Origin of the sequence: Psychrobacter sp. LFX-11D, from assembly GCF_904846475.1 — a bacterium.
In the GTDB taxonomy this organism is placed as follows: domain Bacteria; phylum Pseudomonadota; class Gammaproteobacteria; order Pseudomonadales; family Moraxellaceae; genus Psychrobacter; species Psychrobacter cryohalolentis.
The window spans coordinates 57,672-115,342 of record NZ_CAJHAV010000007.1; the positions used below are offsets into that span (position 1 = coordinate 57,672).

General features: G+C 43.1%; 44 protein-coding genes and 1 pseudogene (2 of these 45 cut by a window edge). 25 read left to right on the forward strand and 20 right to left on the reverse strand.

Going from position 1 to position 57,671, the window contains the following annotated elements; translation table 11 throughout:
• A protein-coding gene (locus tag JMX75_RS06855; RefSeq protein WP_201531693.1) for a PLP-dependent aminotransferase family protein crosses the window boundary here: on the forward strand, positions 1-234 show its 3' portion. Its footprint begins 1,146 nt before the window's first position; the window shows 234 of its 1,380 coding nt (coding positions 1,147-1,380); its start codon lies beyond the left edge, outside the window; its stop codon occupies positions 232-234.
• 262 nt (positions 235-496) lie between these two features.
• Here the strand turns inward: JMX75_RS06855 and JMX75_RS06860 are convergent, their stop codons facing one another.
• Positions 497-1,096 carry a DJ-1/PfpI family protein gene (locus JMX75_RS06860; protein ID WP_201531695.1) on the reverse strand — a complete coding sequence of 200 codons (600 nt, stop codon included), beginning with the start codon at positions 1,094-1,096 and terminating at the stop codon, positions 497-499.
• A gap of 575 nt (positions 1,097-1,671) precedes the next feature.
• Here JMX75_RS06860 and JMX75_RS06865 point away from each other — a divergent pair.
• A complete protein-coding gene (locus JMX75_RS06865) occupies positions 1,672-2,364 on the forward strand; it encodes a thiopurine S-methyltransferase (protein WP_201531697.1) in 693 nt (230 codons plus the stop codon).
• Positions 2,365-2,375: 11 nt separating this feature from the next.
• Here JMX75_RS06865 and JMX75_RS06870 read toward each other — a convergent pair whose 3' ends face one another.
• A complete protein-coding gene (locus JMX75_RS06870; RefSeq protein WP_201531699.1) occupies positions 2,376-3,704 on the reverse strand; it encodes an ATP-binding protein in 1,329 nt (442 codons plus the stop codon).
• Positions 3,705-4,249: 545 nt separating this feature from the next.
• Between JMX75_RS06870 and JMX75_RS06875 the strand changes: the two genes are divergently transcribed.
• Positions 4,250-5,170, forward strand: coding sequence for a glutaminase (locus JMX75_RS06875; RefSeq protein ID WP_201531701.1), 921 nt, complete (start codon positions 4,250-4,252; stop codon positions 5,168-5,170).
• A gap of 580 nt (positions 5,171-5,750) precedes the next feature.
• Here the strand turns inward: JMX75_RS06875 and JMX75_RS06880 are convergent.
• Positions 5,751-6,212: a DMT family transporter gene (locus tag JMX75_RS06880; RefSeq protein WP_201531820.1), complete on the reverse strand. Its 462-nt coding sequence runs from the start codon at positions 6,210-6,212 to the stop codon at positions 5,751-5,753.
• 8 nt (positions 6,213-6,220) lie between these two features.
• Positions 6,221-6,655, reverse strand: a complete 435-nt coding sequence (locus tag JMX75_RS06885; RefSeq protein WP_181210410.1) for a DMT family transporter — start codon at positions 6,653-6,655, stop codon at positions 6,221-6,223.
• Between the two features lie 98 nt (positions 6,656-6,753).
• Here JMX75_RS06885 and JMX75_RS06890 point away from each other — a divergent pair, with 98 nt between their 5' ends.
• Positions 6,754-7,689, forward strand: coding sequence for a LysR family transcriptional regulator (locus JMX75_RS06890; RefSeq protein WP_201531704.1), 936 nt, complete (start codon positions 6,754-6,756; stop codon positions 7,687-7,689).
• Between the two features lie 490 nt (positions 7,690-8,179).
• On the opposite strand, the gene JMX75_RS06895 is transcribed toward JMX75_RS06890, so the two are convergent.
• Positions 8,180-8,395 (reverse strand): hypothetical protein, encoded by a 216-nt coding sequence (locus tag JMX75_RS06895; protein ID WP_201531706.1) that lies wholly within the window; start codon positions 8,393-8,395, stop codon positions 8,180-8,182.
• 172 nt (positions 8,396-8,567) lie between these two features.
• Positions 8,568-9,695, reverse strand: a complete 1,128-nt coding sequence (locus tag JMX75_RS06900) for an alkene reductase (protein ID WP_201531822.1) — start codon at positions 9,693-9,695, stop codon at positions 8,568-8,570.
• 221 nt (positions 9,696-9,916) lie between these two features.
• Between JMX75_RS06900 and JMX75_RS06905 the strand changes: the two genes are divergently transcribed.
• Positions 9,917-10,801, forward strand: coding sequence for a LysR family transcriptional regulator (locus tag JMX75_RS06905; protein WP_201531708.1), 885 nt, complete (start codon positions 9,917-9,919; stop codon positions 10,799-10,801).
• Positions 10,802-10,859: 58 nt separating this feature from the next.
• On the opposite strand, the gene cobA is transcribed toward JMX75_RS06905, so the two are convergent.
• The 5 genes from cobA to JMX75_RS06930 form a co-directional block, all read right to left on the reverse strand.
• On the reverse strand, positions 10,860-11,789 hold the full coding sequence (cobA, locus tag JMX75_RS06910; RefSeq protein WP_201531710.1) for a uroporphyrinogen-III C-methyltransferase: 930 nt from the start codon (positions 11,787-11,789) through the stop codon (positions 10,860-10,862).
• A 98-nt stretch (positions 11,790-11,887) separates the two neighbouring features.
• Entirely contained in the window at positions 11,888-15,181 is a 3,294-nt protein-coding gene (locus JMX75_RS06915) for a nitrate reductase (RefSeq protein WP_201531712.1), read from the reverse strand.
• Complete coding sequence (locus JMX75_RS06920) at positions 15,178-16,608, reverse strand: NAD(P)/FAD-dependent oxidoreductase (RefSeq protein WP_201531714.1); 1,431 nt, start codon at positions 16,606-16,608, stop codon at positions 15,178-15,180. The genes JMX75_RS06915 and JMX75_RS06920 overlap by 4 nt, the downstream gene beginning before the upstream one ends.
• Positions 16,609-16,688: 80 nt before the next feature.
• Positions 16,689-18,740 carry a bifunctional protein-serine/threonine kinase/phosphatase gene (locus JMX75_RS06925; RefSeq protein ID WP_201531716.1) on the reverse strand — a complete coding sequence of 684 codons (2,052 nt, stop codon included), beginning with the start codon at positions 18,738-18,740 and terminating at the stop codon, positions 16,689-16,691.
• Between the two features lie 2 nt (positions 18,741-18,742).
• Positions 18,743-20,254 carry a NarK family nitrate/nitrite MFS transporter gene (locus JMX75_RS06930; RefSeq protein ID WP_201531718.1) on the reverse strand — a complete coding sequence of 504 codons (1,512 nt, stop codon included), beginning with the start codon at positions 20,252-20,254 and terminating at the stop codon, positions 18,743-18,745.
• A 559-nt stretch (positions 20,255-20,813) separates the two neighbouring features.
• Here JMX75_RS06930 and nirB point away from each other — a divergent pair.
• From nirB to JMX75_RS06955, 5 genes are all read left to right on the forward strand, one after another.
• A complete protein-coding gene (nirB, locus tag JMX75_RS06935; protein WP_201531720.1) occupies positions 20,814-23,423 on the forward strand; it encodes a nitrite reductase large subunit NirB in 2,610 nt (869 codons plus the stop codon).
• 45 nt (positions 23,424-23,468) lie between these two features.
• Positions 23,469-23,876 carry a nitrite reductase small subunit NirD gene (gene nirD, locus JMX75_RS06940; RefSeq protein ID WP_201531721.1) on the forward strand — a complete coding sequence of 136 codons (408 nt, stop codon included), beginning with the start codon at positions 23,469-23,471 and terminating at the stop codon, positions 23,874-23,876.
• A 126-nt stretch (positions 23,877-24,002) separates the two neighbouring features.
• A complete protein-coding gene (locus JMX75_RS06945; protein WP_201531723.1) occupies positions 24,003-24,665 on the forward strand; it encodes a hypothetical protein in 663 nt (220 codons plus the stop codon).
• Between the two features lie 339 nt (positions 24,666-25,004).
• Positions 25,005-25,967, forward strand: coding sequence for an acyltransferase (locus tag JMX75_RS06950; RefSeq protein WP_201531725.1), 963 nt, complete (start codon positions 25,005-25,007; stop codon positions 25,965-25,967).
• Positions 25,968-26,124: 157 nt separating this feature from the next.
• Complete coding sequence (locus JMX75_RS06955) at positions 26,125-26,484, forward strand: DUF3817 domain-containing protein (protein ID WP_413786636.1); 360 nt, start codon at positions 26,125-26,127, stop codon at positions 26,482-26,484.
• A 19-nt stretch (positions 26,485-26,503) separates the two neighbouring features.
• Here the strand turns inward: JMX75_RS06955 and JMX75_RS06960 are convergent, their stop codons facing one another.
• On the reverse strand, positions 26,504-27,556 hold the full coding sequence (locus JMX75_RS06960; RefSeq protein ID WP_201531727.1) for a hypothetical protein: 1,053 nt from the start codon (positions 27,554-27,556) through the stop codon (positions 26,504-26,506).
• Between the two features lie 225 nt (positions 27,557-27,781).
• On the opposite strand from JMX75_RS06960, the gene JMX75_RS06965 reads away from it, so the two are divergent.
• From JMX75_RS06965 to prpF, 8 genes and pseudogenes are all read left to right on the forward strand, one after another.
• Positions 27,782-28,819: a LysR family transcriptional regulator gene (locus tag JMX75_RS06965; protein WP_201531729.1), complete on the forward strand. Its 1,038-nt coding sequence runs from the start codon at positions 27,782-27,784 to the stop codon at positions 28,817-28,819.
• A gap of 307 nt (positions 28,820-29,126) precedes the next feature.
• Positions 29,127-30,413 (forward strand): NRAMP family divalent metal transporter, encoded by a 1,287-nt coding sequence (locus JMX75_RS06970; protein ID WP_201531731.1) that lies wholly within the window; start codon positions 29,127-29,129, stop codon positions 30,411-30,413.
• 372 nt (positions 30,414-30,785) lie between these two features.
• The gene (gene prpB, locus JMX75_RS06975) at positions 30,786-31,676 is read left to right on the forward strand and encodes a methylisocitrate lyase (protein ID WP_201531733.1); all 891 of its coding nucleotides are present in this window, start codon (positions 30,786-30,788) and stop codon (positions 31,674-31,676) included.
• Between the two features lie 115 nt (positions 31,677-31,791).
• On the forward strand, positions 31,792-32,919 hold the full coding sequence (prpC, locus tag JMX75_RS06980) for a 2-methylcitrate synthase (RefSeq protein ID WP_201531734.1): 1,128 nt from the start codon (positions 31,792-31,794) through the stop codon (positions 32,917-32,919).
• A gap of 249 nt (positions 32,920-33,168) precedes the next feature.
• A complete protein-coding gene (gene acnD, locus JMX75_RS06985) occupies positions 33,169-35,802 on the forward strand; it encodes a Fe/S-dependent 2-methylisocitrate dehydratase AcnD (protein WP_201531826.1) in 2,634 nt (877 codons plus the stop codon).
• A gap of 192 nt (positions 35,803-35,994) precedes the next feature.
• Positions 35,995-36,243 (forward strand): annotated as a pseudogene (locus JMX75_RS06990) (type II toxin-antitoxin system Phd/YefM family antitoxin); the annotation flags it as partial.
• A gap of 113 nt (positions 36,244-36,356) precedes the next feature.
• Positions 36,357-36,617 (forward strand): Txe/YoeB family addiction module toxin, encoded by a 261-nt coding sequence (locus JMX75_RS06995; protein WP_149491611.1) that lies wholly within the window; start codon positions 36,357-36,359, stop codon positions 36,615-36,617.
• A gap of 80 nt (positions 36,618-36,697) precedes the next feature.
• Entirely contained in the window at positions 36,698-37,939 is a 1,242-nt protein-coding gene (gene prpF, locus JMX75_RS07000; RefSeq protein ID WP_201531737.1) for a 2-methylaconitate cis-trans isomerase PrpF, read from the forward strand.
• Here prpF and JMX75_RS07005 read toward each other — a convergent pair.
• Complete coding sequence (locus JMX75_RS07005) at positions 37,936-38,400, reverse strand: DMT family transporter (protein WP_133104347.1); 465 nt, start codon at positions 38,398-38,400, stop codon at positions 37,936-37,938. The genes prpF and JMX75_RS07005 overlap by 4 nt on opposite strands.
• A 115-nt stretch (positions 38,401-38,515) precedes the next feature.
• On the opposite strand from JMX75_RS07005, the gene JMX75_RS07010 reads away from it, so the two are divergent.
• From JMX75_RS07010 to JMX75_RS07020, 3 genes are all read left to right on the forward strand, one after another.
• Positions 38,516-40,369 (forward strand): ABC transporter ATP-binding protein, encoded by a 1,854-nt coding sequence (locus JMX75_RS07010; RefSeq protein ID WP_227673047.1) that lies wholly within the window; start codon positions 38,516-38,518, stop codon positions 40,367-40,369.
• 83 nt (positions 40,370-40,452) lie between these two features.
• The gene (locus tag JMX75_RS07015) at positions 40,453-41,043 is read left to right on the forward strand and encodes a GNAT family N-acetyltransferase (RefSeq protein ID WP_011513636.1); all 591 of its coding nucleotides are present in this window, start codon (positions 40,453-40,455) and stop codon (positions 41,041-41,043) included.
• Between the two features lie 141 nt (positions 41,044-41,184).
• Positions 41,185-42,687, forward strand: coding sequence for a bifunctional 2-methylcitrate dehydratase/aconitate hydratase (locus JMX75_RS07020; RefSeq protein ID WP_201531738.1), 1,503 nt, complete (start codon positions 41,185-41,187; stop codon positions 42,685-42,687).
• A 47-nt stretch (positions 42,688-42,734) separates the two neighbouring features.
• Here JMX75_RS07020 and JMX75_RS07025 read toward each other — a convergent pair whose 3' ends face one another.
• On the reverse strand, positions 42,735-43,526 hold the full coding sequence (locus tag JMX75_RS07025) for an SDR family oxidoreductase (protein WP_201531740.1): 792 nt from the start codon (positions 43,524-43,526) through the stop codon (positions 42,735-42,737).
• A 256-nt stretch (positions 43,527-43,782) separates the two neighbouring features.
• On the reverse strand, positions 43,783-45,264 hold the full coding sequence (locus tag JMX75_RS07030) for a nucleobase:cation symporter-2 family protein (RefSeq protein WP_201531742.1): 1,482 nt from the start codon (positions 45,262-45,264) through the stop codon (positions 43,783-43,785).
• Positions 45,265-45,746: 482 nt separating this feature from the next.
• Between JMX75_RS07030 and JMX75_RS07035 the strand changes: the two genes are divergently transcribed.
• A complete protein-coding gene (locus JMX75_RS07035) occupies positions 45,747-47,153 on the forward strand; it encodes a DUF2868 domain-containing protein (RefSeq protein ID WP_201531744.1) in 1,407 nt (468 codons plus the stop codon).
• Positions 47,154-47,267: 114 nt separating this feature from the next.
• Complete coding sequence (locus JMX75_RS07040) at positions 47,268-48,884, forward strand: DUF3482 domain-containing protein (protein WP_201531746.1); 1,617 nt, start codon at positions 47,268-47,270, stop codon at positions 48,882-48,884.
• Between the two features lie 41 nt (positions 48,885-48,925).
• Here JMX75_RS07040 and JMX75_RS07045 read toward each other — a convergent pair whose 3' ends face one another.
• The 3 genes from JMX75_RS07045 to JMX75_RS07055 form a co-directional block, all read right to left on the reverse strand.
• Positions 48,926-49,957 (reverse strand): ArsA family ATPase, encoded by a 1,032-nt coding sequence (locus JMX75_RS07045; protein WP_201531748.1) that lies wholly within the window; start codon positions 49,955-49,957, stop codon positions 48,926-48,928.
• 32 nt (positions 49,958-49,989) lie between these two features.
• On the reverse strand, positions 49,990-50,283 hold the full coding sequence (locus tag JMX75_RS07050) for a cory-CC-star protein (RefSeq protein ID WP_201531750.1): 294 nt from the start codon (positions 50,281-50,283) through the stop codon (positions 49,990-49,992).
• A gap of 123 nt (positions 50,284-50,406) precedes the next feature.
• Positions 50,407-52,086, reverse strand: coding sequence for a carbon starvation protein A (locus JMX75_RS07055; protein WP_011513628.1), 1,680 nt, complete (start codon positions 52,084-52,086; stop codon positions 50,407-50,409).
• A 308-nt stretch (positions 52,087-52,394) separates the two neighbouring features.
• On the opposite strand from JMX75_RS07055, the gene JMX75_RS07060 reads away from it, so the two are divergent.
• Both JMX75_RS07060 and JMX75_RS07065 read left to right on the forward strand, forming a co-directional pair.
• Complete coding sequence (locus JMX75_RS07060) at positions 52,395-53,063, forward strand: hypothetical protein (protein ID WP_201531752.1); 669 nt, start codon at positions 52,395-52,397, stop codon at positions 53,061-53,063.
• A 102-nt stretch (positions 53,064-53,165) separates the two neighbouring features.
• On the forward strand, positions 53,166-53,729 hold the full coding sequence (locus JMX75_RS07065) for a hypoxanthine-guanine phosphoribosyltransferase (protein ID WP_011513626.1): 564 nt from the start codon (positions 53,166-53,168) through the stop codon (positions 53,727-53,729).
• Between the two features lie 113 nt (positions 53,730-53,842).
• Here JMX75_RS07065 and recD read toward each other — a convergent pair whose 3' ends face one another.
• Both recD and JMX75_RS07075 read right to left on the reverse strand, forming a co-directional pair.
• Positions 53,843-56,032 (reverse strand): exodeoxyribonuclease V subunit alpha, encoded by a 2,190-nt coding sequence (gene recD / locus JMX75_RS07070; RefSeq protein WP_201531754.1) that lies wholly within the window; start codon positions 56,030-56,032, stop codon positions 53,843-53,845.
• A gap of 76 nt (positions 56,033-56,108) precedes the next feature.
• A protein-coding gene (locus JMX75_RS07075) for a UvrD-helicase domain-containing protein (protein ID WP_201531756.1) crosses the window boundary here: on the reverse strand, positions 56,109-57,671 show its end. 2,895 nt of this gene lie beyond the right edge of the window; the window shows 1,563 of its 4,458 coding nt (coding positions 2,896-4,458); its start codon lies beyond the right edge, outside the window; the stop codon is at positions 56,109-56,111.

Genomic DNA, 57,671 nt, shown 5'->3' on the forward strand with positions numbered 1-57,671 from the left:
AAATTGGGAATTGTGCCGTGGTTACTACCACAAGCAGGGATGTTCCTTTGGTGCCGCTTGCCAGATAATAATAGTGCAACCGAACTGGCTAATCGTTGTTTGTCACAAGGTGTAGTCTTAGCCCCAGGCAATGCTTTTAGTCAATCAAAAAATGCTGAGAACTTTATGCGTTTTAATGTGGCACAAATGAGTAGTTCAAAAGTATTTGAAGTATTGGCTCAAGCGTTGGTATAGCCAACAATACTTAGAAGTTTTTATACATTTAATAAATTATCCAATATGGCTGCTAACCATGCGTTATTGTTTCCAATATATTGGTGGCTACACTCTATTATCTCAGTAGGTGATTGGACAGTTCATGATAGTTATTAAGTTCATTTTAGATTTCATCTTGACCATACTCTCTCGGGTCCCTTCAAAGTGACACTGCCAGCCGATAATGCAAGATCCAAGCTCTTTATGCCGCGGTGTTTGTTAGCCAAATTTATTAACGCTTTTAACCTATATCAAACTCCATACGTCTTGCAGTTGTTTGCATAGTTTGACTATCTAGTAACTTCTTCACACAGTACAGGCTGGCATGAATACCCGCACTTATTCCTGCTGATGTTACCAATTTAGCAGTCTCGTCACTGGCATCGACAAAACGGGTATTAGCGATAACCTCAATATTAGGATAGGATGCTAAATTGTCCAAGTCCATCCAATGGGTGGTTGCAGATTTGCCAGCCAGCAATCCAGCTTTTGCTAATAGTAAGGCACCGGTGCAGACTGATAGCGTTAACTCGGTAATCTTTGCTTGAGAGATAATCCAATCAATAACCACTGGATTATTTATTTCAACCTTTTCTGCGCCATAACCGCCTGGAATAACCAAAACATCAATAATGGGATGATTGTCGAAGCTATAATCCGGTATAACAGTTAAACCATTTCTAGCAGATATTGGCGCTTGGTGCTCGGCAATGGTAATGACATCAAAATGCTTATCACTGCTATCGTTTTCAGCCAATGAAAACACCTCGAAAGGTCCTGCGAAATCTAATACTTCGACTTCGTTAAAAAGTAATATGCCAACGGTTCGTATCGATGTCATGGTGTGTCCTTGAGTTAATATTATTAAATTAAATATCGCTCATTTATACCCTTATAATCAAGCTTAATCTTCATTTACCTTTTTAACCAACGTCGCCATCGCATCCACCTTTGACGTTCCTAGCTGTTTCAGTCCTGTGACAACCCCTACTCTATTTTCAGCAGATTTGTTTTGGCTCAATTTAAACTGTGCTCGAATATTTAAGCAAACATAAATGATTGAATACTTATCTACTCTGATGCACAGGTTTGATAATAAAAAATTGGTACTTGATAGACAGATGTCCGCAGCATTGAATAAATTAGCCATTACCTGCCAGCAAAACCGCTAAAGCAAAGGCAGACATTGGCAAGATTATGGATAGGCTCATAGCAATTACTCAGTCAAAAAATCGAGTTTGCTTGAGAACTATTATGAAGTATTGAAGAAAATTACCTACGATATCTCCTAACCGTAAAGCATGCTTTATTTGCCATTCATATTTACTTTATCAAAGCCAATGCATCTTACAGCTTAGAGATTCCCAAAACAAAACAACAAGGCAGACTCAGTCTAATACAATAAAGGTTAACTTTATGACTCCTGAATTTTGGAAAAATGCATGGCAAAAGAGCCAAACTAATTTTACTCAGAAAAAACCACATCCCATGCTAATACATCATTTTAAAGCACCCAATAGCCCTAAAAATGGTCGCGTTTTTGTGCCTTTATGCGGTAAGAGCGTGGATATGCTATGGTTTATAAATCAGGGTTTCGACGTTATTGGTGTTGAGCTGTCAGAAATAGCAGTCATACAGTTTTTTGCCGAAACTGATTTGCAAGCGACAGTATCACTACATCCAACTACTCCTAATCTCACTTGTTATCAAGCTGAACATGAAGGACAAACTCTCAAAATCTGGGTGGGTGATATCTTTGACTTAAGTCCTATTGATATTGGAATAATAGATGCTGTGTATGATCGTGGTGCATTAGTAGCGCTTCCAGATATGAAGCCTGATAATTTACGTACACGCTATACACATAAACTGATGGCGCTTAGTAATAAAGCAAGCCAACTTCTCTTATCTTTTACTTATGACGGTGAGAAGCAGCGCAGCGATAATCATAAAAACTTACCTCCTTTCTTAGTGACACGATCTCAACTTGAACAATATTATGCTGAGTATTATAAGATAAAATTGATAGCACAAGAAAAAGTAGACTATGTTTCTACCGCAGGTGATTCAGGATATCGTCTTGTCTATACATTAGTATCTAAAAATTAATATTCTACAAATCAATGTCTAACATCCACTACAAGCCTTGTTTGGGCAAGCTCATCAAGATATTGATCTATAGTTTGAGTATTTTCTCTATCCAAATGTGCATCCCATTCATCAAGCATGACAATCGTACTTCGGTCGTCCTCTCTAATTTCTTGAATTTGTTTGATGAGTTGTTGTCCTGTTGAACCCTTATGGGCTTTATCTGCTTTGTAATTGAAATACAAATTGTGCTTAGCGGGTAAATAGTAAGCCTGTTCTTGGTAGTGGTCTTTGAGCTTAAGCAACATACAAGATTTGCCAACGCCATTATTACCAACCAACGTTACTCTACCTTGCTTGGGCAGTTGTGTTGAATCAAAAATATCCCCTGTTTGCTTCACACGTATTTGGTTTGCCTGAATGTAGGTATCTAAATCCACAGTGGTTGGTTGTAAAACCTCTAAAATACCATCTAACATCGTTCTAATAACGCCAATACTGGTATGGTATCCAATAAGTGCATAGCACATTTGCAATAGCTGAATTTGTCTTGGCAATGTGGCAATTAGTACCGCCATCGTCGCAGCATCCTGCCAATTTTTATTAAAAATAAAAGCAGTGACCACAAAGACAGGCAGCATCAATATGATCATGCCTAAGCTTGAATTGATGTGCTGAATCGATGTAGATTTAACGCTATTATTCTTTGCTGTTGCAAAGCTTTTTTGAACCATATTGTTATAGAGCGTGTAATTATGCTTATTAAAAATAACGACGTTATCCCAACTGTCAAAAAGTTTAGCGGTCAAATTCAGACGCGATTGTTGATCAGTTTTGGCAGCCGTTTTTAAAGCATGCCGTCTAAAATGCACAAACATGGAGGCAAAAATAATACCTACTGCATAACCAAGCAGTAATGTGCCATCCAAAAACCAAGCAATGACCAACACATTAAATAAGACATTGAGCACCAGCGCTGAAATATCAAAAATGCTATCAATGACGGTTTCAAGGGTGTAGTTGCTTTCCTGAGCGAGTGTTGTGGTTGCCGTACTCTGTAACTCATCGTTAGATAACAAGTAGGTCTTGCCTAAAAAGACAGTATGAAAATTATCATTGTACAGCTTATGAGCATCGTACTTGGCGCGCTCCGTATTGGTGACACAAAAATACGCGGGCACATAAACCGCTACTAAAGAGACGGCAAATAGCACCATATATAAAATTGAGATACTCTCCTCGGTCAAACTTTGTGCAAGGCGAGCAATAAAGTACGTTGATGAAGCAACAATAATTTGCTGAATCAGCAAAAACAGCAGTGCAACCTGCAAATGCTTATTTAGTATGAGCTTATAAATCAAATTTATTCACATCCTTTCAGATCAAAACACAATAATTGAGCAAGTAACGACTTCTTACTGGTGTCAACTCTACTGACATATAATATTCTTACTATTTTTTAGAGCTTTTTTGGGTGTAAGTCATAGCTATAGTACTATCTATGCAGAACCTACGATAGGATTGATAAATTTGACTAAATTAAAAATCCCTAAGTTTATATCTATGAGATTGGCGAAATATATCAACTGTATCAATAGAGTTAATAACCTCTTGGTAATTATTTACTACATTAAATGTAGACATGGATTTATCTAGTACCTCTTTGGAGGGTGAAAATAAGTATCCCTGAACTGATAATACGGAGCAACCCCACTCATTATTTATGCAAAAAAAACTGAAATGACTGTGAGATTATGCTCACGGTCACAATAATCTCCGAGAATCTGAGTGCAATTCACTTCAATAGACCTGAATTAAAATATAATATTTACATCCTTATCACCTTTTATTCAGTTAAAATCACTATTATTCAACAACGCAGTAGAAATACGGTTACCCAACTCATATGCAACAGATTCTTAATGATATTGCCGCAGAGATGGCCCTTGAAATCGATCGTGGAAAAGTGGCAGATTATATCCCGCAACTGGCGCATGTCGATCCGAACCAGTTTGGTATTGCCGTAGCGACACCTGATGGGCAGGTATATGTAGCAGGGGATGCGAGCATCCTATTCTCGATCCAAAGTATCTCCAAAGTATTTACCTTAACCATCGGTCTTGGCAAGTTAGGTGATGCAATTTGGACCCATGTTGGTCGTGAGCCATCTGGCGATCCCTTTAACTCGATCACGGTATTGGAGTTTGAATCGGGTCGACCACGTAATCCATTTATCAATGCTGGTGCGATTGCCGTGGTGGATGCCATTATGATGGGACATGAGCCGAAAGAAACCTTGGGTGAAATTCTGCGGTTTGTACACTTTATTGCCGATGATGATTCGATCCGTTTTGACCATAAAGTGGCAGCGTCTGAAATGGATCACAGAGATCGAAATGCCGCCTTAGCCCACTTTATGAAGTCCTTTGGTCATATAAAGCACGACGTAGATAAGGTGCTCGGTGTTTATTTTCATCAATGCGCGATTGCAATGAGTTGTGAGCAGTTAGCCCGTGCTGGTCTTTTTTTAGTGTCTAATGGTGTTAATCAACACACAGGGATACGAGTGATTAATGCACAGCAGTCTCGACGGATAAACTCCTTAATGATGATGTGCGGTCATTACGATGGCGCTGGTGAATTTGCCTACCGTGTTGGGCTACCGGGTAAAAGTGGTGTTGGTGGCGGTATTTTGACGATAGCGCCAGGTAAAGGCTCAATCGCAGTTTGGTCACCAGGGCTTGATCACGTAGGAAATTCCAAACTTGGGTCAAAGGCATTAGAGCTGCTGGTACAGAAAACGGGCTGGTCAGTTTTTTCGAATTGAAAGCGATCACTTAATGCTTTTTTAATTGATTATCAATCCAGCGAATAATGTCGCTTTTTCGGATGGTATTACATCCTGATTATAGCGATTCTATTTTAGGGATCGGTAAACGGATACTCTGATCCACGTTTGCTTCCATTGATACCCCCTTAGGATATATTGATATCGTCTTTTGTGTCTTCCAAACGTGTATAGAAAATCCTTTTTTCTATACATTCTGACTTGGTATTTATAAATTTTCTATTCTTCTAGACTTAATTGAGCCGTATCTAAAAGAGAGGCTCAGAAATATTTAAGATAGGTTGCCTAGGGAGCGTTTGAATCCATGAACCAGTGCCTTCAGGCTTGGATTTTTTACCAGTATTTTTAGCTAAATGTAAGCACTAGCATTAACAAAATCTAATTAATTGGAATACCATAATGATCTGCGATTAGTTCAACGGTACGCTATACAAGCATCGAACTGCTAGTGTTAGATATGAACTTAATGATTATAAAATCAACAGCATGAGTCATTATGATTGAGATGTCTGATTAAAACCTCCCATATTAGTTTCTACAATTTCTTCAGCATAGCTCACTACTGAGCCTCTTTAGGTTCAGACTTGCTACTCGCATAAATAAAATAAAGCGCAATTGCTAAACAAACCAAAGCACCTATTCGACTACCTGAAAGGCTAATCACCTCATTACCTAACCAACCAAAATTATCAATTAATACACTCATACTCAGCTGACCAAAAATAACTGCTACCGTTGCTACAGCAGTCCCAATACGCTGGACCGCAACCACCATAATGACAATGTAAGGCACACCGCATAAGGCACCAAGCAGTTGCCACTTAGGGACACCCAACAAAGTAACGGTATGATTTGGCTCAAAAAAGAAAATAAGTAGAGCGGTCACAACCGCACCCACAGAAAATGTTAAAAAGGCACTTTTAAATACGCCAACATTGCCGCCAAGGCGACCATTTAATGCCGCTTGAACGCTCAAAGCTGCGCCGCCAATTATTGCTAATACAATCATTAAAATAAGCATCATTTAGGTTATCCTTTTGCCATAAAAACAAGTGCGGCAATAATGAAAAATAAAGCGATAATTCGTTTGCTGTCTATTTTTCGTTCCATGGTTTCGAACAAACCATAATGATCTATGATTAAACTCTGAAATACTTGCCCAGCCAATATCCCAATCATCGTCAGCGCAATGCCAATAACAGGCGTCACCACGGTTAATACCACAACATAAACAGGCCCTAAAATACCACCAACCAGTAGTAAAGGCGGCTGTGAGAAAAAGGAAGGGCTGTCTCGCGGACTAAAAAACAGCATCAAAAAGAATGTCAGAGCAGCGCCAACACCAAAAATGCTCAATGTTGCCCACAGCTCGCCTACCTGACTCCCTAAAGGCCCAAGTAATCCTGCTTCAACAGACAACCCCATGCCGCCTAATACAACAATGAGTATCAATAAAATTTGCATGAAAAAATCCTTAATGAGCAATACGCTGCAGCTTACAGCAATGTATACCCATTAAAAAACGCTATAATACGAAAATGACCTTTGCATAAGTTGCACAAATGAATACGGTAGATACCATCAACATACAAACACTATTATTTTTTATAGAGGTTTTTGACGCTCAGAGTTTTTCTGTAGTGGCTCGAAAAGAAGGCGTTTCGGCTTCTAAAGTGTCACGTATTATCAAACAGTTAGAGGACTCACTGGGACAGCAGCTTTTTTACCGTAATACACGCGCTGTTACTCCTACTGAGGCAGGTCGCGTATTCATGCGCTATGCAAAATCCATGACCGAGAGCATGAGTGCAGCACAGCAGGAGCTTCAAGACAGGACACTAGAACCGGGTGGTTTAATTAGAATCAACGCTCCCGTATTTTTTGGACAACGACATATCGCACCTTGGCTGCCACAGCTTAGTGCTCAGTATCCTAAATTACAGATAGATTTGAGTTTAACGGATGACTTTATTGATCCTCATCATTATGCAACAGACGTTATTTTTAGAATTGGCACGTTACAGGACTCCGCCTTTCATGCGCGTATTTTTGGCGAGCAAACCTATCATCTTGCCGCTTCTCCATCGTACATAAACACGCACGGTAAATTGCAAGTGCCACCAGATCTGACACATCATAAATGTTTACTATATAAAGGCTCAACAGGACCCAATCGTTGGCTTTTTAAAACAGAAAGTGAAGATTGGACGCCATTCTTAGCACCCGCTTTATTGATGTCCAATAATGCAGAATCTTTATTGGTATCTGCACTCAAAGGTATGGGGATTGTGCTTTTTCCAGATTGGCTCATCGGTGAGTATTTAAAGAGCGGTGAGCTTATCAAGCTACTACCTGATTATAATGCAGCCGTGAAAACCACACCTCAACATGTCGCAGCTATTTACCCTCATACTCGTCATGTCTCTCTAAATGTTAGAACATTAATTGATTATTTTGCTAAGGTTTATGGTCGTCCTCTTTACTGGCAACTCAATTAAAAAAACAAGAATTTAAAGCAATAAGTATCCATGCACCTTATGAGGAAAAGGTGCAATAGGAATATGTAATTGCACCCATTCAGGAGCGTTCCTAACTTAAGTTATTCATTGTTGAGAAAATTAGGATGTTGTTCAATTTCTCTGGGAAACTTATTATGTATTTTAGTCGGTGACTTATTCCGAGTTTGTTTGATAATTGGGTGATCATAGAAAAATTCTTGATAAGCGCATACTCAAGCCTTCGAATACTTATCTGCTCTCATGCACACTCTATAATAAATGAGAATTGTTGTACTCAGTCTAAGTCAGATATTAAGGTTTATGAACCATTTATTCTCCTCCTTATTATAGAGTGCTGTTTTTAATATCCGGCTGAAATCCAACCAACTCAATTATCTGGTTTACAAACTTACCCGTGCCATCAATCATTTATCATCTCAATCAATACTCTTAAAAACCCATATCCAAACTAGGCAAAGAGCAACGCTTGTTATCTTCTTAAGCGCTCAATGAGCCAGCCTGCTATTGGAAATGACACTATCTGCGTCAACGGCACGAGTATTATGGTTTCAATCAATACCACCACTGGCAGACTTAGACCATGAGTCACAGGCTTTAATAACGTTAATACGATTAAGAGCGTCGGATAAAGTCCGACATATCCTACTAATATACGTATCAGTCTGTCTTTAGTATTCTGATTCATTGCCTGCTACCTATTGATAAAATGATAAAAGAAAGATATTTAAGCGACAAAAACAATAATTTTCGCTTGATGATTGACTGTTTGTGAATATCCAATAAATCCCAAATTTATAAATAAAAATAAGGCCATTAGTATTAATGGCCTTATTTTTATTCACTGCTCAGCTGCTTTGCTATTCCTGATAGCGAGGATAATCACTGTACCCAATGGCAGTGCCACCATACATCGTGACAGGATCTGCCTCATTGAGTGGCCAATCATTGGCTATGCGTTCAGGTAAATCGGGATTAGCAATAAAAGGACGACCAAAAGCAAATAAATCCCCATAACCTTTAGATAATATATCGACCGACTTCTGCACAGTGTACTTGCCCGCATAAATAATACGTCCTGAAAACTCAGCTCTGACGGCTTGGTAAAAAGGCTCTGGCAAATCAGGCGCATTATCCCAATCAGCCTCTGCAATGGATAAGTAAGCAATGCCCGCCTGCTCAAGCACCTTAATCGCTTCAATATAGGTATGATGAGGATCTGCTTCTACTAAGCCTAGATACACACGAGTCTCATCCGTGCTGGCAAATAAAGGCGCAAAACGTACGCCTAAACGATCAGCACCAACCACCTCACTGACGACAGCGACCACTTCTTTTAAAAAACGCAGACGATTGGTCAACGAACCACCATATTGATCATCACGTGTATTGCTATGCTCAGATATGAACTGGTTCACCAAATAGCCATTGGCACAGTGTAGCTCTACCCCATCAAAACCTGCTTCTAATGCGTTGCGTGCGGCTGCCGCATACATAGCGACCAGCTCACCCACTTCTTCTGTGCTCAGTGCCCGTGGCTCACTTGGATCGGCTAAAGCACCCTCGCCTGGACCTGTCTCAATAAATACTTTAACGTTAGTGGCAGTAATGGCAGATGGAGCGATAGGCGGAGCTTGGTTTGGTTGTAAGCTGGTATGAGACACGCGGCCAACGTGCCACAGCTGCGCAAAAATAATACTGCCTTTAGCGTGTACTGCCTGCGTGACTTTTTTCCAGCCTTCAATTTGCGCTGGTGAATGAATACCTGGCGTCCATGCGTAGCCTTGGCCTCGTGGCTCAATCTGCGTACCTTCAGTCACCATAAAACCTGCTGAGGCGCGCTGTGCATAATAGGTTGCCATTAAATCATTAGGGATATTATCAGGTTGCGTGCTACGAGAGCGCGTCAAAGGCGGCATCACGATACGGTTTTTAAGGGTATAAGGTCCAAGTTGTACAGAGGAAAGTAGTGTACTGGTATTTTTCATAGTTGGGATAGTTAGCATAGTTAGCATAGTTGGCACATTTAGCATAGCTTGTTTCATAACACTCTCTTTTAAAGCAAACGGATAGACTTATTATTTGAGCCAATTGAACGGCGGTCAGGTTTAATTGGCGGCTTAAGCAATATCGATAAGCATAGAGTTTTATCGGTACAATTAGAAACAAGCATTTTTTGTTTAGGGTACAATTATTAATGGTGAGTGTTATGAATGGTATGAACCGGCTAGATATCAAGCAGCTTAGAGTCTTGCAGGCGCTGCTTGATCTACAAAATCTCTCGCAAGTTGCGCGCAAAATGGGACTGACCCAACAAGCGATTAGTGAGCAGTTGCGTAAGCTACGGGATTTGTTTGATGATCGTTTGTTTATTCGTCAAGGCAATAGCATGGTGGCAACACCAAAAGCACTCTCGATGCGGCAACCGATTGACGAGATATTAAAACAGTTGGAAGTATTGTTAGAGCCAGAAGTGTTTACGCCGCAAACCTACAAAGGCGTCTTTACGATTAGTGCAACCGACTATGCGACGCAGGCATTATTGCCGCAGTTGTTTAGTATCACACGCCGTGAAGCGCCTAATTTAAGGCTGATAGTGAGAGATTTTGCCTCAGACAATATCAATCAGCTCATTGCGGCAGGCGAACTTGATTTGCTGATTACTTTTCCAGAGTTTATCCCTGATAACTTATCGTATGTGACGCTATTTGAAGAACAACACTTATGTGTGACGGGTTATAAAAATACCTTTGCAACAGAGATATTCACACTGGCGCAAGTTGCCGCACAACCGCAGCTGGTGGTATCGCCTTCGCGTGCTAATTTGCGCGGATCGCATGATCACTGGTTTGCAGAAAAAGGGCTTAAACGCCATATTGTGATGTCAGTACCTAGCTTTTCAGCCGTGCCAGATATCCTACACACCACCGACATGATTGCCTTTTATCCTGCGCGACTACTACCAAATAATAAAGTTAAAGAGCTGAAGGTAGAAGCATTACCGCCTACCTTTAAGGTAATCGCAGCATGGCATCCACGTACCAGTGACAGTGGTATACATCGCTGGTTAATTGAGCAATTACGAAATTTATAGTTAAAAGATTAGCCTGTCTTAAAGTCATCTTATTGAGCATTTAGGCTAACCCTATATTTTATGCAACATTCTCAAAAGTAGGTATAAGATGTTTATCGGTGATGGATTGCTTAATATTGCAGACTGCACGCTTACCAAATGCACCAAGGTTGTAGTCTGCAAATTCATGATATAGCGTCACCACATCGCCCATAATCAGTAATGCTGGGGTTGGCAATTTCGCTTCAGCTTGCTGCTTAGCGATACTACCAAGCGTGCCGATGAGCAGTTGCTGCGTGGGCAAGCTGGCATGGCTAATCACCGCAAAAGGCGTCGCGCTATCTCGTCCCGCTGCTATCAACCCTTCAGTCAATTCATCTAGCTGATGCAATCCCATATAAAAAACAACCGTTTGGGTGCTATCTAAATGCTCGTCATAGTTATTATTTGGCGCTCCTGATTTCTTATATGCCGTTACAAACTTCACTGCTTGCGCATGGTCGCGATGCGTCAATGGAATACCTGCACTACTAGCAGCGGCACTGGCGGCAGTAATGCCAGGGATAGATTCAAAAAAGATACCATGGCGCACCACTTCTTGAAGCTCCTCTCCGCCGCGCCCAAAGATAAAAGGGTCGCCGCCTTTGAGTCTTACAACTGTTTTACCTGCCAGCGCGTGCTTGACCAACAGCTCATTGATGCCTTCTTGCGGCAGCGCATGATTGGCTCGGCGTTTACCGACGAATATCTTCTCTGCTGTTGGTTCGCACATATCCAATATATCCTCTGAGACTAGGCTATCGTAAAGCACCACATCAGCGCGCTGCATGATTCGCAAAGCTTTTAGTGTGAGCAGCTCAGGATCACCAGAGCCTGCACCGACTAAATGCACAGTGCCTACTTTTGCAGCTGCTATGTTTAATGGCGTGTTTAGCGCATTGACGACACACTTTTTATTAGATAAATCGTTTGGAGGTAGTGTTGCGATAAAGGCAGATGAATCCGTCATGACGGTGACTCCTAATGATGCTGTTAGTGCAATATACGGTGCAAGCCCTATGCCATATTGATCAATTGGTTGTATTTCATAAGGCGGTTATAAGACAGCTATGACGCATGCTCCTCAATAAGCTCATTGATTTGACCCACACACGAGCCGCAATTGGTACCAGCACGGCACGCTTTGCCCACTGCTTGTGCGCTATGACACTGCTGCTTGGTGATTGCATTGATAATGATGTTTTCTCCGACTGCCATGCAAGAGCACACCAACGGACCTGGATCGATATAGCTGGTAGCTGGACGACCTGCCAGCAGCCATTTATAGCGCTGCTGTACTGGTATGGCATCGGTACTGCCAAAGCAGCTGTCAAGCCAATGTGTACTAGGCAAATACATCAATTTTGGTGCAAAATAAATAGCTAATAGCAGCTGATCACTCGGCATAGCAGAGTCTAAAGGACTTGGTATATGGTTTAACGCTTCACTCCTCACCTCCGACTGAGTCGAGATAAAGCGTAGTTGCTTCTCTGGTTTACTCAAGGTGAAAGCGCTATTAACCGTCAGAGTATCGTCGGCATTGCCAGTCAACCACTTGTCTGATACAGACTTTTGATAGTCATCGATAAACTGCTGCCAAAATTTAGGGTCAAGCAACTGCCTAGCTGTGCGCTCGGCTGGGCTGGCAAGGGTAATGAGCACACTATTGGCTTGCCTGCTGATACTCCATGTCAGCGCTGGTAGTGAGAGAGACGAACCTGCATCATTTAACTCAAAGTTTGTAGACGCTGTTTGCGACTCACCCGCTATTGCTTCCTTCTTAAAATGAGCAGTCATCGCACGCAAGTGCACTAATATGGTGTCCTGAAAATCAGGATGCACCATAATCTTGCCAAGTGTCTGCATAGGCACGGCGCTCATGCGAATCGCTGAGTTTTTTAGCTCAGGCTGCCCTGAATATGGATCGACCACAGTCGGAATGAGTGTCCCTACCCGTGCAAAGCTAGCAAAGGCGTTACTCCAGTGCATAGGCATAAAAGCATCGCCAACACGCATACTATCACTGATGACGATTTGCGCTAAAACTTTTTGCTCTATATTCTCATTATCTGTATCGGCATTTTTACTAACATTATTCGTATCAATAGTTGTCGCCTCACTATTCGGCAGGATCTGCTCATAGCGAGGATGTAGCTGCACATAGTCGCCCTTTTCAACACCGAGTTGTTTGGCTTCATTAGGATGGATAGTCAGCGTCGGCACAGATTCATGTTGATTAAGCTGTGGCGCCAGCCCTGTGCGTGTCATGGTATGCCACTGATCTCGTATTCTGCCTGTAATCAGGCGTAGATTCACGGTTGATGGGTTGAAGTCAGTGTTATGCCACTTATCTCTATTCTTAACATCGCTCTTATTCGTCTTCTGCCGACGTTGATGTGGATGGAAGTGATGAAAATTAGGCAGGCTAGCACTATCTGAAGGCGTAATAGCAATGAGGTTTACTTGAGTGGGTGTAATACGCGCACCGCCCCACTGAAAGGGGGGCATTACCTCATAGTCAGCACGGTTTAGGATTGGCATTAGTAGGTCTTTAGCCAAATTGAGATAGCGCGGTTGATTGTTTTTCGATGCTGATTGATTAGGGTCGTTCTTAAAAGCAGTGAGCGCCACGTACTCATTAAATATCTCACTAGGATGGTCATAATCAAACCCTGATAGCCCCATGCGGGTAGCCACTTGAGACAGTATCCACCAGTCAGGCTTAGCGAGTCCTAGTGCAGGCTTCAATGCCCGTTGTCTTGAGATTCGCCGCTCAGAATTGGTGACCGTGCCTGACTTTTCGCCCCAACCTTGGGCTGGCAATACAATGTCTGCGCACTTCACCGTATCGCTGTCTACCGAGCAGTCAGAGACAATGACCAAGTCACAAGCCGCTAATGCGCGGCGAAATTTATCCGCTTCAGGTAAGCTCACGACTGGATTGGTCGCCATAATCCAAATGGCTTTGATACGCCCATCTAAGATAGCATCGGCAGCATCGCACGCTTTGACGCCTACTTCTGCAGCAATAGGCTGCGGCGCTTGCCAAAAGTCAGCGACTAATTGCCGATGGATGCTATTGTCCAAGTCCAGATGCGCCGCCAACAGATTGGCGAGCGCGCCTACTTCTCGACCGCCCATGGCATTTGGCTGACCAGTGAGTGAAAAAGGACTGGCACCCGGTTTGCCCACTCGTCCCGTAAGCAGATGGGTGTTGATAATAGCATTCACCTTGTCAGTGCCACTCTTTGACTGGTTAACACCCATACTAAAGGCAGTCACTGTTTTGTCATGAGCGGCGACTAGCTGATAAAATTCAAGGATACTGTCGATACTGACTTGGCAAGCTTGAGCAACTTTTTCAATGCTCCAGACGTTGGCTGCCGCTAAAGCATCATCAACACCATGACCATGCTCGATATAACCTGTATCAGAGAAGCTGTGTTCGCTAAGATAATGTAATAAACCATTGTATAAATGCGTATCGGTGCCCGCTGCTATCGGTAGATGCAAATCGGCGAACTCACAGGAATCGGTACGACGTGGGTCAATGACAATCAGTTTTTTATTGGGATTGGCTTTTTTGGCGGCCAAAAAACGTCCAAACAAAATAGGATGGCACCATGCCATGTTCGAGCCCACCAGCACTAATAAATCACAGGACTCTAAATCCTCGTAATTACTAGGCACCAAATCAGCGCCAAAGGCACGTTTGTGTCCTGCTACTGCAGAAGACATACATAGGCGTGAGTTGGAATCGATATTATTATTACCGATAAAGCCTTTGATAAACTTATTGGCGACGTAATAATCCTCAGTGAGTAGCTGTCCTGAGACATAAAACATAATACTGTCGCGACCATACTTGGCGATCGTGTCGTTTAAGCGCGTGGCAATATCATCTAAGACGTTATTCCAATCGGTAGGCTTTATAAGTGGCTCATCAGATATGTCGATAGCGTTAAAATCATTACTCAATTGCATAGGTCGATGCTGTTGCATTACCGCTTGCTTGTTTTGATAGTAAGGCTCAGTTAAGCGTCGCTCACTGCCCAATGTTTGTGCTAGCGCACTGCCTTTTGAGCATAACTTACCAAAATTTGCCGGATGTTCAGGATCTCCTTTTACGCTCACTACCCCTGCCGCATCGACACTGGCTAAGACGCCACACCCTACCCCGCAGTAAGGACAAGTGGTACGTATGGTGGACGTCGTTTCTTCAGTATATGTGGCAATAAGAGCCGTTTTTGAAGGATTGAATATGTCATCAGATTTGTTATTAGATTTGCGATCAGATCGACGTATACGACTTTCTAATTCTTGACTAGCATTCGGTTTATTACTCAAGATCACTTCACTCATGACGCCGCTCCTACTATGTCTGCTGCGCTTAATAAATCCAGATCGCTATCGTTATCCATGTCTCCGTTAGCCTCACTATCTGTCGTTACCTTCTCCAAATCACAGTAAGCCTCACCAAATATTAAATCCGCTTTTATAGGCGCGATATCACTATGGCTGTTGATCAGCTGGCTATAGAAACTGCCCTCATTGACCTCACCGTAGAGTACAGCGCCGATAAGCTTATTGTCTCTAAGATAGAGGCAATGATAGTGATTTATACTGGTTTGCTGATAAGTGATGGTTTCGATAGCTGCCGCTTCCTCGTCATCAAAGTCGACTTGCCCTGCTGAAAAGGCACTGATGCCAGATACTTTTAGCTTTAAGGACAGCGGTGTACTGCGAAAAGGCTGCCAGTTCTCTTTAGAGCCTAAGCTGTCGCCCGATAGTCGAGTGTCTTTTAGCACAGAGACTAAGGTATCCACTTGCTGATTAACAGGTGCCACCATACCGAATAGCTCACCATCCAACTCTATGCATTCGCCAACTGCGTAGACATGCGGACAACTCGTGTGCATGCAATCATCCACAATGATGCCGCGATTGACCTCAAGACCGCAGTCTCTCGCCAGTGCTATATTAGGCATCACCCCGACTGCCATCACAATAAAATCTGCCGGCAAGGTACGTCCATCCTTCAATGATAAGCCTTTCACCTCATGCTGGTCATTGACCGCAATACAATCAGTAATAGCAGAGACCTCCACACCTACGCCCCGACGAGCCAGCTCAGCTTGCAACAGCTGGGCAGCAGGTAAATCAAGTTGCCTGTTAAGAACATAGCTATCTACATGAATGACCGTCATATCTGCCCCTTGAGAAGCCAGCGCGCAGGCGGCCTCTAGCCCTAGCACCCCGCCACCAATTACTAGACCTTTTTTCCCTTGGCGCGCGTATTCAATTAAAGCATTAACATCAGCTACCTCTCGGAACACATGCACGCCTGTCGCATCATGATTGGGAAAAGGGATGACTCGAGCGCTCGAACCTGTAGCGATAACCAGCTTGGCATAGACCAGCGTCTGTCCATTATCAAGCTTAATAGACTGTTGCTTGGTGTCCACAGCGGTAACTGCAATCCCTGCTAAGACAACAATACCCAACTGTTGATACTCTGATTGCTGGTATAAATAAGTATCCTCAAAGGCGCTATCTCCTGCCAGCACTGGTGATAGCATAATGCGGTTGTAGCCGACCTCTGGCTCTTTGCTGACAAGGGTAATCGGTAATGGTCTTTGGTTATTTGGCGACTTACTTTGCTGCTGGGCACGTGCCAGCTCAATGGCAAAACGGCTGCCTGCCATGCCAGCACCAATAATGACAATACCCGCATTTAAATGAGCATAAGACATTGTCTGGATTGTTAATTTTGATCTATCTGATGACATGAGCAAAAAATCCCTTAGCCGCAACGCGCAGCATTAATTAGATGGCGTGTCAGAGTGTCTTTTGTGCTTAAAGCCTGCGCTTATAAGAAATAAGCCAACAGCGAAAAAATGAGCACAAACTGAATAAAGCAAATGCTATGCCATACCAGTAATGGGTTGCGTATGATGAGCGGCTCAGGGTCGCTAATATAATTATGATTCTCAGGGTTAAAATCTTGTAAGAACTCGCCAATCGCTTGATAGCGAGCTTGGGTATTAGCAAGCAGCGCACGCATTAGCGCTTGCTGGCTGGCAGCAGGTACACGGTACTGACGTAATAATTGAGTAGGTAGCCTTAAGGTATGATTTGCCTGATGTGAATGCATCAACGCTTGTGAGCTAAATGGCAGCTCACCTGTTAGCAGCTCATAGCCAATCACCGCTATGGAAAATAAATCAGAATGCACACCTTTTGGTGCATCGCTGTAATATTCTGGTGCAGCGTAGTGCAAATCACCGTTCGGTGGTCGCGTACTGTCTTTAAGTATGGAAGAGCTGGCTGAACCAAAATCTATCAATTTGACCGCGCCTGATGTGGTCAATAGGATGTTTTCCGGCTTGATATCTTGATGCAATAGATAGTTTCGATGCATCACCCGAACCGCCATGCCTATTTTGGTTAACAAATCATAGGTCTGCCACACATCACAAGGCGCATGACGATCTATAAAATCTCTTAGGCTTTCGCCTTCAATATATTCTGTGAGATGGTATAGATATGCACTGCTGGCTGGTATGGGGTAATAGCGTAGCAACCCTGAAGCACTAAGCGCTGAGCTTGCGTCTAGATAGGGTTTTATACTGCTGATGCCTGTAAGGCTGCTGTCGCTAGATAGGTTATTAGGATCTGCTTGATTATAGGCAGGCTCGCCCGCCCGCCTATGCTTAGATAAGCTCAAACCAATTTTACGCTCCTTTAAAAATTCGCGCAGATAATGACCATCGGCAATAGTACTAAGGCTTGGTGACTTTAGTGCAAATAGATGATGGGTTTCATCCTCTACTAGATATACTTCGCTACGAGCAGTGTGGGCTATGATATGCTTGACAATAAAACCATCAATCCGTGCCCCAACTTCTAAGCCCGTTAATAACTGATACCGATGGATGTCGTGAGGCATCGCATCATGCAGGCTAGCATTTTTATTATTACTATTGTTCTTAGTATGAGCGCTATCGGCTGTCTTTTGCTTATGGAGCGCTTGTGCATTCATACCGAGTATCACCATACTTAAATTGTCATGACTGCCCTCGTTAAACGCCTGCTCGCATATGTTTTGGCTGATGCTAAGACTATTCACTGCCCCGTCATTCGAGCTGTTATCCGTCGTATCTATCGTTTGACTCGGCTGACACAGCGCCTTTACTGCTGAACATAGCTCAAACTGGAGCTCGGACGCTGCAATAGACTCATAGACGCCATCTGTCATCAGTGCTAAGCATTCATTTTGATGCAAGGTAAATACTGACTGTTGGAGCTCGACCATCGTATCCGCGCCAATAGCGGCAGATAGCGCGCCTTTATCTTGCCCATAGTGAATGCGGTGGTCTTTACTGAGCACTTTTATACTCTCTAAACCGACACGGTAAATCCGTGAGTCGCCTGTATGAAACAGATGGATACGGTCGCCAATACACAGCAGGCCTGATAAGGTGGATAATAGTGGTGGCACGCGCTCATAGACTTGCGGGAAATAGAGGGCGTCATTGGCTTTATTGACCGCCTCCCGAATCAAAATGGCAACTTGATTGTCATCAAAGTCTATGTTTGCTGATTGCGATTGGTTCTCTGCCAATACCATCTCTTCAAGCGCTTCATTTTTAAGTGCCCCGTTTTTAAGTGCTAAGGTAAGATGGTGCGTGACAGTATTGACCACCAATTGGCTGGCTTGTTTGGGAAACTGACAGGCACTGACACCATCCGCTATCAGCACCAATAAAGGCGCATGAGGACACTGAACACCGCCGTTGATGGTTGCTGTAAACTGTCCATACTGCAAGCAGGTTGTCATCAGCAAGCTGTCTTGATTTTCAGACTTGCGCCCTTGCATGCTATAAAAATCAAGCAACCACAGTGCCTCATTCATTGGCATAATTAGCTCACTTTAATTTGGGCAAAGCTGCCATCAGGCATCTCTTCGATGATGACGCCTTCAGGTTCTTTTAAAAAGAACAGCGCAAAGAAGCCAACGACGGCGGTCGCGGCAATCACCATGAAGAATACTTGATAAGAGACCAGACTCAATACAGTTAAATAAACAACCGAGCCAACATTGCCATAAGCGCCGGTCATGCCAGCAAATTGTCCGGTCATGCTACGCTTGATCAGTGGAATAACCGCAAACACAGCACCTTCACCCGCTTGTACAAAGAAAGAGCAAAACATCGTGATGAATAATGCCAGTGCAATTGGCCATGTTGAATCCACGATACCCATTAATAAATAACCAACAGCCAAACCTGCGGTCAAAATCAGCAGCGTTATTTTGCGACCAAACTTATCGCTGAGCCAGCCGCCGCCCGGTCGCGACATCAAGTTCATAAACGCATAGCTAGATGCCAAAACCCCTGCCATCACAATTGATAGATTAAATGTCTCTTGATAGAAAAGCGGCAACATAGACACTACGGCAAGCTCTGAGCCAAAGGTCGCAAAGTATAAAATATTTAAGATACCGACTTGCTTAAAATCATATTGATGCGCTTTTGGCACAGGAGTCGTAAATACCTCTTTATTAAAGCGATAACTACTCACAAACTCATAAATATATAAAACGACCAATCCGATGTAGACGATATTGACACTTGCCTGACTGAGTAAGCTGACACCAGCGGGTGATAACTTCCATCCCAAAAGCGCTAACGCCAAATACATTGGTAGCTTAAACGCCATCATCAGCCAAAAGTCACCTGTTGAGGTCACCATCATGGCGCCAGACTTTTTGGGTTTAAAATACGTCGCACCCTTAGGCGTATCACGCACCATCTTATAGAAAATCACACTATAGAGCATCATCACCACCCCGGAGGTGGCCGTCGCATAACGCCATCCTTCATCACCACCAAATATAGCAGCAGCAATAATAGCTACTGTCGGTAACAGCAGCGCAGCAGCAGCAGAACCAAAATTTCCCCAACCGCCATAAATACCTTCAGCAGTACCCAGCTCACTTGCAGGGAACCAATCACTCATGAGACGAATACCCACCACAAACCCAGCACCCACAAAACCCAAGAAAAAACGGGACAGTGCCAGCGCGTTGTAATCTTGCGCAAAGGCAAAGGTAAAACAGGGAATGGCGCCAATTGCCAAAATGGCGGTATAGACGAGGCGCGGTCCAAAACGATCGGTCAACATGCCAATAATGACTCGAGCTGGAATAGTCAAAGCGACGTTTAATATCAACAAGGTTTTGACTTGATCCTTGGTCAAACTCAAGGTCTCACCGATGGCAGATAAGAATGGTGCGTGGTTAAACCACACAAAAAAGGTCAGAAAAAAAGCCATCCAACCAAGATGGAGTATCTGGTTTTTACCAGTAAAAGAGAGAATATTGAGCTTGTTTTTATTTGGTGCAGCAGGGCTCGGTGATGGCGATGACGACATAAGCGGTTTCCTTAAATAGTAAAATTCAGGGCTAACATGGAAAGCCGTAAGAACACATTATGTTGAACGAACTGACCAGTTAGAGCATTTAAGGGGGTGCAATGGCTGTGCCAGCTGCCGCTATCAGCTTCGTTATACAGATAAAACCTCGGCTTTGATAAAGGCGTTCATGCTTTACTATAGGTGACTTCCAAGCCGCTATTACAAGGTCATTCATAATTTAATAGCCATATAGAAACGCTAATTTTATCGAGATGAATGAAAAACCCTGACTGCCATAAATACAATCAAATTGGTGCATGGTTTTATCTATTTTGGTGCATCCATTTTTTATATCCTCACTTTTAATGAGAGAAGACTTTTTTATTTATCATTGCTATTTATATCCTCACACATACCACGCCGCCTAGGAAATACACTGTCATCGTCAGGTTTTTCGTCTGTAGTGATGAGACTCTCGCTTAGAGATATGGCGCTATATAACGGTGCTTGGCACAGTTATTGAAGATGTAATTACTGTAAGCACTATTTAGACAAACCCATGACTAAGGATAATTACATGAGTAGCACTATAGTGAGTAAGGCAGGTAAAGCTAAGTTGGTGGTGATTGGTAACGGTATGGTCGGGCACCATTTCGTTGAGCGAGCCATAGAAAAAGGGTTACATGAGCAGTTTGAGATTCATGTGTTTGCTGAAGAAGACCGTCCCGCTTACGATCGGGTATATTTATCGAGCTACTTTGAACATAAAGATGTTAGTAAGCTCAACTTGGTTGATTTAAGCGCCTATGCATCTGCCCAGATTCAATTGCATCTGAACCAGCGTATTGTAGATATTGACACCACCAATCAATACATCATCACTGAAGCTGGCGAGCGGATTGAATATGGTGAGCTGGTGCTGGCGACAGGCTCCTATCCATTTGTACCGCCGATTTCAGGGCGTGAGCATGCACACTGTCATGTATATCGCACCATTGCTGATTTGGATGACATTCTTGCCATCGCTGAGCAACCAAAAGTAAAAAGAGGCGTGGTTGTGGGTGGAGGGTTACTCGGGCTTGAAGCAGCAAAAGCACTGGTCACCTTAGGACTAGAGACTTATGTGGTAGAGTTTGCTCCGCAATTGATGGGCGTACAGCTTGATGCGGCTGGCGGCGATATTTTAAAGCGAAAAATTGAGGCGCTTGGCGTCAAAGTATTGACTGGTAAGAATACTCAAGCCATTATTGATAATAGCGACGCCATACATAAAAACCTGAGCACCTTTAATGAGAATCCGTGCCAGCTGACCATGCAATTCACCGATGATACCTCGCTTGACACCGATATGATCGTCTTTAGTGCAGGTATTCGTCCGCAAGATGGCATTATCAAAAACAATCCTGAGTGCGGTATTGAGATAGGTGCACGAGGTGGTATTTTAATTGACGAAAAATGCCGCACCAATGCCGCGCATGTCTACGCTATCGGCGAATGCGCGGTGTGGGATAACCAAATATTTGGCTTAGTAGCACCAGGCTACAGCATGGCGAGTATTTGCGCGGCGCAAATCACAGGAGATCATTCGCAAACCTTTACGGGCGCTGATATGAGCACCAAGCTCAAACTCATGGGCGTGGATGTGGGTAGTATTGGCGACGCCCATGGCAAAAGCGCAGACAGTTTGAGCTATTTATATCAAAATCCTGCGACAGGTATCTATAAGAAACTGGTCACAACGTCTGATAATAAGCGCTTGCTTGGCGCGGTATTGGTTGGTGATACCGAAGACTATAATAATCTATTACAGCTATATCTCAACAATATCGACTTGCCTGCCCATCCTGAAAGCCTGATTTTACCTAACGTTGAAAAACCAACGATGGGTATAGAAAATTTACCAGATAGCGCCACGATTTGCTCATGCTACAACGTCACCAAAGGGGCTATTTGCGCGGCGGTTGAGAACGGTGCTTACTCCATTGCAGAAGTGAAGTCTTGTACCAGTGCAGGTACAGGCTGTGGTGGCTGTGCGCCTATGGTGAAAGACACTTTAAGCTATCAGTTAACGACCCTTGGGTTTGAGGTCAATAATGATTTATGTGAGCACTTTGCCTATACCCGTCAAGAGCTCTATAGCTTGATTCGTGTTCATGGTATTAGAACCTTTGATGCTCTGTTGGATGAGCATGGTAACGGTCATGGCTGTGAGATTTGCAAACCTACGGTCGCCTCCATCTTGGCCTCATGCTGGAATGATTATGTGCTTAAGCCTGAACTGACACCGTTGCAAGACAGCAATGACTATTATCTAGGCAATATCCAAAAAGACGGCACCTATTCTGTCGTACCTCGTGTGCCGGGTGGTGAAATCACCGCCGATAAGCTGATCATCCTTGGGCAAGTCGCTAAAGAATTTAATCTGTATACCAAAATCACAGGTGGTCAACGCGTGGATTTATTTGGCGCACGTCTAGACCAACTCCCTGATATCTGGACACAGTTGGTGCAAGCTGGCTTTGAGACTGGTCATGCTTATGGTAAGTCGTTGCGTACTGTTAAATCGTGTGTGGGTAATAACTGGTGTCGCTATGGTGTCGATGACAGTGTCGGCTTAGCATTAAGATTAGAAGACCGTTATAAAGGGGTGCGTTCACCGCATAAGATAAAAATGGGCGTGTCCGGATGTACGCGTGAGTGTGCGGAGGCACAAAGCAAGGACTTTGGCATTATCGCCACCGAAAATGGTTGGAATTTATTTGTCTGTGGTAATGGTGGTATGACCCCGCGTCATGGCGAGTTGTTTGCCACCGATCTTGATAGCGACACGGTCATCAAATACATCGACCGTATTATCATGTTTTATATAAAAACAGCAGATAAACTCCAGCGTACCTCAAAATGGCGCGAGAGCTTAGATGGCGGATTGGCGTATCTACAAGCGGTCATTATTGAAGACAGTTTGGGCATCGCTGATGAGCTAGAGGCGCAGATGCAACTGCTGATCGACAACTATGTGTGTGAGTGGAAAGCCACCATAACCGATAGCGAAAAGCTCAAACGTTTCCGTCACTTCGTCAATAGCGAGCAAGGAGATGACAACGTTGTCTTTGTCACCGAGCGCGAGCAGATCCGCCCCGCAACCGATACTGAAAAAACTCAAATCTTAGTGACCGAGCTGGCTTAATCAACGTTTAACACTTTCCGATCATATACGAATAAGGATCACCCAATGAACCAGTATACCGTTTGTAAATTAGAAGACATACTCCCTGAGACTGGTGTTTGCGCACTGATAGAGGGTAAACAAGTGGCAATTTTTCGCACTAAGGAGGCTAAGCTTTTTGCGCTTGATAACTATGACCCGTTTAGTCAGGCTAATGTATTATCTAGAGGGTTAATTGGAGGCACTACTGTTACCAACGATGCTGGCATTGATGAAGCGGTACTGTATGTGGCCTCCCCTATTTATAAGCAGAGATTTAACCTTGCCACCGGTCAATGCTTGGATGATACAAGTGTCACGCTTGCTACTTACCATGTTGAGCTTGATACCAGTCTTGAAGGTAATAATGTGGTGATAAAATATGATCAGTTAGAAGCGTCATCTACAACACTATTAGAAATGGAAGTTGTTTAAGGCGTAGCCGCCTTTTTAGCAAATTGAAACATGTAATTTACATTAAGATACTGAATAAAAAATTGTACTGGCATAATATTGGCGGTAAATATATTTCACTTAATGCCATTAAAAGGATCATAAATCATGTCTGACAAGTCTACTAATAACGATAACATTAAAAATGCCTTAGAGTCTCTTGAGAGTGCAGCGACAACGACTTCAAATGATGCGGTAACAGGCGTAGAAGTAGTAAAAGGTGATACTGTCGTTTATGAAGACGGTGATTTTGAAGATTACAATGCTGACAAAGACTATGAGGTTGATGAAGAAACTAAGTCTGGCAAGGATGATGAGTCCAATAAAGACGATCAAGATGACAATTCTGCCAAAGAAGATAAGCACAGTACGACGATAGCCAACATCTATCAATGGGCTTCTAAGCTCAAAGATGACTTTATTTCTGACAAAAAAGAAGCGAAATCTGACGAAGAGGATAAGTCTGATTCTGAAAATGAAGACAAGCATGAGGACAAGCATAGTGCGACGATAGCTAATATCTATCAATGGGCTGCTAAGCTTAAAGAGGATTTTACGTCTGAAGCTTCTAATATGACGCTTGACGTTTCTGAAAAAGCGGTTGCTATTATGCTTAACAGACTTTTGGATGCCAAAACTGCCGAGTTAGAAGCTTTTGATAAGAAAGTGGCAGACTCTGAAGGATCGGTAGACAATGCAGAAGAAGAGCGTAGTAGGATTGCTGAGAAAAAAGACAAATACCAAGGTATGATTGACCAGCTACAAGGCTGATTGGTACTTTGAGTAATTGGTCTTATTGATCCAGTGTTAAGTATTTAGCACTGGATTTTTTTTGTTTTTGGCTTGTCGTGAGATCAAGAGTGTTAGTGTCGATCATCGATTGTAAACCCTCTAAATATTAACGGTAAATTATAAACCTAGTTTGATATAAAAATAAATCAAATACGATTGACGTCTATTAGCTATTAGTTATCAGCTACTAGGTATATCCACGACTAACGGTGAAATGTAAAGCCAAACCAATTACGTAAACACGCCTATCGATTTCTGCTAGTATTATGCCACTACGTTACTAACCACTTATAATATGTAAGGTTAAGAGGATTTAACATGCGATTCAAATCATTCGTTCAAAAACTACATGAACGCAATCCTAAACTTGGCAAAATCGCTTCGCTGACCACCGCGACAGGCGTTATTACTTTTAATAGTATGTTGGCAGGTCCTCCTGTATGGATTATGGGTGCAGCCAAAGCTGTTACTGGTGCAGCGATTGCTGATAAAGCGGTCATTGATGTGACCAATTATTGGATTAACAGCAATAACGCGATGATCGATAACATTTTGCCGGATAAAGACTGGCGTATCAGCCTACCTGATGATATCCATACCGAAGGCAAGTATTTATTGGTAAGTAATCACCAATCATGGGTTGATACCAGTATCGTGCAATATATTAGTGAAAAGCGTTTGCCATTGACGCGATTTTTTACCAAGTTTGAGCTGATATATATTCCAGTCATTGGTCAAGCTTTCTATTTTCTCGATTTTCCAATGATGCGTCGACACTCTAAAGAGGCGATTGCGAAAAATCCTGCCTTAAAAGGCAAAGATATCGAAGAAGCAAAACGCGCTTGTGCATTGCTGAAAGACAAGCCTTTTACACTGTTAAATTATCTAGAAGGCACCCGTTTTACCACCGTAAAACGGGATAAGCAGCAATCGCCCTATACGCATTTACTTAAACCAAGAGCAGGCGGCTTGTCGCTAGCGATTAGTGCGCTTGGCGAAGACATCGATGGTATTTTAGATATGACCATCGTCTATCCTGATGGTGTGCCGACATATGGCGACTTATGGAAAGGCAATATCAAGCGTCTGGGCGTCGATGTCAGACATATTAAGATGCCTGATGACTTATTTGCCAGTGTTCAAAATGGCGGCTATGAGACTGATGAGGCGATAAAAGCAGAAATGTTTGATTGGGTTGAGCAAGTTTGGCAGCAAAAAGATCAGCTCATTACTAAGATGCTTGCTGAATTTGAAAGTAAGCCCCCTGCCCTTGATGCTTAGCTAGCAAGCTTTTTAACTTAATCTGTTTTATTTGCACATATATTGACCGTTCTATGGGTTTTTTCACTAAAGGCAATAATAGCAACCTACGGCTGCTATTATTGCTTACCTCGTTAAACGACCATACCTTATATGTCGATGATAAAAGGAAAATACAGTGCCACAGGCTCAGCCAATGTTTGAACCCGCCTCTAATCTTACAACAGAACAAAATACAGTATTAAAAACGCTTACGACGATAGGTTATCTAGAAGGCACCTCGTTTTTACTGTTGCTCTGCATCGCTATGCCACTAAAGTACATGATGGACATTCCAGAAGGGGTAAAATATATCGGTATGGCTCACGGTGGCTTATTCATCGCCTATATTGTTGTACTCATGGGCACAGCCGTCAAGATAAAAATGCCTATATGGGCGATCCCTGCCGGCGTGCTTGGCTCGTTCTTACCATTTGGTCCGTTCATATTTGACCATTGGTTAAAAAATAGCCTAAAGAAAAGCAAGAAAGTTATTTAAGACAAGAGTTTTTATGACGCTAATCATTGGTTTCACGATATAGCGTGTTTTGTGACTCTTCTCTAAAATCTTCGTATGTGATGGCAGGCTCGGATTTTGGCGCACTAACAGCTGCTTCATTTTCCTTATTCGTCATGTCCGTTTCAGGCTTGGGGTTTGATGATTTGGCAGGGTCAGAGTCACTGGGCACTTCAATGACAGCAGGTGGCGTATTAGCCTCTACCACAACATTCTTCTCAGTGGTGTTTATTTCAGTGTCAGTAGCTGTTTGTTTGGTGACCGGGCTTGTCTGAGTCGCGTTTTTATTAATAGGCGTGCCAGCTTCATTTAACGCTGTAGACGTAGTACCGGTGGACAAGAAACCAGTCGCAATTAACGTGAATACAGCACCAGAAATCATGAGTGAGCCAAGCACCATACCTATAATAAGTGGCTTTTTACTACTCTTCTGCGTTTGTATTGATTTTACCGCTTTCTTTTTTTTCGATTTTTTGAGGGGTAAGGTTATCAAAGATGCAGTGCTGATAGGTTCATCAATATAAGCGCTATCATTTACCTCAGTATCTTCATCTTCATCTTTAACTGTAGAAGCTGCGTTATCAGTCACCTCTGTTGTCATTAAAGGGTGTATAACCTTCTCATCTTCATCAGAGAAGTCTAAGCTTACCGATGTGCTCGCGTTATCAGATATCTGTAACCCTGCTGTATTTTCCACATTATCTTGCTCTTGGCTGCCAAATAACTCTAGTTCTGCTGCACTTAGTGGCTCATAGGATGACAGCTTGTCAGCGTTTTTAAGCGGTTGTAATATGTGCGGCTGAACAGGACTGTCCAGTAGACTTGCCCTAAGACCGGCATCAGTCTCATCATAAGCATCAGTATTGGTGACAGTTGGCTCGCTCTCATTTTCTGTATTTTCAATAGTACTTTCAATAGTCTCTGCGCTTTCAACACGAGTGATATAACGCTCATAGATATTATGTTTACGATTACGCAGTCGTGGCTTCGTATTAGCGATTTTTGCTAAGTTTGCCTCTAAATCGGCGCTTTGCTTGTCTTTTTTGTCGCTCATGAAGTGATACCAAACCAGTTTATGCCACGAAACCGTAGATGACTGCTAGAATGAAGGGTAAAAATTATTAGTTTGCTAAAGTGTAACGCTATCGTTAATAAACAATATAGAGTGTCAACTCGTATGCTTCAAGCATAATTTTCTAGTTTTGCTGTTATTGATATAAAATACAGTAGTATCCGCTTCATCAATCGACATGATATTACAGATAAATGAGCATAAAACATGGATTTAAAGCAGCTCAATGCGTTTATTGCCGTTGCCGAGCTTAGGAGCTTTAGCGCAGCCGCTACCAAAATCGGATTGTCACAGCCCAGTCTAAGCCGTTTGCTCAAGCAACTTGAGACAGATATGGGCGTGATGCTGGTTGACCGTTATCACAGACCGCTACATTTAACAGAAGCTGGCACGTTCTTTTACGATAAAATCAGTACCATACTGACAGAAGTCGATACGGTTGTTGGTATGACCCAGCGCTTATCTGCCCCTAGCAGCGCATTAAATATCGGTTTTGTACCCTCTATACTGTATGGGTTGCTACCTGAGATTATCGCCAGACTGAAGCAGTCCAATCCTGAGATTGACGTCAACCTAAAGGACATCAGCTCCTATCAGCAAATGGATGCGCTCAAATCTGGTGACATCGATATTGGTTTTGGACGCTTTGCCCATCAAGACCCATGGATACAGCAAATACTGTTACGCCATGAGCGCTATGTCGTTGCCCTCCCCAAAGCCCATCCGCTTGCCAATGTGCGCGAGCAACGCTTGATCGATTTGGCCAATAACCGCCTGATTCTCTATCATCAAACCCACTTGCCTGTATCTACAGTGCCAGAAACAATGCCAGAAACGGTATCAAGCACAGGGACTCCTAAAACCTTGGGGCAGAATAAGAAAAATAATACGAGCCATCATCAAGCCTCTACTGTTGAGCAGATAACAGAGCCTTTACTATATTTATTTGCACAGTACGGCATCTCTCCATTTATGACCACCACCGTCAGTGACTTGCAAGTGGCACTCGGGTTAGTAGCGGCGGGCGAAGGCATCACCTTAGTCCCTGCCAGCTTAAAAACGGTGCGTACGGAGCAGATCAGCTATCAGCGCCTCATCCACGAAAACGTCACCTCACCTATTTATCTGCATACACTTAAGGATTTTGTGCATCCTCATATTCCTGACTTATTGCGTGCGACTTATCATGTCTACGAGCAGCGCGGCATTACTTACCGCCGGCAAAAATTTGAATCTCAGCGCTAAATTATCAGATATTGAGTCATAATTGTGGTATAAAGAAGCCCGAAAAAATAGCCATTGATAAATCTTGATATTTATATTTAATTATGCTAACTATCAGGAATGGCTATGCAAAAAATAAGTAATAATTATATAAATAATCATTCTACTAAACCAGATTGGTGTGCTAAAGTCGATACAAGGCAAATCGTTTTAAGAAACAGTACTCATAAACAGTACTAATAAATAGTATTAAGCGATGCGCTCATGATCATTGGCAAACTGACACAGGTAAGTGATGATTTGCCGTTTTAACCATTTCGAGGTAAGCATGACCACACAACCACTCAATAACCCAAGTGCCACAGGCGATACTCTCTCCGCGCAGCAAGAAGGCTTTAGCTGGCGAATCTTTGGTCCCGGTATTCTGATGGCGACTGCTGCTATTGGCGGCTCGCATCTGATTTCATCGACACAGGCTGGCGCGTTATATGGCTGGCAGCTGGCGATTATGATTATATTAGCCAACGTCTTTAAGTATCCGTTCTTCCGCTTTGCCACCGATTATGTCTACGACACTGGCGAGAGCTTAATCGCAGGCTATGCCAAACGCTCAAAAGCCTATCTCTGGATTTATTTTATCCTATCTATTTTATCGGCGGTGATTAGTACGGGGGCTGTGACATTGCTTGCGGCAGTGATATTGGGCTTTATGCTGCCCGCATCTGTAGGACTATCAAGTATTGCCTTAGCGGTCATCATCGTTGCGGTATGTTGGTTTTTTCTGATTGCTGGTCATTATAAGTTGCTTGACGGCGTGACTAAATGGATTATGATTGCGCTCGTATCCGCAACCGTGTTAGCGGTGATGATTGCTGCTGGTAAGCCGACGGTTATGGTGGCGGATTTTGTCCCTGCCTCTCCTTGGAACTTGGCGACTTTAGGGTTTATTGTGGCTCTTATGGGTTGGATGCCAGCACCACTTGAGTTCGCTGCCATCACCTCGATGTGGACATCAGCCAAGAGAAAAGCGGACAATACCACTCACCGTCAGGGCTTACTGGATTTTAATGTCGGTTTCTTAGTTTCCGCTATTTTAGCCTTGTTCTTTTTAGCGTTGGGCGTTTTCGTGCAATATGGCTCAGGTCAAGAGATTCAAACCGCAGGTGTCGCTTATATTGATCAGCTTATCAATATGTATACCGCCACTATCGGTGAATGGTCAAGACTACTGGTCGCCTTTGTCGCCTTTATGTGTATGTTTGGCACCACTATTACCTGTGCAGATGGCTATGGACGTGCCAATGCCGAATGCTGGCGCTTACTAAAAAGTGAAGACGAGATTAATAAAAAGCAAATCGCCTTTTGGACCACTTATGCTATTGGTGGCGGTCTTTTGATTATTAGCTTCTTTGCAGGTCAATTAGGCGCTATGCTGAAGTTTGCGATGATATCGGCCTTTATATCCGCGCCTATCTTTGGTTGGTTAAACTATTCGCTCGTGAAAAACCATAAAAAGCTATCAGCCGGTATGAACGCCTATTCGATTGCAGGGCTTGTATTCTTAGGTGGCTTTACCTTGTTATTCCTAGCTAGCCTTGCAGGTATTATTGGTTAAAAATAAAGGTTAGCCAATCTAGCTAATAATAGACTCGATAGAGTAAAAGCCCTTTTAGCCAGACTAAGAGGGCTTTTTTGTGGACAACGACAAAACGCTTATAAATATAATTGTAACTAGATGTAAATATCTAATAAGAAGAAATGCAGCGTTTGATACGTTATGAATACTAATGGAGACAAACCTCTAATTAATGGATAGCAGTATCCATAAAATAAATATTATTAATATATTTAATTTATGAATTTAATTTATATTAAGAGTTGAATGAAAATCCCGCTTTGTAGTCCTGAATAATTGGTTATAATCAAGCACAACGATTGAATCGCGAATGATAACGACAAGATCTTCCCTCCACGTAAGGACCACGACATGACCCTATCAGCTGGCGCTCGCTTTCGCAGTGCAATGAAACAAAAAAATGATAATAATCAACCGCTACAGATTGCTGGCGCGATTAACGCTTATACAGCAATGATGGCAACTCAAGTTGGTCATCAAGCCTTATATCTCTCTGGTGCTGGCGTGGCCAATGCCTCATTTGGCTTGCCAGACTTGGGTATGACTAGCCTTGATAACGTCTTAGAAGATGCGCGCCGTATTACCGATGCGGTTGATACGCCATTATTGGTTGATATTGACACCGGTTTTGGTGGTGCATTTAATATTGCTCAAACCATTCGTAAAATGGAAAAAGCCGGTGTGGCGGCGGTTCATATCGAAGACCAAGTGGCGCAAAAGCGTTGTGGTCATCGTCCAAATAAAGAAATCGTTAGTATCTCAGAAATGGTTGATCGCCTAAAAGCGGCACTTGATGCCAAGACGGACAAAGATTTTGTGGTGATGGCACGTACCGACGCCCTATCTGTCGAAGGTCTTGATGCAGCGGTTGAGCGCGCGGTTGCTTTTCAAGAAGCTGGTGCTGATATGATTTTTGCCGAAGCACTCACTGATATTGAGATGTACCGTAAGTTTACCGATGTGCTTGATATTCCAGTCCTAGCTAATATGACCGAATTTGGTCAGACCGATCTATATACCACCGAGCAGTTATACGCGGTGGGTGTCGATATGGTGCTTTATCCGTTGTCAGCCTTCCGTGCGATGAACAAAGCGGCATTAAACGTATATCAGCATCTATTGACTGATGGCACACAAGAAAAAGTTGTTGACACCATGCAAACCCGTATGGAGCTGTATGACTTCTTAAACTATCATGAGTTTGAACAAACGCTAGACAAGTTATTTGCAGATAATAAGTAGTTTTAGCGGTTAAAAGCGTTGGTTTTTCTAGCAATGAGGATGTCAACGCAGTATTTGATATTTGCAGTACCTTTATCTTTTATCCAACACAAGCTACCAACAAAAGGAATTTATCATGGCAGCACAAAAAGAACTTTCGGGCGCAGGTCTTCGTGGTCAAGTAGCAGGTAAGACGGCTCTATCTACCGTTGGTAAATCAGGCTCAGGTCTGACTTATCGTGGTTATGATGTCTCAGAATTGGCAGACAAGTGCATCTTTGAGGAAGTGGCTTATATGTTGCTATACGGCAACTTACCTACCCAAAGTGAGCTTGATGCTTATCAAACTAAATTGAAAGGTTTACGTGGCTTACCACAAGCATTAAAAGATGTGCTTGAGCGTATTCCTGCGGACGCCCATCCGATGGACGTATTACGTACCGGTTGCTCGATGCTTGGTAACCTTGAGATGGAAACTGACTTCTCACAAGAGAACGATAAAACCGACCGTATGCTGGCGGTTTTCCCATCAATCATCAATTACTGGTATCGCTTCAGCCACGACAACGTGCGTATCGAAACTGAAACTGATGACGATACCATTGGCGGTCATTTCTTACATCTGCTAAAAGGTGAAAAACCAAACGAGCTACATACTAAGGTAATGAACGTCTCACTGATTCTTTATGCAGAGCACGAGTTTAACGCCTCAACCTTTACCGCTCGCGTTTGTGCATCTACTTTATCTGACATTCATTCTTGTATCACTGGCGCGATTGGCTCATTACGCGGTCATTTGCATGGCGGCGCCAACGAAGCGGCGATGGATATGATTGAAGGCTTTACTTCTCCTGATCAAGCAGAGTCTGAGATGATGGCAATGCTAGCGCGTAAAGATAAGATTATGGGCTTTGGTCATGCTATCTATAGCGAATCAGATCCACGTAATGTCGTGATTAAAGGTTGGGCTGAAAAACTGGCAGCAGATGTTGGTGATGAAGTGCTATACCCAGTATCAGTACGCTGTGAAGAAGTCATGTGGCGCGAGAAGAAGTTGTTCTGTAATGCTGATTTTTTCCATGCGTCTGCCTATCACTTTATGGGTATTCCAACCAAACTGTTCACGCCAATCTTTGTTTGCTCGCGTCTAACAGGCTGGGCAGCACACGTGTTTGAGCAACGTGCCAATAACCGTATCATTCGCCCAAGTGCGGAATATACCGGTGAAGAGCTGCGCCCAGTACCAGAGATGAGTGCGCGTTAATCCATATATATTTACTATCTCGCATAAATACTTATGTGAGATAGGCGGTTTAACTGCTAAACATATACAACAATTTAGTAGTTAAACCTTTTCTTAATAACCTCACTGTCTTTTTAACCGTATTTTTTTAGCAAAGCACTCTTCTAACGTCTCATTTCACTGATGATTTTGCTAAAAGAATGACTATTTTTTGAATTTAAACCAGCCAACAGCTAAAGGTGACTTATGGACAACGCCCTTGTACAACCGATGAATGAACCCTTTAAAAAGCCATTACCTGACACAGATTTGTATTACTTTGATACCCGTGAAGCAATCGAAAACATCGAAGCGGGCGCGTATGACAAGCTACCGTTCTGCTCAAAAGTACTGTGTGAAAACTTGGTACGTCGTTGCCCGCCAGAAGATTTAACGGCGGCGCTCAAGCAACATATCGAAGGCAAGCAAGATTTAGATTTTCCTTGGTACCCTGCTCGCGTCGTCTGCCACGATATCCTAGGTCAGACCGCGTTTGTTGATTTGGCAGGTCTACGTGATGCCATCGCTGAACAAGGCGGTGACCCATCAAAAGTGAATCCGATTGTTCCAACGCAACTGATTGTCGACCATTCATTGGCTGTTGAGCATGCAGGCTTTGAAGAAAATGCATTTGAGAAAAACCGTGCTATCGAAGAGCGCCGTAACGATGATCGTTTTCACTTTATCAACTGGTGTCAGTATGCCTTTGATAATGTGAACGTCGTACCACCGGGTAACGGCATCATGCATCAAATCAACTTAGAAAAAATGTCACCGGTTGTACAAGTGGTGCAAAATAAAGCCGGTGAACAAGTGGCGTTTGCCGATACCTTGGTCGGTACCGATAGTCATACGCCGATGGTTGATGCCTTAGGCGTTATCTCAATCGGTGTTGGCGGGCTTGAAGCGGAAAGCGTCATGCTTGGTAACCCGTCTTATATGCGTCTCCCTGATTATGTAGGTGTTAAGCTAACTGGTAAATTACAAAGAGGCATTACTGGTACCGATTTGGTATTGGCTATGACCGAGTTCTTGCGTGATGCAGGCGTGGTATCTACATATATTGAATTCTTCGGTGAAGGGGCACGCCAATTAAGCGTCGGTGACCGTGCTTCTATCTCAAACATGACCCCAGAATATGGCGCAACCGCAGCGATGTTCTATATCGATGAGCAAACCATTGACTACCTACGCTTAACAGGTCGTAGTGAAGCACAAATTAAACTGGTTGAGCAATATGCCAAGCAGACCGGTCTATGGGCTGACGGCATGGAAAATGCGGAATATGCACGTGTGCTTGAGTTTGATCTATCATCAGTAGTCCGTAATATGGCAGGCCCTTCACGTCCGCATGCGCGCGTGTCAACCACAGATTTGGTTGCGAAAGGTATTGCTCACGGTGAGGGTGATAAATTACCAGAGCCAAAAGATGGTTTGATGCCAAATGGCGCGGTGATTATCGCCGCGATTACCAGCTGTACCAATACGTCTAATCCTCGCAACATGGTTGCTGCTGGTCTTGTCGCCCGTAATGCTAATAAGAAAGGCTTATTGCGTAAGCCTTGGGTGAAATCGTCATTAGCACCCGGCTCAAAAACCGTCAAAATGTATCTAGAAGAAGCGGGTCTGATGCCTGAGCTACAAGAAATCGGCTTTGACGTGGTTGGCTTTGCTTGTACCACTTGTAATGGTATGAGTGGCGCGCTTGATCCTGATATCGAAAAAGAAATCATCGATAACGATCTGTTCACCACTGCGGTATTATCGGGTAACCGTAACTTTGATGGTCGTATCCACCCGTATGCCAAGCAAGCGTTCTTAGCGTCACCGCCACTGGTCATCGCTTATGCTATCGCCGGTAATATCCGTTTTGATATTGAAAAAGATTCATTGGGCAAAGACATGGATGGCAATGATGTTTATCTAAAAGACATTTGGTTTGATGATGACGAAGTCGATGCTATTGTCGCTGCTGCCGTGAAGCCTGAGCAGTTCAATGCCGTGTATATCCCGATGTTTGATGAAGCCAAAAAAGATACGGGTAAAGCGCTCAGTCCACTATATAACTGGCGTGATCAGACCACTTATATTCGTCGTCCACCCTATTGGGAAGGCAAAATGGCAGCGATGAATAAGCTAAAAGGTATGCGTCCATTAGCGGTATTAGGTGACAATATTACCACTGACCATTTATCACCGTCTAATGCGATTTTGGGCGACTCAGCAGCTGGCGAGTACCTTGATACCATGGGTCTGCCAAGCGAAGACTATAACTCTTATGCCACCCATCGCGGCGACCATTTAACGGCTCAGCGTGCAACCTTTGCCAATCCAAAGCTATTGAATGAAATGGTACGTGATGAAAAAGGTGAAGTAATCCAAGGTTCGCTTGCTAGGGTTGAACCACAAGGTCAGGTCATGCGCATGTGGGAAGCAATCGAAACCTATATGAACCGTGAACAGCCGCTGATCATTATCGCAGGTGACGGCTATGGTCAAGGATCAAGCCGTGATTGGGCTGCCAAAGGCGTGCGTTTAGCAGGCGTTGAGGTGGTGGTCGCTGAAGATTTTGAGCGTATCCATCGTCAAAACTTAGTTGGTATGGGTGCACTACCTTTGCAGTTTGAAAAAGGTACGACTCGGAACACCCTAAATATAGATGGTACGGAAGTCTTTGATGTCACAGGCGAAGTTTCTGCTGGCGGCATGATGACGCTGGTGATTAACCGTGCTGATGGTAGCACGACTGAAACCCCTATCATTTGCCGTTTAGATACCGCTGATGAGGTTAAAATGTATAACGCAGGCGGGATGCTACAGCGCTTTGCCAAAGAGTTTATCGATGGCACGTTAGATATCGCGTAAGTGTCATGAGTGTGAAATAATCAAAGAGCCGATGTTGTATAACCTTATATGACATCGGCTTTTATTTGCTTTTGCATTCTACACACTGAGCCTTCTTACTTATACCTAAGTATTAGATAGTAGCTAAATATTGAGTTTACTTAATTAATGGCGTAATATGTACTATATATTGTACAAGTTATGGAGTATGTTGTGAGAGTCATTAGTTTTTCAGAAGCCAGAAAGCACTTAAAGTCCGTTCTAGATACGGTAAACGATGATGCCAACGCCACTATCGTGACCCGTCGTGACGCTGATGATGCGGTTGTAATGTCGCTTGATTATTACAATAGTCTGATGGAAACCGTCTATCTATTAAAATCTCCTGCCAATGCGGCGCACTTAGCGGAATCTATTACCCAATATAAAGCTGGCAAGACTGTTACGCGTGAGCTCATTGATACGGCAGAAGGCAGTGATAAAAGTAATGGTAGCAGCGATAACAATGAGCATACGGATAGCGACGTTGAGAATGCTTGAGCTCAAAGGCTTTAATAAACGTAAAAGGTCTGATAATGAGTGAGCAACTAGCATGGACAGATGCTGCGTGGAAGGACTATTTGTACTGGCAGACACAAGACAAAAAAACACTCAAACGTGTCAATAAGCTCATCACCGAATGTAAGCGTAATCCGTTTGAAGGCATTGGTAAGCCTGAGCCCCTAAAAGAGAATCTATCCGGATTTTGGTCAAGACGCATCGATGATGCCAATCGGTTGGTATATGCCGTCGATGATAATTACCTCACGATTATTTCTTGTCGCTATCATTATTAACAAGCGCTCTTAGTCGTTCGGGTTTACTTGCTGATGGCACCATACCCAATCTTATAACAATGTAAAAAGGACTTAATACAGTGACCCAAACCAATTCTAAATCAAAACCAAAATTCGCCCCACAAATCTCAGTTCCGGCTACCTACATGCGCGGTGGCACGTCAAAAGGCACGTTTTTTAAACTGTCTGATTTACCTGAGCGTTGCCAAGTTGCTGGTGAATCACGTGATAAGTTTTTGCTACGTGTCATCGGTAGCCCAGATCCTTATGGCAAGCAAATCGATGGCTTAGGTAATGGCAGCTCCAGCACGTCAAAAACGGTCATTTTATCGGCCTCTGACAAATCAGATCACGACGTGAACTATCTGTTTGGACAAGTCAATATCGCCAAGCCAATGATTGATTGGGCGGGAAACTGTGGCAACTTAACCGCTTCAGTTGGCGCTTGTGCGATTAATATGGGTCTGATCGATGCTGATAAGATCGCCAATAGTGCGAATACTGGCATCTGTGAAGTGCATATTTGGCAAGAGAATATCAGTAAAACCATTATCGCTCACGTGCCTGTGTATCAAGATGAGCAAGGCAAGGTACAAGTGCAAGAAACCGGTGACTTTGAATTAGACGGTGTGACCTTCCCAGCCGCTGAAGTCAAAATTGAGTTCATCGATCCAGTTGATTCATCTAGTGACATGTTCCCGACAAACAATCTAATCGATGACTTCGATGTATCTGGTTGTGGCTTAACTACCGACAGCGTCAAAGCCACTTTTATCAGCGCAGGCATCCCAACTATCTTTCTGAAAGCAGTAGATTTAGGCTTTACGGGTACTGAGTTGCAAGGCAATATCAACAGCGACGGTGAGCTACTTGCCAAGCTTGAGACTATCCGCGCCAAAGGCGGCGTTGCGATGGGCTTGTTTAAAGATGTGAGCGAGGCGCAGACCAGCCAACATATTCCTAAAGTCGCTTGGGTAGGCGCAGCACAGAGCTATACCGCCTCTAGTGGCAAATCGGTTGATGCTAGCGAGATTGATTTGGTGGTACGTGCTATGAGCATGGGGCAATTGCATCATGCCATGATGGGTACAGCAGCCGTCGCCATTGCAGCAGCGGCAACCACACAAGGTACACTGGTTAATGAGGCCGCTGGTGGTCAGAAGTTCGATGAAGTACGTTTTGGTCACCCATCAGGTACGTTGCTCGTCGGTGGAAAAACTGAACTGGTCGATGGGCGCTGGCAAGCCAAAAAAGTCTCGATGAGTCGCTCAGCACGTCGTATCATGGTTGGTGAAGTTTTTGTGCCAGCGGATGCTTTTTAACCGTTTACTTTACTCTCTCCATATATCATTAACATCCCGCCTATAGTGACTAAGGCTAAACCAGAAATTTTATAGATATCTATTGTTTTAACCTCTAAGCCAAATAAGCCAGTTTGGCTTAGAATCAAGGCAAAATACATTTGCCCTAGAAAAACCCAGAGCAATGTATTACCTGCGCCTATTTTTGGCGCAGCAATAAACATAAACAAGATATAAAAGCTGCCTAAAAATCCTGGTAACCACATCCACCATGTCGCATTTTCAATTATTGGCGGCTTGATACCACCACTCATCATATAGGACAGCACTAGAGAAGCCAATGCACCTCCTAAGTATAAATAAAAGGTAGATTGGATCTGCGAAGCTTGCGTACTTTCTCGAAAAGCGTTGACAATAGCCAGCTGGAGCGGAACAATGGCACCGCCTAACAGGCTAATCAAGATATAAGGAAGCATTTTCAAATGGCGTCCACCAAAAGAGAACAAAGAATGGCTCTATATAATACCAAACTTTATTTTAATAATTTTAATATAAATATGATTTAGTAAAACATTAAAATCCATGAGCTAAATTTTTATGCCAACCCGTCCCCAGTCACGCCATGTGCAGTTAGATAAAAAGCCGCCGGTCGAGAAAAAAGAACGGCGGGCGCTGTTGTGGGATATTCTAAAAAAACTGGCGGTATTTGCCGCGCCTTACAAAACCTTAATTATCGCTACGCTAATCTTAACGGTGCTTGGCTCCTTTACCGCGCAAGTTAATGCCTTTGTGTTGCGCTATGCCGTTGATACCTTGACCGAAATCGCTACCCTTGCCGAGCCATGGGAAGCAGGTCTGCGCATGCTGACCATTATCAGTGCGGTGCTCTTGACCAAAGAGATACTGTCGATATTTATCTCTTTTGGTCAGCGCTTTTTTGGCGAAAAGATTCGTATCAATCTATCACGTGATTTATCGCAAAAAATCATTGAGCGCATCTTAACCTACCGCATGGCATTTTATACCAGTAGTGAAAACGACAGCGGAAAATTGCAAACTCGTATCGATTATGGTGTTAGTAGTCTTACAAGCTTGGTGCAAAACTTCTTTATCGATATGCTACCGCTGTTTGCTAGCGCGATCGTTTCACTGATTATCATGTTTTCGACCAATTTTTGGATAGGCTTGGTTGGTCTGATTATCATCCCGATTTACTTTTTTATTAGTCAAAAACAAGCGAGACGGTTGCAAGGTTTTCGCCGGCAGATGCGTGGCTTTAGAGAAGCCAAAAGTGGGATGGTTATCTCTTTGATTAATTCTATCAGTGTCGTAAAATCGTTTGTCCGCGAGTCTATCGAGGCGGAGAAGCATTTACAGATTCAAAAAGACATGACCGATAATCAGCTGCGTATTCGTAGCATTGGTTTTATTTATGATGCAGTAAAGACCTTTATTGAGCAAATCGGCGTGGTGGTGATTATTTTACTGACCGCCTACTTTGTATTAAAAGGTCAAATGACCATCGGGATGATTTTATTCCACGTCATGCTATTCCAAAACGTCGCCGCTCCTATCCGTCAATTACATCGTATTTATGACCAAATCAACAATGCGCTGACCTATGCCGAAGGATTTTTTGAGATTTTAGAAGATGAAAGCCAAGTTGAGAACATCACTGGCAGAAGCAGTAAAGACTTAAAAGGTCTCATTGAACTTAAAAACGTTGATTTTACTTATCCTAATGGCACCCAAGCGCTAAAAGATGTCAGCTTTACCATCAAACCCAATCGAATTACTGCGCTGGTGGGCCTCTCCGGTGCTGGCAAGAGTACGATTATTAGCCTATTGGTAAAGTTTTACGCGCCAGACATCGGCACAATATGTTTAGATGGGCATAATTTAGCCGACTGTGATACTCATGAGTTGCGTCAAAATATCGGGTTGGTACTACAAAGCAATCATATTTTTTCGGGTACGATTGGCGAAAATATCCGTTATGGTGATATGAGTGCTAGTGACGATGATATTGTGATTGCAGCAAAAAAAGCCTCTATTCATGAGCAAATCATGTCGTTATCCAAAGGCTATGAGAGTACCGCAAAATCTCTATCAGGTGGACAGCAGCAACGTATTGCGCTGGCAAGGATGTTCTTAAAGGATCCGCCTATTGTGTTTTTGGATGAGCCTACTGCTAGCTTAGACGCGATAGCCAGTCAGCAAGTAAAGAAAAGCCTGGACCTGATAAAAAAAGACCGAACCGTGATTATGGTCTCACACAATATTGCCCAAATCATTGATGCCGATGACTTGGTAGTGATAGAAGATGGGCGCGTGGTCGAGACCGGCACCCATGAGGATCTCTACCATAAAGGCGGCAAGTATTTTGAAATATTCAGTGCCATGTCAGATAGCCTGAACTTAGATAAAATCAGTCAAACCTTGAATAGTTAATGCGGTACGAAATCGTTATAATGCTCACTCTTTGCTGCATCCTATTTTTGATTATCCTTTAAATCGTTAGAAGCTGTGTGATTATGACTTGTGAAATTTCGATAAAAACCTTTGATGAATTAACCTCCGTTGATCTGTATCATATTTTAAAAGCGCGCTCGCAAGTGTTTGTGGTTGAGCAAAATTGCCCTTATCAAGACATGGATGAGGTCGATTTTGATTGCTTACATCTGGTCGCGCACCAAAACGAGCAGCTGATTGGCTATTGCCGTATCATCCCGCCTGTTTTTAATACCAAAAAATCTGCCGTAACCCCATCAGGTCCTATCCCATCGATTGGTAGAGTGTTGGTTTTAGCAGCACATCGCGGTGATGGTGTCGCCCGTCAAATGATGCTAGAGGCTATCAAATATTGTCGTAAAAAATACGGTAAAAAACCTATCATCATCTCAGCCCAGACTTATCTACTAAACTTTTACCAATCTCTTGGGTTTATCCCTGAAGGCGAGCATTATCTTGAAGACGGTATTGAGCATGTCATTATGGTGCTACCTATTATTAAAAAGGTAAAAGTAAAAAGAGAAAGCTCAGGTACGACAAGCAGTATTCTTAGCTTTTTGCTATTGATATTAGCAGTGTTGTTTATTATTGGTTTGCTGTATTTGATGGTCTAAAGATTTTTCCACTCAAGGCAGGTCTTACACTACTTCACTGTGGTTCGATTGTGAGTATGCTATTTTTGATAGCAGGTTTATTGATTCGCAATAGGATTGATAAGTCACTTATATATCTGACTCAAGGAAGAGGTAACGATTATGTCTACTGTGGAAAGCAATGTACGACCGGAGTATGATAGCGAGATTGAAAAAATCGCCGATTATGTACTCAATTACTCTATAGATAACGACTCACCCAATAGCTCTGATGCTTGGAATACCGCTCGCTACTGCCTGATGGATACGCTTGGCTGCGGACTACTGGCATTACGTTTCCCTGAATGTACCAAGCATTTAGGTCCTGATTGCGCCGATCAAATTACTCCTAATGGCGCGCGTGTCCCCGGCACCTCCTATCGCTTAGACCCTATTAAAGCTGCCTTTGACATTGGTTGTATCGTGCGCTGGCTTGATTATAATGATACATGGCTCGCTGCCGAATGGGGTCACCCCTCTGACAATTTAGGGGCGATTTTGGCAGTAGCAGATTATATCAGCCAGCAAAACGTCAGTCAGGGGCATGCACCTCTTATTATGAAAGAAGTGCTAGAAGCCATGATTATGGCGCACGAGATTCAAGGGGTGTTAGCATTAGACAATTCCTTTAATCGTGTGGGTCTTGATCATGTATTTTTAGTGAAGTTAGCATCGACCGCTGTTGTTGCCAAACTTTATAAACTACCACATGAGCGTATCATGGCTGCCATCTCTCAAGCTATCGTAGATGGTCAGGCACTACGTACCTATCGTCATGCACCCAATGCCGGTAGCCGTAAGTCTTGGGCAGCAGGCGATGCCACTAGTCGCGCAGTACGTTTGGTCGATATCACGCGTCGCGGTGAAATGGGCATACCCTCTGCATTGACAGCGCCGCAATGGGGCTTTTATGATGTGCTGTTTAGCCATACTAATAAGGATTTGGCGCTTAAGCCTGAAAACGAGCGGTGCTTTACCTTCCAGCGCGAGTTTGGCAGCTATGTGATGGAGAATGTCTTATTTAAGATAAGCTTCCCTGCCGAGTTCCATGCGCAAACTGCTTGTGAGGCGGCCGTTATCTTGCATCCACGTATTGATGACCGCATGGAAGAGATTGAAAAAATCATCCTAACGACTCATGAGTCTGCTATTCGGATCATCTCAAAGGAAGGGACGCTGGCCAATCCTGCTGATCGCGATCATTGCTTGCAATATATGGTTGCCGTGGCTTTACTCACTGGTGATTTGATGGCTGAAAACTATGAAGATGATTATCATGCCGAGCATCATATTTTGATTGACGGGTTGCGTCATAAGATGGTCGTTGAAGAAGATGCTGGTTATTCAAAAGACTATCATGATCCAAGCAAGCGCTCGATTGCCAATGCCATTCAGGTGTTTTTTAAAGATGGCAGTAGTACCGACAAGGTGGCGATTGAATACCCTATCGGTCATAAACGCCGCCGTACTGAAGGTTTGCCGATATTGGAGGCAAAGTTCCGTGCCAGTCTTGCGACACGGTTTATCGACAGTCGCTGTACAGAGATTTTTGCATTGTGTAGCGATCAGCAGCGCTTAGAGCAAACACCAGTAAACGAATTTATGGATTTATTTGTCGCCTATTGATCGCCTTAACTCGTCAATTTCTAATGAAATAAGGCTCATTCTAAAACCTACCACGGTATAGATTCCCCTGCCCAATCCACAAAACTCCCTGATTGGGCAGCACCCATCTTACTGAGTACCTCAAGCAAGCATTCAGCACTATAGGCTGGCGAAAATAGCTGCCCGTCAGCTACGTTGCCCTGAAACGGAGCTGATAGCTGGGTGTTGACAGTGCCGGGCTGCATTACTACCACGCAGACGTTTTTAAGCGAGCGACTCCATTCAATACTCAGGTTTTTCATACCCATATTAAGCGCCGCCTTACTCATGCGGTAGCTGTACCAACCGCCGAGTTGATTGTCACTGATACTACCTACCCTTGCCGATATCGTCGCAAAAATCGCAGGCTTATCTGCGCTTTGTTCAGCTTTCGCCAATAGCGGTTTGATGTGCTTGGCAATGAGCAAGCTTGCCAAAGCATTAACCTGCATATTCTGTAAAAAAAACTCACTTTCAATCTGTTGTAGTGATTTTTCTGGCTGACGCGTCTTGGTATGCAGTAGTCCAGCACAATTAATCACCCAATCTATATGTGTGGTTTGCTGCTTAATCGTATCAGCTGCTTGTTTGATACTTTGCTCATCACAGATATTCATCGCTATCCAATACAGATTTTCTGCTTCAAAATCAGGCACGCTTTTATGGTATGTGGCAAAGACACGGATATCAGTATTGGTGTGCATATCGTTATTCGTAAGGGTGCTGGCGTGTTCATTGGCTGCAGTGTGTACCAATTGTTCAACCATGGCTTTACCGATACCGCCTGTGCCACCGATGATAAAATAATTTTTAGTATTCATAAGGCGTTCATCCTTGTGAGTATTTATAGGGGTTATAACGCAATATTAAAACTACTTCTACTATATTGATTCAATGTAAACCTATTTACCATAGGGGGAGTGTGTCACTTATCTTGAACGCTGATCATTTAATAAATTTTTGCAGCCTTATTATTTTGATAAAATAGGATATACACAAAAAAAAGCTGCCATAACAGGCAGCTTTTTATACGTTTGCTTTAATTGTCTAGCTTTTTTTAGCCTCTGATTTTAGCTTCTAGTGATGCGCTGGTTCTTTTGATATAGGTATCTCTTTACCGTCGCAATCAAACAATTTGCCTTCAGTAAAATAATCACCTTCATATAGATCAATCATCACTACAGGACGTACGGAGCGGTCTTCTGTCCCAGCAACAAATACGGACTGTTGGTCTGAATTACCTATTTTTAAGTGGTTAAACAACAAGTTTAGGGCAATGGCCATGATGGCAGCAGAGCTGATACCTGAATGGAAAATCGTGGCAAACCAGTCTGGAAATTGATCATAAAATGCTGGCGCGGCAATCGGTAGCATACCAAAACCGATGGAGGTCGCAACGATGATTAGATTCATATTATTGGTATAGCTGACCTGCGCAAGCGTGCGAATACCACTGGCTGCAACCGTACCAAACAATACGATACCGGCGCCGCCAAGTACGGCGGTAGGAACGGTAGCGATAACACGACCCATAATCGGCATCAAGCCCAAAATAACCAGAATAATACCGGCATAAGCGACTACAAAACGGCTTTTAACACCTGTTACGGCAACTAGACCTACGTTTTGTGCAAAAGCACTTTGAGTAAATGAGCCAAATATAGGGGCAATCATACTGGCTGCCATATCAGCTCGTAGTCCATTACCCAAACGTTTTGAATCGATATCTGTCTCAATGATATCGCCGACCGCCAAAATATCTGCTGACGTTTCAACCAAAATAACCAATACCACGATAAACATAGAGATAATTGCCGCAATCTCAAAGGTCGGCATACCAAAATGGAACGGTGATGGGAAAGCAAAAATAGAGCCTGTCGTAATACCAGAGAAATCAACCAAGCCCAATGCCCAAGCAGCAAAAGTACCAATGACCATCGCTAATAGAATCGATAGGCGACTGATCGCCGCATTACCAAGCTTGCTTAGTAATAACACCATCGCTAGCGTGAAGCCAGCAAGACCAATATTGGTCATACTACCAAAGGTAGGTAAGTTGCTGTTGCCGCCCATTGCCCAGCGGGCAGCGACTGGCATCAAGGTCAAACCAATAGTAGTAATGACGGTGCCAGTCACTAATGGCGGGAAGAATTTGATAATTTGGGAGAAAATAGGCGTGATCAAAAAGCCCAAAGCAGAGGCAGCAATGACAGCACCAAACACAGAAGGTAGTCCGCCCCCCGTTGTCACAATCGCAACCACGGTTGCCACACTCGCAAACGATACACCTTGTACGAGTGGCAGCTGACAGCCAAAGAATGGCACACCAATCGTTTGCAATAAAGTCGCAAGACCACCGATAAATAATGAGGCGGCAATTAACAAGCCAATTTCAGCGGGTAATAATCCAGCTGCCTGTCCCACAATTAATGGAACCGCAATAATACCACCGTACATGGTCAATACGTGTTGAAAGCCATAAGCAATATTGGCACCCATACCCAAGTTTTCATCTTCTGGGCGGGCAACTGCCGATTGAGAAGTAGATTTAATATCCATATTAAATAGCCGTCCTTCGTGTTCTGTTGTTAATATGTTCTAGGCTTGTTCTTCGACAACTCCTAGAATGGGACTCAAGATTGTTATAAAACCAAATACTCTACCTATCATTGCTAAAAAGGCGTATCGCCCTTTTATTCATCAATCTTTATTATTGGTCAGCTATAACGCCACTTTTGTTTATAGCGGCAGATAGCGCTGTGTATAATCTGAATTTGACATTAGAATAGGGATGAATATTTGATAAAACATTTAAATCAGGATTCTAATGTGTTTTTAGCATACCGCTTATTTATAATAACTGCCAGTTATTATTGACCATATGGTCAGGTTTTTTGTTAGCAACATAAATATCATTAAAATTGACATCTATAACCTTCAGAAATAAAGTAATAATTGCATCAACAAATACGCTTTTATGATTATAATTTTCAACACATTTTGATATTTCATTTCACCATTGATTATACGGACATCAGACCATGCTATCGCCCCAAGACCAATTGACTGAGCTGGTACGTACTCTTGAGACGCAGCAGCATGTCTTTGCCACTGACCCGCTACTCATTACTGAAAAGCTGCAAAATGAAGAAGGCTCGCCACTGCAAAAACTGCATCGACGAGCGTCACGAATAGACAGCAATGCCGCGCTGGCAGGCGTGCTTGGTAAGATTGATGGTCGCATCAAAGGCATCATGGTTGTTATGAGCGTGATTTGCTGTCTCTCGGGATTTTTGGGCTTATTTACCTTATTGCAGACCAATGTGGTGAACTTCTTTTACGTCTTGGTATGCTTATTGGGTTTTCATAGTCTTATGCTTCTGGGCTGGCTAGCTATGACGCTTATCAATCAAGGCAAGCAGTCTTCAAACTGGTTTGCCAGCTTTGTCAGTCCCAGTTATTTGATACGTGGTAAAGATGATGTAACTCAGGCAGCGGTGAATTTATATGAGCGGCAGCTGCAACACAGCGGTATGCGTTGGTATTTGGGCAGATTTAGTCATCAGTTATGGCTTGCCACACTGACTGGTATGCTGCTTGCGATTATTTTTCTGTTGATCGTGCGTCAATACAGCTTTAGCTGGGAGTCAACGCTGCTGTCAGATCAGGCGCTAATTACTTTGACGCAACTACTTGGATGGTTACCAAGTATGGTTGGATTCGATATTCCGGACAGTACGGCTATCGTACAGAGCCGATTAGTGACTGATGCTATGCCTTTGTCTGTCGCACGGCAATGGGCGGGCTTGTTGGTTGGTAGTTTACTGATGTACGGGATTGTCCCACGCGCAATTGCATGGGCATTTTGTGCCTTGATGTTCCGTCGTAAAAAGATGCGTTTGGATATCAAGCTGCCCTATTATCAAAAGATTTTGAACTTTTGGCAGCGTCATGTGGTGGATGCTGATGACTTTAAAGAAGCCCCCGCGCCTATCGCCCCAAAAGCCCAAGTCAGTGCTGGCAAAAAACTGGTTGCGCTATTAGAGTATCCAGCGGAGCAAAACCAATGGTGGCAGTCGGGTTTCGATACAGGCATTACTGATACGACTGATATTGAGAATTTTGGTATTCTTGATGACCGTGATGATATGGCACGGCTAAAGGCTTACCTAGATGCAAATCCGGTACAGGTATTGCTTGGTATTCATTTTAAAGCGCTGCCTGACCGTGGTACATTGCGTAAACTTGATCAGATCGCCAATCACGCCAAACATGGACTGATTGTACAACTGTTAGAGGACAATAGCCTGAGTCTGACAGAGCACCATAATACGGGCAATGATGTTTTAAATGCTGGCTCAGACTCGAATTTAGAAAAACAACATGTTCGTTACCAGCAATGGCAAACTGCCCTATCTGCTCGAAAAATCGGTTTGATTAATAACTGAAAATCTTTTTTTAGACGATGGATTATTGAACTCATACCGAAAGATAGATCAATTTGTTCTACCATAAATGGCTATGATGTTTTTGGATACTACCAATCAATATAAGATTCTATTATGAATAATGATAATAATAATCAGGGAAATAATGCGCAGAACAGTCTGCAAAAAACTGATAAGCCTGCAGGGCTTTTTTCTGATAAAGCGCATGAGGTCAATCCTCAAGCATCATCATCTGGATTAGCCCCACAGTCATCAAGTGAACCAGAGACTAGCTACAGGACAGCTAAAAAAACCATCGCTAGTGGTGAGGCATTAAAGCTTGCGGTCGTTGGTCATACCAATACGGGTAAAACTTCTATATTACGTACTCTATTGCGTGACGTTTACTTCGGTGAAGTAAAAAATGAAGCCGCAACTACCCGTCATGTAGAGCGTGCCCAACTGACGGATAGTCAAACGGGTGAAATATTGGTGGCTCTATATGACACGCCAGGTTTGGAGGACGCATCAGGGCTGATGGATTGGCTTGAAGATAATACTGCCAGTCGCCGTGATGGTATTGAGCGCCTGCAACAGTTTTTGGCAGCTGATATTGCTCAAAGTAGTGATGCGCTAAGTAGCAATGAGGACTATAGCCAAGAAGCCAAAGTGATTCGGCAGCTGCTGGCAAGTGATATGGCCATCTATGTTGTCGATGCACGTGAGCCGGTACTCGGTAAATATAGAGATGAATTGGCTATTTTATCTTGGGCCGCGATTCCTGTTATGCCGGTATTTAATTTCACTGATGCTCAGGATGCCAATATTGATGACTGGCAGACTATGCTGGCAAGACGTAACTTACATATCTCGACGCGCTTTGATTCAGTGGCATTTGAATTTAACGATGAGATGCGTTTATGGAAGAATTTAGCCACCATGCTTACCCACTCTGAGATGCTTGAGCAATTAATGGCGCGCCGCACTGAAAACTGGGCACAGTTATATGATGAAGCCAATATTATCATTGCAGATTTTTTGTTAAACGTCGCAGCATTTGTCCGTGAAATTGGCGAAGATGATGATCCCATGCCAGTATTACAGCAAATGCAAGAAGCGGTTAGACAGAGCGAACGCGCAATGCAGCATAATTTGCTGAGTTTATATAAATTTTATGACAATGATGTAGCGGCAACGCCACTTGAGCTACAGGCCTATCAGCAAGACCCGTTCGACCCCGAGCTTCTCAAAAGTTATGGCATTCGCACCACATCAGGCGCTGCGGCTGGCGCGTTACTAGGATTGGGGATTGATGCGGCGGCTCTTGGTACAACCTTGGGGTTGGGTGCTGCCATCGGTGGCATCGCAGGTGGATTGCTATCCAATACTGGCAGTATCGCCGATAAAATATCAGGGGTTAAGCGGTTATATATCGACCCTGCAACATTGACCCTGCTAGCTACTCGGGCGATAGATTTGCTCACTGCGCTACGTCACCGTGGGCATGCAGCAACAGATGCTACGCAGCTGATATATAAGGGTGAGGCGTCAATTGGTGATACTGACGCTGGGAATAATAATGCTATAACGCCATGGGCAACGCACAAACTGCCCAGTGAGCTAAAAAAAGCTCGTGGCAAACCGCAGTGGTCATCACTCAGTAGTGGCAAGTCTGAGCAGGCGCAGTTATTACGCGCAGATATGGCATGGTCGCTGGCAAGTAAGCTGTCGTCGTATCAGGGTCAGCCATAATGCATAAACATGTTAAAGATAATATCTCTTACTGACGGGCTTTATGATGCTGGGCTTACTAATGCACTTAAGGCATCAGTACCCCGTACGTCCGTTTGTTGCAGATATATTGGGTATAGCGGATAATTGGGAAAGCTTTGCTCAATATCTTGCATTAATTGCTGTTGGCGCTCAGCACGACGACGCCAAAACGTATCGGACTGGGTCGGAGCTATCAACTGATTGATAACAATCGCAGCTGGCATAAGCTTACTGTCTTCTAACTGCTCTATCGCTCGCTTGGTTTCAGCCAGTGGTAATACGTCAGCCGTCATCACTAATACAATGGCGGTTTGTGTACGGTCATGAAGCAGCAACCCTGCCTGACGAAACAGCTGTTTGCGTTTTTCTAGTACAGATACTGCTTGCTCCCAGCGATCATTCTTTTTTTCGGCAAATGGATTGGCTAAGTCGTTTTTATTATTGTCGTTTTGACTGCTCTTTATATTGTGACTGTCTAAATGATTTGCCACCGAGCGCAGTTTTGCCTGCCGCCGCTGCTGCGCTAGCAATCCATCCGTCCATGCCCCCATCATCTCAGGCAGCACTAATAAACGCAGTGTATGTCCCGTCGGTGCGGTATCAAAAATGACGTGCTCATAGCCGGCATCTGCTGCTTCGACTAGATGGTGACACATGGATTCGAGCATCGCGGCTTCTTGTGCACCAGGTGCTGATTTTGATAGCCGTAGATGCTCGCGAATTTTTGGCATCATATCTGGATTGGCATAAGAGGTAATGGTGCGTTCAACTTGGGCAAAATGCTCATCAACGATGATATCAGGGTTTAGTTCAATAGCGTCCAAATAAGGGGTTACAACTGTTTTTTGATTTTTTAGCGCGACGTTTAACACATCGCCCAAGCTGTGTGCTGGATCGGTCGAGACAATCAGTGTCTTTTTGCCTTGATTGGCATAATAGCTGGCAAGCGCTGCGGCAGTGGTGGTCTTACCTACTCCGCCTTTGCCACCGATAAATATAATCGGCTGTGTCATTAATTGCTCTAGCAATGCAGGCAATGGATGTAATGCCATACTTTATCTCGTTTTAATTAATTCAAAGGAAACTAACAACAACCAACATGATCAAAGGGACATCTATCCATGCCCATGCGTGTATGCCATTCATGGAAGTTTTCTAAAAACAAAGGCTGCAATTCTAGCGTATAAAAGCTAGCAGGATTATCGATGCCTAAGCTTTCCGAAAACATGAGTAGCATAAAAAAATCTTCCTCATCACGCGCGGCGCGTGCCATCGTCTGGCGATACGGCGCATGATAAAACTCGTTTAACCCAGCCGCAAACCGTTGCCACCATGGCTCAATATTTTTTATAGATTTTGTGATATCTGCCTTTTCCATAATGACCCTTATTTTGAGTATGCTTATTATCTATCATGCCTATATGAGACAAAAAACGCCAGCAATTGCTGCTAGCGTTTTTATCGTAATTCAGTAAGTATTTAACTAGGCATTCAACATGGCTTAGAGGTTGCTTTTGCCTCTGTGTATCGACCATTCTTTACGGAGTACTGATAAACTCTCAAACGTCACTAAGATTGTGGCTATCAAGATAATGATATCCATAATAATAAGCAGCCAGTTACCGTCATTGAAAAAGGTTTTTAGCTGAATCAATAATGCAAAAACCGTCATGACCAGTAAGAACGACAATGGTCCTAAGGTATACCATACTGGTCTGCCTTTACGTAATAAGATAACGGTTACAATCATCAAGGTTAGTGCAGCCATGAGCTGATTTGTCGTACCAAATAACGGCCAAATAATCATACCACCAGCACCATCAATGCCACCAGCACCGAATGCTAATAATAGACAGCTACCAACGGCAAGCAATGTGGCCACCACACTCTTATTCAGTACAGGCAGTTTATAAATCTCACCGAACTCTTGGAAAATATAACGTTGCAAACGTACCCCAGTATCCATCGTGGTACCAGCGAACAAGGCTGCCATTACTGTTAGCATCGTCTGCGATAAAACCATATCAATGCCGACGCCTGCATTCAGTATGGTTGCACCGCCATCAATAAAGGCACCAATAGAGCCGTCGCCAAATTTTTGATAAACGGCTTGCCAGTCGCCAAGGGTTGCAAAGCCTGCTGTTGCCGCAAGTATCGCACCAAGTGCTAGCATGCCCTCACCCATGGCGCCGAAGTAACCAACGAATCGTACATCTTCTTCTTTATCAATTTGCTTAGACGTCGTACCCGTCGCTACCAAACCATGAAAGCCTGAGATTGCACCACAAGCAATGGTCACAAACAATAAAGGCAGCATAGATGGTGTACCGATTGGCAATGCTGTGTTGATCGCTGGCGCGACAATATTAGGAGTCGCAATAAAGATGGCGGCATATAATAAAATCAGACCGACAAATAACTGCAAGCCATTGATGTAATCGCGCGGCTGCAACAGCATCCAGACTGGTAACAAAGATGCGATTGCCGCATAGACAAACAAAATAATAATCCAAACAGCATTGTCAGGTAAGCCTAAGAATGTCTCAGGTAACACAATGGGGAACATAGGACCGAGATAGATAAGCCCATATAAAGCCGTAACCCCAATGATTGATACCCAAACCAGATTCATCTTATAGCGATAAATGCACTGACCGATGATAAACGCGACTATCAAAGCGCCCCAAACTGGCAGCACAGCGGATGGGGTTTTTATCATCATATTAGCAATAGCGACGCCGAATACCGCATTTACCATGAGTAATAATAAAAAGATGACAATCATCATCAAGCTGCGTACACGTGTACCCATGACCGTACCGGCAATCGAGCCAATCGATTGACCTCGATTGCGCATACTAGCCCAAATGGCAGACATGTCGTGGACACCCGCCATAAAAATAGTACCTAATACTACCCAAATGATAGCAGGTACCCAGCCCCAAATAACCGCAATGGCAGGACCAATAATCGGTGCTGCCCCTGCGACTGAAGTAAAATGATGTCCCCACAACACATATTTATTAGTGGGAATATAATCTACCCCATCCTTCATGGTATGTGCTGGCGTGGGGATACTATTATCCAATGCCAAAATTTTAGTGGCGATAAATTTTGAGTAAAACAGATAACCGCAAAGCATAGCGGCAACAGCAAACAATAGCACGATTGCACTATTCATCTTATCTCTCCTTAGACAAGTAATGGGTAGCCTTATAAGTTCAAGCTTTTTAATTTAGAATATAAAAAATATGTTAAATTAGTCTTCGGCGGGTGACTCAGAGCACCTGACCATACGCAATTACGCAGTTGATAGAAATTTTGTCATATCATCATCCATTAATACGGCTGAACTTTATAGTTAGCAGACGTCATCAGTCAGTATATGATATGGTGAATCTTTGGTTGGCAACCCATTTAAATACTAACCGATTTAACGAAGAATGTAACGCTAGTTAAACCTCGAAAACAACAAATAAAGGAAGCACAATGGCGCATTATTTTGGATTTGTACCTTCAGATAAATTAAAAGTATTAATCGTTGAAGCTGAGCAAATCGTTGCATCGAATGAGGAAGTACCATACTACCCATATCGCGATGCTTTAACGCATCAGACTGCGCGTGATCTTATTGATAATTTATTGGTTGGTCTGGTTGACATTATCCCAAATCCTGAACGCCAAGCGTCCATGCGTAAAGTGGTTGTCACTGTTGAACGTGCGACCGATACCTTGCTTAATATTTTGCTGGGTAAAGAAAATAACGAGGAAGTATTGCCAAGCTTCCATTTTCTAAGAGATCGAGCAACCTTTATCGATAATGACGGTCTAAAACGTGTGGGTTTTAAGCTCACAGAACAACATACTGCCATCATTCAAAAAGGTTTTGCAGCCATTACTCCTGAACATGTGGATACCAAGGCATTTAAAACCGCACTTGAAACCATGAACGAAGAAACTTTAACTCACTTTATTAGCCGTTTTGCTGAAACTTTAAAATTGGGTATGATTAAACGCAAATCTGTACCTGTTGCCAAAGCAGCTATCGATAAAGGCATGAATATGGCACTTAATAAGTTGTTACCTGATTTGCCAGACAGCTCATTGAATCGTTTGGCGAATTATTACCGCCCTTTTATCGTAGAAAAGCCAGAATAAGCGCCAATATTTGATTAATTTTGCCTCAAAAGCCAGTTGGCATTGGGCATATTCACTAAAATTTGCTAAAATAAGCGGCACTTTTTACCAAAGGCACGTCCGATGACCCAAATCAGCAATCAAGAAATTGAAAAAACATTACGTAACTCAGAATGCCTAATCAGCAGTATAGAAGTTGCTGCCGCTTATGAGCGTTTAGCTGCACAGCTTAATCTGCACTATGCTGGTCTAAATCCGATTGTTATGGTCGTTATGAATGGCGGGCTTATCCCAGCCGGTCAATTACTGACTCACCTTACTTTTTATCATCGTATGCATTATATCCATGCATCGCGCTATCGTGATAACGAAGGAACCAATGAGCTTGATTGGAAATTTAAGCCTGATGTTAACATTGAAGGCGAGCATGTCTTATTGATCGATGATATTTTTGATGAAGGCATCACCTTAAAAGCAGTAGTTGAAGAATTGAGTAAGGAAAAACCTTTATCGATTGAATCATGTGTTCTCCTTAATAAAGAGCATGATCGTAAAGTTAAAGGTTTCGATGTTGATTTCGTTGGTATTAATGTTGCAGATCGCTATGTTTATGGCTGTGGTATGGACTTCCATGGTTATTTACGTCATTTGCCTGGTATCTACGCTATTAAAGAAGACAAGATTTAATCAGTTTTTGATTGACTTGATAGCATAGTAAAAAAGCATCCAATGGGTGCTTTTTTATTGCTTATTGATAAGTATATGTATTTGAGTGTGATAATACATGCGATAAATACTAACTAAAACTGCAGTGCCAAACCCGTATGACGCTCAGTCGGTGTCTGAACGGCTTTTTCGAAAGCATGTTTTGTACTATATATGGTCACCTGTTTTTTAGCACGGGTTACCGCCGTATAAATAAGCTCTTTGCTCAAAAGCCTTGCATGACTATTATCAAAAGTAATGGCCACATGATCAAACTCAGACCCCTGCGATTTATGAATGGTCATTGCATATGCTGTGGCTATAACGTCTTCATTTAGCAGATTGACAGCAATTCCCTGTGCTTTATTCTCAAAGAACACCTCAAGTCGGCTTCTTTCATCTCCTGTTTGCAAGCAAAAACCGATATCACCATTAAACAGTCCCAGCTCATAGTTGTTTTGTAAAACCATAACGGGACGACCATGAAACCATGTATTTTGACCTAGCGGTAGCTTTAGCTCAGTAAGATGCCATTGAGTGATATGATTATTAATGTAGTGATCACCCCACTCGCCATTATGACCAGCACTTAGGACTCTAAACTGGTTAAACGTTTGCATTAATGAAGTAATTGTACTTTTTACTGATTCTGGCATGGATTTTTCTACCGGATTCTTTAGTAGTGATTCAACTTTATTTAGGTATGAATAATAATTTAGAGTGAGGTTTGAAATAATTTTATAATTGCTTAGGCTATTTTGTATCTTATTATCTATAACTGTCTCTGTTTGCAACGTATTTACATATTGAAAACTCAGTGCCTTGTCCTGTCTTAGTAATTGCCAAATGGCTTGAGTATCTGCCTCTGTCTTATTAATTTGATTGGCAAGCTTCCCAATCCCTGAGTCTGCGCTAAATCGGCGACTCTCTGTTAGCTTTGCATGTATAGGTTGTAGCAATGGAATGCGGCATAAGTCAGCCAATACTGCCCCAGCATCTACTGCGGCTAGCTGGTTCGCATCTCCTAACAATATAAGCCTTGCGCCTGGTTTCACCGCACTCACAAGGTAATTAGCCAGTTCCACCCCCAACATAGACGCCTCATCGACAATGATAATATCTTCGCCGAGTGGATTATTTGCATTGTAACGGGGTCTACCTGTTCGACCAATGCCTAATAAGCGATGAATGGTCTTGGCTTCTTGCAGTTGTAGCTCTACATTCGCTCCATCTAGAGCCATTTGCAAAGACTCTTGCATTCGCTGGGCAGCCTTACCAGTCGGTGCTGCTAAGGCTAGGCTGGCACTGTCCGTACTGAACCGAATTTTTCCATCCTCATCACCCCCACTCTCTGTAGCTTGTTGCAGAGCAATTACTAACTGAGCAACCGTATAGGTCTTCCCTGTACCGGGACCACCAGTAATAATGCTAAAGGCATTGTTATTAGCGACATTAATAGCCATTATCTGCTGCTCATGTAGGTTTTCCGGTATTGCTATCTCTAAAGGGGTTATCTGTTGGTTCAAAATAGTATTAATGTGCTGTGCTAAGTTGAATTCTGCTTGCCAAGTTCGATGTAACCAAAAAGTGATCTTAATATTTTGTGTATCAGCCTCTGGTTTATTAATATGCTGATACATAATAGGTTGATTATTTTTGCTTAGGCTATTTTTATTATTCACGTTAGAATTAGCGTCAGCGAACAAAGTATGCTCATGAATGGACTGAATGAAGGAATTTAGATTCGTGTTTTTCACTATCTGATAAAGTGCAGCAACCGCATCAAAGCGTTTGCTAAGTATCTCTTTTTCACGATTGGTGAGTGCCAGCTGCGCCCATAGCTGAGCTCGCTTACCAAACATGATGTCTAGCAGGATAAATAATGATAACTCAGCTGTAGAATCATCCTCTTGCTGAGTAACTGTTTGAATGTCAATCAGTGCTAGAATGGGCGTTGCTAGCATCTCTAATAGTTGCTGCTGCCAGGCATATAGGGTGATTAGCTCGCCATTGATTTGACCGCTAAGCGGCACTTCATGCTCAGTTTCCTCAATGGTGAGTACAGTATGTCCCTCTTCTAAATGAGTGGCCAACATAACGAATAAAGCAGTAAATAAGCCATTTTGTTCCGTCTTATCGATTTGCTTACTATCAGCATTAGCCTCAGTGACGTTATACGCTAAGTGCGTTTGCTGACGGCGCAGCAATATATAATTACTGATGTTACTAGCCCAGCTTTCTTGTAAGCTAACGCCCGCTCTGCTCTTATTGTTATTATTACTCATAGTATGCTTGTCTCTATTTTTATCCAGTTAATCGCTATCATGGTTGTTTCTTATTTAATTCGCTATTTACGGCCCACTAATCTGGCAGGCCAAACAATGCATCTAGGGCCTTAATGAACTCAATTGGAATATCCCACGTGACTAATCCATAGCGGTCGTTGGGCATTGAGTGTCTATTATCAGCCTCTTTAACATCTTGCAATAGATCAGCAGCTATTTGAGGATTTGAATCATACACGCCCCGTAGAAAGACATACTCAACAGCGCCAAGATACTTATCTTCATTACCTGCATAATCACTAATTCTCATTGCAAGGAAACGATGTAACGCGACTTGATAAATCGCTGCCTGTAACCAATATCCTGCCTTTGACATTGCTTGTTTGAGTGTGCTTTCGTCATAATCGCTTAGGCTATTTCCTAAAAAATTACTCTTGTAATCGACAACGTAATACTTGCCAGCATGCTCATACACCAAATCGATTTCACCCCGCAGATAACGATACAAATGCGCTTTGTTTTGTGGAACAAGATTGACGTGTTTGTCCGCTTCATTCGGGAGATACTGCTGAAATAGGCTATTAATATCTTGCGCCTTAAAACGCTCTGATAGCCCCATATTAAACTCTAATTCAGCAAACCGCTGACTTGCATTGATAGAGCATAACGGTTGATTTGACGCTAATAACGGCGCCTTTAGAACCTCTTCAATCCAGTTAAGTAATGCCTCATGCTTTGTAGCATCTATTGAATCTAAGTCAGGTATACGACCATTTTCTCTATTCTTTGCTTGTAATAGTCGACTTTGCTGTTCAGCACTACTATAAACCAAAGGCAGCTGATAACTACTAACGGCCCTATCAATCACCTGAGACCACTGCGATTTATTATTGAAATCAATTTTTTCAAATATTTCATGCAAAAACGTACCAGCATTGGCGCCTTTGACAAAAGTAAAACGGATATCATCCTCTGATTTGAGGCTCAACTCACTGGCTGGTTCAAAAAAATCACTATTACTGGACGATACTACCGACTCTGTCATATCAATGACTATGGCATCATCCATACGTTCATCTACTACAGCCAGCGCCTGCGTAGATTCATCTAGCTGACGGGCTAAAGCCGTAAAACTGGTCTTGGCCCAACCATAAAAATAATTGGTTTTCATAACTTCTGCAAAAGGCGCGTACTCAATAGTCTCAGTTATAGATTTAGCAGTGGCAAGCGTTGCGTTACCCGCTAAGCCCAATGCATTAGCACCGTTACTGTCATTATTATAGAACTCATTGACATTATGCCCTCTAATGATGCCTATGGTGCCTTTGAGTCTATCAGGCAAATCAAACTTTGCCTCTGGTGATTCCAACCAATAGAACGCTGGCTTTAATTCAAAACCTGTTTTGTTATTAGGATCTCGCAACACCACATAAAGCTGCTCACTGGCACGCGTAAATGCCACATAACCAAGCCGTCGCAGCTCATCAAAGCCCTCTTGTGTCTCAATATCAGTGTAGTGACTTTCTGTGGTCACAGAGCCTTGTACGGGTGAGAAACGACGCTGGTTACCTGTTGATTGATTCTCTGCCGATTGCTGCATTAAAATCGACGGAGCTTGCTGGGCGTTGTATAGATACAG

Bases quoted from the DNA above. Each gene is read 5' to 3' on its own strand.
- nirD (WP_201531721.1), top strand. From the start codon at position 23,469: ATGAACCAGTATACCGTTTGTAAATTAGAAGACATACTCCCTGAGACT.
- JMX75_RS07035 (WP_201531744.1), top strand. From the start codon at position 45,747: ATGCTATCGCCCCAAGACCAATTGACTGAGCTGGTACGTACTCTTGAG.
- JMX75_RS07065 (WP_011513626.1), top strand. From the start codon at position 53,166: ATGACCCAAATCAGCAATCAAGAAATTGAAAAAACATTACGTAACTCA.
- prpB (WP_201531733.1), top strand. From the start codon at position 30,786: ATGACCCTATCAGCTGGCGCTCGCTTTCGCAGTGCAATGAAACAAAAA.
- JMX75_RS06895 (WP_201531706.1), bottom strand. From the start codon at position 8,395: ATGAATCAGAATACTAAAGACAGACTGATACGTATATTAGTAGGATAT.
- JMX75_RS06920 (WP_201531714.1), bottom strand. From the start codon at position 16,608: ATGTCATCAGATAGATCAAAATTAACAATCCAGACAATGTCTTATGCT.
- JMX75_RS07015 (WP_011513636.1), top strand. From the start codon at position 40,453: ATGACTTGTGAAATTTCGATAAAAACCTTTGATGAATTAACCTCCGTT.
- JMX75_RS07055 (WP_011513628.1), bottom strand. From the start codon at position 52,086: ATGAATAGTGCAATCGTGCTATTGTTTGCTGTTGCCGCTATGCTTTGC.
- JMX75_RS06945 (WP_201531723.1), top strand. From the start codon at position 24,003: ATGTCTGACAAGTCTACTAATAACGATAACATTAAAAATGCCTTAGAG.
- JMX75_RS07025 (WP_201531740.1), bottom strand. From the start codon at position 43,526: ATGAATACTAAAAATTATTTTATCATCGGTGGCACAGGCGGTATCGGT.
- JMX75_RS06860 (WP_201531695.1), bottom strand. From the start codon at position 1,096: ATGACATCGATACGAACCGTTGGCATATTACTTTTTAACGAAGTCGAA.
- JMX75_RS06880 (WP_201531820.1), bottom strand. From the start codon at position 6,212: ATGCTTATTTTAATGATTGTATTAGCAATAATTGGCGGCGCAGCTTTG.
- JMX75_RS06925 (WP_201531716.1), bottom strand. From the start codon at position 18,740: ATGCCAATGAATGAGGCACTGTGGTTGCTTGATTTTTATAGCATGCAA.
- JMX75_RS06960 (WP_201531727.1), bottom strand. From the start codon at position 27,556: ATGAGCGACAAAAAAGACAAGCAAAGCGCCGATTTAGAGGCAAACTTA.
- JMX75_RS06905 (WP_201531708.1), top strand. From the start codon at position 9,917: ATGAATGGTATGAACCGGCTAGATATCAAGCAGCTTAGAGTCTTGCAG.
- prpC (WP_201531734.1), top strand. From the start codon at position 31,792: ATGGCAGCACAAAAAGAACTTTCGGGCGCAGGTCTTCGTGGTCAAGTA.
- JMX75_RS07060 (WP_201531752.1), top strand. From the start codon at position 52,395: ATGGCGCATTATTTTGGATTTGTACCTTCAGATAAATTAAAAGTATTA.
- JMX75_RS07040 (WP_201531746.1), top strand. From the start codon at position 47,268: ATGAATAATGATAATAATAATCAGGGAAATAATGCGCAGAACAGTCTG.
- JMX75_RS06885 (WP_181210410.1), bottom strand. From the start codon at position 6,655: ATGCAAATTTTATTGATACTCATTGTTGTATTAGGCGGCATGGGGTTG.
- recD (WP_201531754.1), bottom strand. From the start codon at position 56,032: ATGAGTAATAATAACAATAAGAGCAGAGCGGGCGTTAGCTTACAAGAA.
- JMX75_RS07050 (WP_201531750.1), bottom strand. From the start codon at position 50,283: ATGGAAAAGGCAGATATCACAAAATCTATAAAAAATATTGAGCCATGG.
- JMX75_RS06995 (WP_149491611.1), top strand. From the start codon at position 36,357: ATGAGTGAGCAACTAGCATGGACAGATGCTGCGTGGAAGGACTATTTG.
- JMX75_RS06930 (WP_201531718.1), bottom strand. From the start codon at position 20,254: ATGTCGTCATCGCCATCACCGAGCCCTGCTGCACCAAATAAAAACAAG.
- JMX75_RS06875 (WP_201531701.1), top strand. From the start codon at position 4,250: ATGCAACAGATTCTTAATGATATTGCCGCAGAGATGGCCCTTGAAATC.
- JMX75_RS07020 (WP_201531738.1), top strand. From the start codon at position 41,185: ATGTCTACTGTGGAAAGCAATGTACGACCGGAGTATGATAGCGAGATT.
- nirB (WP_201531720.1), top strand. From the start codon at position 20,814: ATGAGTAGCACTATAGTGAGTAAGGCAGGTAAAGCTAAGTTGGTGGTG.
- JMX75_RS07010 (WP_227673047.1), top strand. From the start codon at position 38,516: ATGCCAACCCGTCCCCAGTCACGCCATGTGCAGTTAGATAAAAAGCCG.
- JMX75_RS06865 (WP_201531697.1), top strand. From the start codon at position 1,672: ATGACTCCTGAATTTTGGAAAAATGCATGGCAAAAGAGCCAAACTAAT.
- JMX75_RS06900 (WP_201531822.1), bottom strand. From the start codon at position 9,695: ATGAAAAATACCAGTACACTACTTTCCTCTGTACAACTTGGACCTTAT.
- JMX75_RS07045 (WP_201531748.1), bottom strand. From the start codon at position 49,957: ATGGCATTACATCCATTGCCTGCATTGCTAGAGCAATTAATGACACAG.
- JMX75_RS06970 (WP_201531731.1), top strand. From the start codon at position 29,127: ATGACCACACAACCACTCAATAACCCAAGTGCCACAGGCGATACTCTC.
- JMX75_RS07030 (WP_201531742.1), bottom strand. From the start codon at position 45,264: ATGGATATTAAATCTACTTCTCAATCGGCAGTTGCCCGCCCAGAAGAT.
- JMX75_RS06965 (WP_201531729.1), top strand. From the start codon at position 27,782: ATGGATTTAAAGCAGCTCAATGCGTTTATTGCCGTTGCCGAGCTTAGG.
- acnD (WP_201531826.1), top strand. From the start codon at position 33,169: ATGAATGAACCCTTTAAAAAGCCATTACCTGACACAGATTTGTATTAC.
- JMX75_RS06890 (WP_201531704.1), top strand. From the start codon at position 6,754: ATGAATACGGTAGATACCATCAACATACAAACACTATTATTTTTTATA.
- cobA (WP_201531710.1), bottom strand. From the start codon at position 11,789: ATGACGGATTCATCTGCCTTTATCGCAACACTACCTCCAAACGATTTA.
- JMX75_RS06950 (WP_201531725.1), top strand. From the start codon at position 25,005: ATGCGATTCAAATCATTCGTTCAAAAACTACATGAACGCAATCCTAAA.
- JMX75_RS06915 (WP_201531712.1), bottom strand. From the start codon at position 15,181: ATGAGTGAAGTGATCTTGAGTAATAAACCGAATGCTAGTCAAGAATTA.